The 56421-nt window shown below is 64.1% G+C and carries 51 protein-coding genes and 1 other RNA gene (1 of these 52 only partly in view); 36 read left to right on the top strand and 16 right to left on the bottom strand.

What is annotated here, in order from left to right:
• Positions 1-998 (bottom strand): retention module-containing protein (locus AC1MHZ_RS15330; RefSeq protein ID WP_482966578.1); only part of this gene is annotated, 998 nt, incomplete at its 3' end.
• A gap of 344 nt (positions 999-1342) precedes the next feature.
• On the opposite strand from AC1MHZ_RS15330, the gene AC1MHZ_RS15335 reads away from it, so the two are divergent.
• The 7 genes from AC1MHZ_RS15335 (at position 1343) to AC1MHZ_RS15365 (ending at position 10183) form a co-directional block, all read left to right on the top strand.
• Positions 1343-2680 (top strand): TolC family outer membrane protein, encoded by a 1338-nt coding sequence (locus tag AC1MHZ_RS15335; protein ID WP_224457574.1) that lies wholly within the window; start codon positions 1343-1345, stop codon positions 2678-2680.
• A gap of 45 nt (positions 2681-2725) precedes the next feature.
• Positions 2726-4882 carry a type I secretion system permease/ATPase gene (locus AC1MHZ_RS15340; protein ID WP_084856608.1) on the top strand — a complete coding sequence of 719 codons (2157 nt, stop codon included), beginning with the start codon at positions 2726-2728 and terminating at the stop codon, positions 4880-4882.
• A 7-nt stretch (positions 4883-4889) separates the two neighbouring features.
• Positions 4890-6248: an HlyD family type I secretion periplasmic adaptor subunit gene (locus tag AC1MHZ_RS15345; protein ID WP_172403016.1), complete on the top strand. Its 1359-nt coding sequence runs from the start codon at positions 4890-4892 to the stop codon at positions 6246-6248.
• A gap of 249 nt (positions 6249-6497) precedes the next feature.
• Positions 6498-7397, top strand: coding sequence for a TauD/TfdA dioxygenase family protein (locus tag AC1MHZ_RS15350; RefSeq protein WP_482966579.1), 900 nt, complete (start codon positions 6498-6500; stop codon positions 7395-7397).
• Between the two features lie 18 nt (positions 7398-7415).
• On the top strand, positions 7416-8435 hold the full coding sequence (locus AC1MHZ_RS15355; RefSeq protein WP_482966580.1) for an ABC transporter substrate-binding protein: 1020 nt from the start codon (positions 7416-7418) through the stop codon (positions 8433-8435).
• Positions 8436-8441: 6 nt separating this feature from the next.
• Entirely contained in the window at positions 8442-9305 is an 864-nt protein-coding gene (locus tag AC1MHZ_RS15360) for an ABC transporter ATP-binding protein (protein WP_482966581.1), read from the top strand.
• Between the two features lie 14 nt (positions 9306-9319).
• Positions 9320-10183, top strand: coding sequence for an ABC transporter permease (locus tag AC1MHZ_RS15365; RefSeq protein ID WP_482966582.1), 864 nt, complete (start codon positions 9320-9322; stop codon positions 10181-10183).
• A gap of 126 nt (positions 10184-10309) precedes the next feature.
• Here AC1MHZ_RS15365 and AC1MHZ_RS15370 read toward each other — a convergent pair whose 3' ends face one another.
• Entirely contained in the window at positions 10310-10867 is a 558-nt protein-coding gene (locus AC1MHZ_RS15370) for a WCX domain-containing protein (RefSeq protein ID WP_482966583.1), read from the bottom strand.
• A gap of 208 nt (positions 10868-11075) precedes the next feature.
• Here AC1MHZ_RS15370 and AC1MHZ_RS15375 point away from each other — a divergent pair, with 208 nt between their 5' ends.
• The 8 genes from AC1MHZ_RS15375 (at position 11076) to AC1MHZ_RS15410 (ending at position 19708) form a co-directional block, all read left to right on the top strand.
• Positions 11076-11888 carry a tetratricopeptide repeat protein gene (locus tag AC1MHZ_RS15375; protein WP_084856597.1) on the top strand — a complete coding sequence of 271 codons (813 nt, stop codon included), beginning with the start codon at positions 11076-11078 and terminating at the stop codon, positions 11886-11888.
• A 120-nt stretch (positions 11889-12008) separates the two neighbouring features.
• The gene (locus tag AC1MHZ_RS15380) at positions 12009-12452 is read left to right on the top strand and encodes a MarR family winged helix-turn-helix transcriptional regulator (protein WP_224457582.1); all 444 of its coding nucleotides are present in this window, start codon (positions 12009-12011) and stop codon (positions 12450-12452) included.
• Positions 12449-14536, top strand: coding sequence for an FUSC family protein (locus tag AC1MHZ_RS15385; RefSeq protein WP_482966584.1), 2088 nt, complete (start codon positions 12449-12451; stop codon positions 14534-14536). Before AC1MHZ_RS15380 ends, AC1MHZ_RS15385 begins: the two co-directional genes overlap by 4 nt.
• Entirely contained in the window at positions 14533-14745 is a 213-nt protein-coding gene (locus tag AC1MHZ_RS15390; RefSeq protein WP_084856592.1) for a DUF1656 domain-containing protein, read from the top strand. The genes AC1MHZ_RS15385 and AC1MHZ_RS15390 overlap by 4 nt, the downstream gene beginning before the upstream one ends.
• Positions 14742-15617, top strand: coding sequence for an efflux RND transporter periplasmic adaptor subunit (locus AC1MHZ_RS15395; protein ID WP_084856591.1), 876 nt, complete (start codon positions 14742-14744; stop codon positions 15615-15617). The genes AC1MHZ_RS15390 and AC1MHZ_RS15395 overlap by 4 nt, the downstream gene beginning before the upstream one ends.
• On the top strand, positions 15614-17032 hold the full coding sequence (locus tag AC1MHZ_RS15400; RefSeq protein WP_084856589.1) for an efflux transporter outer membrane subunit: 1419 nt from the start codon (positions 15614-15616) through the stop codon (positions 17030-17032). The genes AC1MHZ_RS15395 and AC1MHZ_RS15400 overlap by 4 nt, the downstream gene beginning before the upstream one ends.
• Positions 17033-17266: 234 nt before the next feature.
• Positions 17267-19210, top strand: coding sequence for an FTR1 family protein (locus AC1MHZ_RS15405; protein WP_368829075.1), 1944 nt, complete (start codon positions 17267-17269; stop codon positions 19208-19210).
• A 45-nt stretch (positions 19211-19255) separates the two neighbouring features.
• Positions 19256-19708, top strand: coding sequence for a YaiI/YqxD family protein (locus AC1MHZ_RS15410; protein ID WP_482966585.1), 453 nt, complete (start codon positions 19256-19258; stop codon positions 19706-19708).
• A 59-nt stretch (positions 19709-19767) separates the two neighbouring features.
• Here the strand turns inward: AC1MHZ_RS15410 and elbB are convergent, their stop codons facing one another.
• Both elbB and AC1MHZ_RS15420 read right to left on the bottom strand, forming a co-directional pair.
• Positions 19768-20436 carry an isoprenoid biosynthesis glyoxalase ElbB gene (elbB, locus tag AC1MHZ_RS15415; RefSeq protein ID WP_084856584.1) on the bottom strand — a complete coding sequence of 223 codons (669 nt, stop codon included), beginning with the start codon at positions 20434-20436 and terminating at the stop codon, positions 19768-19770.
• Positions 20437-20590: 154 nt separating this feature from the next.
• On the bottom strand, positions 20591-21214 hold the full coding sequence (locus AC1MHZ_RS15420) for a DedA family protein (protein WP_084856582.1): 624 nt from the start codon (positions 21212-21214) through the stop codon (positions 20591-20593).
• A 423-nt stretch (positions 21215-21637) separates the two neighbouring features.
• Here AC1MHZ_RS15420 and ppk1 point away from each other — a divergent pair, with 423 nt between their 5' ends.
• Positions 21638-23863: a polyphosphate kinase 1 gene (gene ppk1 / locus AC1MHZ_RS15425; protein WP_084856580.1), complete on the top strand. Its 2226-nt coding sequence runs from the start codon at positions 21638-21640 to the stop codon at positions 23861-23863.
• Between the two features lie 125 nt (positions 23864-23988).
• On the opposite strand, the gene ppx is transcribed toward ppk1, so the two are convergent.
• Complete coding sequence (ppx, locus tag AC1MHZ_RS15430) at positions 23989-25491, bottom strand: exopolyphosphatase (RefSeq protein ID WP_084856626.1); 1503 nt, start codon at positions 25489-25491, stop codon at positions 23989-23991.
• Between the two features lie 247 nt (positions 25492-25738).
• Here ppx and trxA point away from each other — a divergent pair, with 247 nt between their 5' ends.
• The 5 genes from trxA to AC1MHZ_RS15455 all read left to right on the top strand — a co-directional run bounded on the left by trxA (position 25739) and on the right by AC1MHZ_RS15455 (position 31222).
• Positions 25739-26065: a thioredoxin TrxA gene (gene trxA / locus AC1MHZ_RS15435; protein WP_056794137.1), complete on the top strand. Its 327-nt coding sequence runs from the start codon at positions 25739-25741 to the stop codon at positions 26063-26065.
• A 328-nt stretch (positions 26066-26393) separates the two neighbouring features.
• Positions 26394-27653, top strand: coding sequence for a transcription termination factor Rho (gene rho / locus AC1MHZ_RS15440; protein ID WP_043212134.1), 1260 nt, complete (start codon positions 26394-26396; stop codon positions 27651-27653).
• A 206-nt stretch (positions 27654-27859) separates the two neighbouring features.
• The gene (ubiD, locus tag AC1MHZ_RS15445) at positions 27860-29326 is read left to right on the top strand and encodes a 4-hydroxy-3-polyprenylbenzoate decarboxylase (protein ID WP_023382977.1); all 1467 of its coding nucleotides are present in this window, start codon (positions 27860-27862) and stop codon (positions 29324-29326) included.
• Complete coding sequence (locus AC1MHZ_RS15450; RefSeq protein ID WP_084856577.1) at positions 29326-30294, top strand: CDP-6-deoxy-delta-3,4-glucoseen reductase; 969 nt, start codon at positions 29326-29328, stop codon at positions 30292-30294. The genes ubiD and AC1MHZ_RS15450 overlap by 1 nt, the downstream gene beginning before the upstream one ends.
• 277 nt (positions 30295-30571) lie before the next feature.
• The gene (locus AC1MHZ_RS15455) at positions 30572-31222 is read left to right on the top strand and encodes a gamma-glutamylcyclotransferase (RefSeq protein ID WP_084856575.1); all 651 of its coding nucleotides are present in this window, start codon (positions 30572-30574) and stop codon (positions 31220-31222) included.
• Positions 31223-31326: 104 nt separating this feature from the next.
• Here the strand turns inward: AC1MHZ_RS15455 and AC1MHZ_RS15460 are convergent, their stop codons facing one another.
• Complete coding sequence (locus tag AC1MHZ_RS15460; RefSeq protein WP_482966586.1) at positions 31327-32304, bottom strand: NADPH:quinone oxidoreductase family protein; 978 nt, start codon at positions 32302-32304, stop codon at positions 31327-31329.
• 157 nt (positions 32305-32461) lie between these two features.
• Between AC1MHZ_RS15460 and AC1MHZ_RS15465 the strand changes: the two genes are divergently transcribed.
• Complete coding sequence (locus AC1MHZ_RS15465) at positions 32462-32866, top strand: flagellar basal body-associated protein FliL (protein ID WP_084856572.1); 405 nt, start codon at positions 32462-32464, stop codon at positions 32864-32866.
• An 86-nt stretch (positions 32867-32952) separates the two neighbouring features.
• On the opposite strand, the gene AC1MHZ_RS15470 is transcribed toward AC1MHZ_RS15465, so the two are convergent.
• Positions 32953-33405: an EVE domain-containing protein gene (locus AC1MHZ_RS15470; protein ID WP_084856570.1), complete on the bottom strand. Its 453-nt coding sequence runs from the start codon at positions 33403-33405 to the stop codon at positions 32953-32955.
• Positions 33406-33584: 179 nt separating this feature from the next.
• Here AC1MHZ_RS15470 and AC1MHZ_RS15475 point away from each other — a divergent pair, with 179 nt between their 5' ends.
• On the top strand, positions 33585-33734 hold the full coding sequence (locus tag AC1MHZ_RS15475; protein ID WP_172403010.1) for a hypothetical protein: 150 nt from the start codon (positions 33585-33587) through the stop codon (positions 33732-33734).
• Between the two features lie 18 nt (positions 33735-33752).
• Here AC1MHZ_RS15475 and AC1MHZ_RS15480 read toward each other — a convergent pair whose 3' ends face one another.
• From AC1MHZ_RS15480 to AC1MHZ_RS15495, 4 genes are all read right to left on the bottom strand, one after another.
• Positions 33753-34361: a 5-formyltetrahydrofolate cyclo-ligase gene (locus tag AC1MHZ_RS15480; protein WP_084856568.1), complete on the bottom strand. Its 609-nt coding sequence runs from the start codon at positions 34359-34361 to the stop codon at positions 33753-33755.
• 82 nt (positions 34362-34443) lie between these two features.
• Positions 34444-34623: non-coding RNA, 6S RNA (gene ssrS, locus AC1MHZ_RS15485), on the bottom strand.
• 17 nt (positions 34624-34640) lie between these two features.
• Entirely contained in the window at positions 34641-34958 is a 318-nt protein-coding gene (locus AC1MHZ_RS15490; protein ID WP_084856567.1) for a cell division protein ZapA, read from the bottom strand.
• Positions 34955-35164, bottom strand: a complete 210-nt coding sequence (locus AC1MHZ_RS15495) for a TIGR02449 family protein (protein WP_084856565.1) — start codon at positions 35162-35164, stop codon at positions 34955-34957. Before AC1MHZ_RS15495 ends, AC1MHZ_RS15490 begins: the two co-directional genes overlap by 4 nt.
• A 153-nt stretch (positions 35165-35317) precedes the next feature.
• On the opposite strand from AC1MHZ_RS15495, the gene AC1MHZ_RS15500 reads away from it, so the two are divergent.
• The 10 genes from AC1MHZ_RS15500 (at position 35318) to gcvP (ending at position 47733) form a co-directional block, all read left to right on the top strand.
• Positions 35318-35872, top strand: a complete 555-nt coding sequence (locus AC1MHZ_RS15500) for a YecA/YgfB family protein (protein WP_084856563.1) — start codon at positions 35318-35320, stop codon at positions 35870-35872.
• 22 nt (positions 35873-35894) lie between these two features.
• Positions 35895-37229, top strand: coding sequence for a Xaa-Pro aminopeptidase (gene pepP, locus AC1MHZ_RS15505; protein ID WP_084856562.1), 1335 nt, complete (start codon positions 35895-35897; stop codon positions 37227-37229).
• Positions 37226-38425: a 2-octaprenyl-6-methoxyphenyl hydroxylase gene (ubiH, locus tag AC1MHZ_RS15510; RefSeq protein WP_084856560.1), complete on the top strand. Its 1200-nt coding sequence runs from the start codon at positions 37226-37228 to the stop codon at positions 38423-38425. Before pepP ends, ubiH begins: the two co-directional genes overlap by 4 nt.
• Positions 38422-38904, top strand: a complete 483-nt coding sequence (locus AC1MHZ_RS15515; RefSeq protein WP_084856558.1) for a DUF4442 domain-containing protein — start codon at positions 38422-38424, stop codon at positions 38902-38904. The genes ubiH and AC1MHZ_RS15515 overlap by 4 nt, the downstream gene beginning before the upstream one ends.
• 9 nt (positions 38905-38913) lie before the next feature.
• Positions 38914-40131 carry a 2-octaprenyl-3-methyl-6-methoxy-1,4-benzoquinol hydroxylase gene (locus tag AC1MHZ_RS15520; protein WP_172403015.1) on the top strand — a complete coding sequence of 406 codons (1218 nt, stop codon included), beginning with the start codon at positions 38914-38916 and terminating at the stop codon, positions 40129-40131.
• Between the two features lie 134 nt (positions 40132-40265).
• Positions 40266-41267 (top strand): extracellular solute-binding protein, encoded by a 1002-nt coding sequence (locus AC1MHZ_RS15525; RefSeq protein ID WP_224457599.1) that lies wholly within the window; start codon positions 40266-40268, stop codon positions 41265-41267.
• A gap of 147 nt (positions 41268-41414) precedes the next feature.
• Positions 41415-43037 carry an ABC transporter permease gene (locus AC1MHZ_RS15530; protein ID WP_482966587.1) on the top strand — a complete coding sequence of 541 codons (1623 nt, stop codon included), beginning with the start codon at positions 41415-41417 and terminating at the stop codon, positions 43035-43037.
• Positions 43038-43161: 124 nt separating this feature from the next.
• On the top strand, positions 43162-44244 hold the full coding sequence (gcvT, locus tag AC1MHZ_RS15535) for a glycine cleavage system aminomethyltransferase GcvT (RefSeq protein WP_482966588.1): 1083 nt from the start codon (positions 43162-43164) through the stop codon (positions 44242-44244).
• A 48-nt stretch (positions 44245-44292) separates the two neighbouring features.
• Positions 44293-44676: a glycine cleavage system protein GcvH gene (gcvH, locus tag AC1MHZ_RS15540; RefSeq protein WP_324815964.1), complete on the top strand. Its 384-nt coding sequence runs from the start codon at positions 44293-44295 to the stop codon at positions 44674-44676.
• A 183-nt stretch (positions 44677-44859) separates the two neighbouring features.
• Entirely contained in the window at positions 44860-47733 is a 2874-nt protein-coding gene (gene gcvP, locus AC1MHZ_RS15545) for an aminomethyl-transferring glycine dehydrogenase (protein ID WP_482966589.1), read from the top strand.
• A gap of 215 nt (positions 47734-47948) precedes the next feature.
• Here gcvP and AC1MHZ_RS15550 read toward each other — a convergent pair whose 3' ends face one another.
• The 3 genes from AC1MHZ_RS15550 to AC1MHZ_RS15560 form a co-directional block, all read right to left on the bottom strand.
• On the bottom strand, positions 47949-48269 hold the full coding sequence (locus tag AC1MHZ_RS15550; RefSeq protein ID WP_084856545.1) for a DUF2388 domain-containing protein: 321 nt from the start codon (positions 48267-48269) through the stop codon (positions 47949-47951).
• Between the two features lie 91 nt (positions 48270-48360).
• Complete coding sequence (locus tag AC1MHZ_RS15555; RefSeq protein WP_482966590.1) at positions 48361-50043, bottom strand: GspE/PulE family protein; 1683 nt, start codon at positions 50041-50043, stop codon at positions 48361-48363.
• Positions 50044-50190: 147 nt separating this feature from the next.
• The gene (locus tag AC1MHZ_RS15560) at positions 50191-50517 is read right to left on the bottom strand and encodes a hypothetical protein (RefSeq protein WP_084856541.1); all 327 of its coding nucleotides are present in this window, start codon (positions 50515-50517) and stop codon (positions 50191-50193) included.
• 126 nt (positions 50518-50643) lie between these two features.
• On the opposite strand from AC1MHZ_RS15560, the gene AC1MHZ_RS15565 reads away from it, so the two are divergent.
• Positions 50644-51111 carry an Lrp/AsnC family transcriptional regulator gene (locus AC1MHZ_RS15565; protein ID WP_084856540.1) on the top strand — a complete coding sequence of 156 codons (468 nt, stop codon included), beginning with the start codon at positions 50644-50646 and terminating at the stop codon, positions 51109-51111.
• A 100-nt stretch (positions 51112-51211) separates the two neighbouring features.
• Here the strand turns inward: AC1MHZ_RS15565 and AC1MHZ_RS15570 are convergent, their stop codons facing one another.
• A complete protein-coding gene (locus AC1MHZ_RS15570) occupies positions 51212-52591 on the bottom strand; it encodes a CYTH domain-containing protein (RefSeq protein WP_465001636.1) in 1380 nt (459 codons plus the stop codon).
• Between the two features lie 229 nt (positions 52592-52820).
• Between AC1MHZ_RS15570 and argE the strand changes: the two genes are divergently transcribed.
• Positions 52821-53963 carry an acetylornithine deacetylase gene (argE, locus tag AC1MHZ_RS15575; RefSeq protein WP_084856536.1) on the top strand — a complete coding sequence of 381 codons (1143 nt, stop codon included), beginning with the start codon at positions 52821-52823 and terminating at the stop codon, positions 53961-53963.
• Between the two features lie 128 nt (positions 53964-54091).
• Positions 54092-55390: an amino-acid N-acetyltransferase gene (gene argA, locus AC1MHZ_RS15580; protein ID WP_084856534.1), complete on the top strand. Its 1299-nt coding sequence runs from the start codon at positions 54092-54094 to the stop codon at positions 55388-55390.
• Between the two features lie 67 nt (positions 55391-55457).
• On the opposite strand, the gene AC1MHZ_RS15585 is transcribed toward argA, so the two are convergent.
• Positions 55458-56421, bottom strand: the 3' portion of a protein-coding gene (locus AC1MHZ_RS15585; RefSeq protein ID WP_084856533.1) for a glutamine synthetase family protein. 413 nt of this gene lie beyond the right edge of the window; the window shows 964 of its 1377 coding nt (coding positions 414-1377); its start codon lies off the right edge, out of view; the stop codon is at positions 55458-55460.

Below are 56421 nucleotides of genomic sequence, written 5' to 3' on the forward strand. Positions count from 1 at the left end.
GGGGTCTGGAAGTCCACGGTACCGGTGGTCTCGCCGGCCTTGATGGTGATGGTCTGGCCGTTGGACAGGGTCACGGTGACCGGCGTTTGCGCCGGGTTGCTCAAGGTCACGGTATAGGTGATCACACCGCCTTCGCTCACGCTCGGCGTTGCGGTCAGCGTGGCGGTGGTGTTGTCGATGGTGTCGGTGACTTCGGTCACCGCCGGGCGCGTGTCCGGGGTGACGACCAAGCCATTGCCACCGCTGGTGCCGGTGATGGAGGCGGAAATCTCGCCGCCGTCGACATACACCGTGTCATTTGGTGCGATGGTGACATTGACGCTGCCGCTGGTTTGGCCAGCCGGAATCACGATGACAGCGCCGTTGGACAGGGTCACGGTCAGGTTCGTCAGTGGCGGCTGGCCCACCGTAGCGGTGTAGACGATTACGCCACCTGCTTCGGTGATCGAAGGGGTGGCGGTCAGGATCAGGCCAGTCGCGACGGGGAGATTGTCGGTCGTCGTGCCGTTGGGGTCGAGCCCGCCGATTTCCTCGTTGGCCTGCGCGATGGCAAAGCCCAGCGGATCGGTCGGGAAGCCGATGGTCGGGTCCACGGCCCCCGCGGTCTCCTCGAGCATCACGAAGCTATGGCCGCCCCCCAGGGCGCCGTTGCCACCCGCCGAGGCCGGGCCTGCTGCAGGCGCCTCCAGTTCGGTGGTCGGGTCGAGGCCTGCGGCAATGGCCTGTTGCAGTTCTTCCACGGAGGGGGCCGCCTGGGCGGTCGCCTGGCTCAAGTCGGCAGTGCTGTCGGGCGTGTCGGCGCTCCATTGGGTGTCGCGGCCCAGGTCGAGCAGGCGGCCATCAGCCAGCTCCAGGGTGACGGCACCACCCGGGCCGGTCAGTACCTGCTCGCCGGCGAACAGGCGGTCGCCTTCGACCAGTACACGGCGGATACCTTCAGGGGATTCTGCGATGACTTGGCCAACAATGCTTTTGACGATAGCAACAACACTGCTCATTGGACTCTCCGGGTTTCCCGTTCAGATGGCTTCCATGCCCAGCCGATGTACGCGTGCGGCCTTCCGATGGAATATTTCAAAAAAGTTTTGACGCATTAATTCGTCAAATTTATGGCTATAATTTCTGGCTATTAACTTTATGCCAAACTATTGACCTTCTGGTTGCCATCCTAAACAATCGTCCAAGTAATGTCACATTGATATTTAACCGGCAGCCACCCTTCCTTCGTACATCCAGTACCCCTCCGGAAGTCCGTACTACGGTCCATCAGGCCGCCATTTTCCAAGGTTGGAACAGCTACGGCTGTGATTTGGGACAACAGCTCCCTCGGGAATCAGTAAAAATGCGTGCGTCACTGTTCACCGCTATTCCTCTGGCTTTCGCCGCCACTTTCGCCCAAGCACAAACCTTGCCTGAAGCCATGCAGAAGGCGCTCGAGGTGCATCCGGAAATCCAGGCCGGAGTCAATGCCCGGGTGGCTGCGGACTATCAACTGCGCGCCGCGCAGGGCGGCTATTTGCCGCGGGTCGACCTGACGGCCGGCTATGGTCGGGAGGGGACCGACAGCCCGAGCACCGGCAATCGATGGGAAACGTTGAACCGTGGCGAGTCCGCCGTGCGTCTTCGGCAAATGGTTTTTGACGGTTTCGCCACCTCCAGCGAGGTCGGACGTCAACAAGCCACCGTCAACGCCCGTGCCTACTCGCTGATGGGGACTTCCGAGCGCACCGCGTTGACGGTCGCCCAGGTGTACCTGGATGTATTGGCGCGTCGCGAGATGGTGCGCCTGGCCGAGGACAACCTGCGCAATCACGAACGCATCCTCGACCAGATCCAGCTGCGTACCAGCCGTGGTGTGGGCCGCATGGCCGACCTCGACCAGGCCGAGGCGCGTCTGGCCCAGGCGCGCAACAACCTGATTACCGAGCAGACCAACCTGGCCGATGCCAACACCAACTACCTGAGCGTGGTGGGCCAGATGCCGGATGAACTCAGCAAGCCCGCGCCGTTCATCGACCTGCTGCCGGCCAACCTGGAAGAGGCGCGCTTGCAGATGATCGAGAGCAGCCCGGTGCTGCGCTCGGCTGAATCGGATATCGCGGCTGCGGAGAAACAGTACGAGGCGGCCAAGTCCACTTTCTACCCTCGCTTCGATGCAGAACTCGGCCGCACGGCCGATAACAATCTGGACGGTGCCCGCGGCCACAACAACGAGTGGCAGGCGATGCTGCGCATGAACTTCAACCTGTATGCCGGCGGCAGCAACAAGGCCGACCTGCAGTCCAAGTCGTACCTGGCCAACCAGGCGCTGGACATTCGCAACAATGCCTTGCGCCAGCTCAATGAAGAACTGGGCCTGGCCTGGAATGCTCTGGACAACGCCAATGCCCAGTTGCCGATCGCCCAGCAATACGTTGACCACAGCAACCGTGTACGCAGTGCCTATCAGCAGCAGTTCAGCCTCGGCGAGCGCACCTTGCTCGACTTGCTCGACAGTGAGAATGAAACCTTCACCGCCCAGCGTCGTCTCGTAGAGGTAAAGAACCTACAATTGTTTACTCAGTATCGAATCAAGGCGACCATTGGCCAGCTGCTCAAGAGCCAGGGTGTCGTAGCCCCCATGGCCACCGTTGTGCAGAACGACCTGAAACCCAAGGTGAACCTTCCAGGCATGAACTGAAAGGCGCACCCGCCCCATCTAAACCAAGGATGAAGAGAGCGCCGCGTGGAATCCGAAGTCCGTCGAGTCCAACTCAGTCACGATCCACGCAGTCAGCATGACGACCCCTTGCTGGACAGTCTGCTGACCCTGTGTGTCCTGCACCAGAAGCCCGCCAGCCGGGCCATGCTGACCACCGGCCTGCCGCTGCCTGCCCAGCGCCTGAGCTCCGAGCTGCTGCCACGCGCGGCTGCCCGGGCTGGCCTGCAGGGGCGCTTGCTGCAGCGCAAGCTCGAGCATATCCCCAGTATCGCGATGCCGGCCATGCTGCTGCTCAAGGAGGGGCGCAGCGCCGTCCTGCTCGGCTGGGAGAACCAGGACACTGCACGTCTGCTGCTCAGCGAGAGCGACGGTGGCGAGGTGCATGTCAGCCGCGAGGCGCTGCTGGACGACTACAGTGGCTTGGTGTTCTTCGCCCAGCCGCAGCACAAGTTCGACGTCAACCACGGCAACCTGATCCCGCGTGCACGTTCCTGGTTCCGCGATACCCTGATGCGCAGCCGCTGGCTGTACATCGATGCCATCGCCGCGAGCCTGGTGATCAACCTCATCGCCCTGGCCGCGCCGCTGTTCGTGATGAACGTCTACGACCGGGTGGTGCCCAACCAGGCCACCTCGACCCTGTGGGTGCTGGCGATCGGTATTACGGGCGCCTATATCTTCGACCTGATCCTAAAGGGCTTGCGCAGTCTCTGCCTGGACCTTGCCGGCAAGAAGACCGACCTGATCATTTCGGCGACCCTGTTCGAGCGCATCGTCGGCATGGCCATGAAATACCGCCCCGCCAGGGTCGGCAGCTTTGCCCAGAACATCCATGAATTCCAGGGGCTGCGCGACTTCCTTGCCTCGCTGACCCTCACCAGCCTGATCGACCTGCCATTCACCGTCCTCATCCTGATCGTCATCGCCATCATTGGTGGGCACCTGGTGTGGATCCCGATCATTGCGTTCCCTCTGGCCCTGGGTATCGGCTATGCCCTGCAGAAACCTTTGATGGCCACCATGGAGCGGACCATGGCCCTGGCCGCCGAGCGCCAGTCCAGCCTGATCGAGACCCTGGCGGGACTCGATGCGGTGAAAGTCAACAACGCCGAAAGCGAACGCCAGTACATGTGGGAGCAGACGCTGGGCACGCTCAGCCGCCTGGAGCTGCGGGTCAAGATGCTGTCGAGCCTGGCGATGAACATCACCTCGCTGGTCCAGCAGCTGGCGGGCGTGGCGATGATCTGCGTCGGCGTCTACCTGATCATCGACGGCCAGCTCAGCATGGGCGGGCTGGTGGCATGCTACATGCTCAGCGGTCGCGCCCTTGGCCCGCTCAGCCAGCTCAACGGGCTGCTGGCGCGCTACCAGCAGGCCAAGGTGACCATGACCGCCACCGACCAAATGATGGAGCTGCCCCAGGAGCGCAATTTCGAGGAGCGGCCCATGAGCCGTCGCACCCTGCAAGGCGCCATCGAGTTCCGAGGGGTCGACTTCACCTACCCGAACCAGCAGAACCAGGCGCTCAAGGGTATCAACCTGAACATTCGGCCGGGCGAAAAGGTCGGCATCATTGGCCGCAGCGGCTCGGGCAAGAGCTCATTGGCCAAGCTGATCGTCGGCCTCTACCAGGCCGACAACGGCTCACTGCTGATCGATGGCGTGGACATCCGCCAGGTGGATGTCAGCGAGTTGCGCCACAACATCGGTTACGTGCCCCAGGACATCCAGCTGCTGGCCGGTACCCTGCGTGACAACCTGGTCAGCGGTGCTCGCTACATCGAAGATGAGCTGGTGCTGCAGGCAGCGGAGCTTGCCGGCGTGCACGAGTTCGCCCGGCTGCACCCGGACGGCTATGAGCTGCAGGTCGGCGAGCGTGGCCAGAACCTCTCCGGCGGCCAGCGGCAGAACGTCGCCTTGGGTCGTGCACTGCTGCTCAACCCGCAGATACTGCTGCTCGACGAGCCCACCAGCGCCATGGACAACACCGGCGAAGAACGCCTCAAGCAGCGGCTGCAGGCGGTGATCGAAGGCAAGACGGTATTGTTGGTCACCCATCGGGCCTCGCTGTTGTCGCTGGTCGATCGCCTGGTGGTCATCGACCGGGGGCAGATTGTCGCCGATGGCCCGAAGGCCGCGGTCATGGATGCGCTGAAGAAGGGGCAGATCAGTGTTGCATAAGCTGGATATGGGGCGTTTCAAGGACAATCTGCGCCGCTATTTCAAAGGCTCGGAATCGTTCGGCGGGCAGCCCTTGCCCGAGGTCAACAAGGCCCTGATCGAAGACGCACCGCGTGTCGTGCGCCTGACCATCTGGGGGGTGATCGCCTTCTTCGTGTTCCTGATCGTCTGGGCCAGCTTCGCCCACATCGACGAGGTCACCCGTGGCGAAGGCAAGGCCATTCCGTCGTCCAAGGTGCAGAAGATCCAGAACCTGGAAGGCGGCATCGTTGCCGAGATCTTCGCCAAGGAAGGGCAGGTGGTGGAGGTCGGCCAGCCGCTGCTGCGGCTGGACGAAACCCGCTTCGCCTCCAATGTCGGCGAAACCGAGGCCGACCGCCTGGCCATGGCCCTGCGCGTCGAGCGGCTGAGTGCCGAGGTGGAGGACCGTCCGTTGAAGATCGACGAAGCGTTGCGCAAGGCCGCACCGAGCCAGGCAGCCAATGAAGAATCGCTGTACCTGAGCCGTCGCCAGCAACTGCAGGACGAAATCGGCGGCCTGCAGCAACAGCTGGTGCAGCGCGAACAGGAACTGCGCGAATTCAATTCCAAGCGTGCCCAGTACGCCAACAGCCTGCGCCTGCTGCGCCAGGAAATCTCCATGTCCGAGCCGCTGGTAGCCCAGGGTGCGATTTCCCAGGTCGAGATCCTGCGCCTGCGCAGGGCCGAGGTGGAGAACCGTGGCCAGCTGGATGCCACAGCCCTGGCCATCCCGCGCGCCGAGGCGGCGATCAGGGAGGTTCAGAGCAAGGTCGAGGAAACCCGCGGCAAGTTCCGCAGCGAGGCCCTCACCCAGCTCAACGAGGCGCGTACCGAGCTGAACAAGGCCACCGCCACCAGCAAGGCGCTGGACGACCGGGTCAACCGCACCCTGGTCACCTCGCCGGTGCGCGGCATCGTCAAGCAATTGCTGGTCAACACCATCGGTGGCGTGATCCAGCCGGGCAGCGATATCGTCGAGATCGTGCCGCTCGACGACAGCCTGGTCATCGAGGCGAAGATCCTGCCCAAGGACATCGCCTTCCTGCACCCGGGCCAGGAGGCCACGGTCAAGTTCACTGCGTACGACTACACCATCTACGGCGGGCTCAAGGCCAAGCTGGAACAGATCGGTGCAGACACCATCACCGACGAAGACAAAAAGACCACCTACTACCTGATCAAACTGCGTACTGACCGCAGCCACCTGGGCACCGATGAAAAGCCGCTGCTGATCATCCCCGGGATGGTCGCCACGGTGGACATCATGACCGGCAAGAAGACCATCATGAGCTACCTGCTCAAGCCGATCATCAAGGCCCAATCGGAAGCCTTGCGAGAGCGGTGACCTTCGTTGGCTGCCCACAGGTGTCGGGCCTGTGGGAGCGGCCTTGTGCCGCGAAACGAGGGCGTAGCCCTCGCATATATTTATGCGTTAAAGATATTTAAATTATCTTTCTTATGACTTTATAGTCATCCCCACTGCGTACCTGCCGACCAATCGGCGCGCCGCACGACTCGAACCCACACGGGAATTTCCCCGTGCGTTTCTGATCGTTGCGCGCCCCTTGGTCGCGCATTGCGTGGGAGTGAACAGATGCCAGCCGCCTCGAACGCCTTGTCGTCCATCGACAGCGCCCAGCCGCAAACCTTCGATATCCGCCCATTCCCCGGTGCCGTCGGCGCCGAGGTCACAGGCCTCGACCTGGCCCGGCCGATCAATGCCGCGGACTTCACCCGGATCCACCGCGCCCACCTCGATCATCACGTCCTGGTGTTTCGCAACCAACACATCACCCCCGAGGAGCACATTGCCTTCAGCCGCCGCTTCGGCGAACTGCAGATCCATGTGCTCAAGCAGTTCCTGCTCGAAGGGCACCCCGAGATCCTGATCGTTTCCAACATCATCGAAAACGGTCGCAACATCGGCCTGGGCGATGCCGGCAAATTCTGGCATTCGGACCTCTCCTACAAAACGCTGCCCAGCCTCGGCTCCATGCTGCATGCCCAAGAGCTGCCCAGCGAAGGCGGCGACACCCTGTTCGCCGACATGCACAGGGCCTGGGACGCGGTGCCTGAAGCCTTGCGCAAGGTGGTCGAAGGCCGTAGCGCCGCTCACTCCTACACCGCCCGTTATGCCGAGGCCAAGTTCGAGGGTGACTGGCGGCCCACCCTGACCGCCGCGCAACTGGCCGAGGTCAAGGAAGTCATCCACCCAGTGGTGCGTACCCACCCGGAAAACGGCCGCAAGGCGCTGTTCGTCAGCGAAGGCTTCACCACTCGCATCGTCGGCCTGTCGGACGACGAAAGCCGCGACGTGCTGCAGCAGCTCTACGCCCTGAGCGTGCTCGAGGCGAACATCTACCGCCACCGCTGGCAGCCTCACGACCTGGTGTTCTGGGACAACCGCTCGTTGATCCACCTGGCCGCCGGCTGCCCTGCGCACCTGCGGCGCAAGCTGTACCGCACCACCATCCAGGGCGATGCCCCTTTCTGACGACCGAGGATATTCATCATGCGCAAATCCATCAGCCGCCTGGCGGCGAGCATCGGCCTGGGCGTCACCCTGGTCGTCGGTAGCCTGGCCGCCCCGGCGGCGGCCCAGGCCGAAGGCAAGATCCGCATCGCCGAACAGTTCGGCATCGTCTACTTGCTGCTCAATGTGGTCCGCGACCAGCAGTTGATCGAGAAGCATGGCAAGGCGCAGGGCGTCGACATCCAGGTCGACTGGGCGCAGCTCTCCGGCGGCGCGGCGATCAACGACGCGCTGCTGTCCGGTTCGGTGGACATCGCCGGTGCAGGTGTCGGCCCGTTGTTGACCGTATGGGACCGCACCAAGGGGCGGCAGAACGTCAAGGCTGTTGCCTCGCTGGGCAACTTTCCGTACTACCTGGTCAGCAGCAACCCGAACGTGAAGACCATCGCTGACCTGGGCGCCAGCGACCGCATCGCCGTACCGGCGGTCGGCGTCTCGGTGCAGTCGCGCTTCCTCCAATACGCTGCGGCCCAGCAATGGGGCGACAAGGAATACGCCCGCCTGGACAAGTACACCCTGGCCGTGCCGCACCCGGACGCCACTGCAGCCCTGCTGGCCGGCGGCACCGAGCTCAACGGGCACTTCTCCAACCCGCCGTTCCAAGACCAGGTGCTGGCCAACAAGAACGTCCACGTGGTGCTCAACAGCTACGACCTGCTCGGCCCGAACTCACCGACCCTGCTGTTCGCCACCGAGAAGTTCCGCAAGGTCAACCCCAAAACCTACAAGGCCTTCGTCGATGCGCTGGTCGAAGCCGCTGAATTCGCCCAGAAGGACAAGGCCGCCGCTGCCGATACGTATATCCGCGTGACCAAGGCCAAGATCGACCGGGACACGCTGATCAAGCTGATCGACAACCCGCAGTACGAGTTCACCGTCACGCCGAAGAACACCTACAAACTGGCCGAGTTCCTCTACCGGGTCGGCGCCATCAAGCACAAGCCCGAGTCGTGGAAGGACTACTTCTTCCAGGACGAACGCCCGCTGCAAGGGAGCTGATCGCCGATGACCGCCCCACTGCCAGGCCACGCGGCCAGCACCCTGAGCCGTATCGCCACGCCACCGCTGTTGCAGGTGGACGACCTTAGCCTTGAATACCGCACCGCCCAGCGCGTGGTGCGGGCCACCCACCAGGTCAGTTTCGAAATCGATCGCGCTGACCGCTTCGTCCTGCTGGGGCCCTCCGGTTGTGGCAAATCCACGCTGCTCAAGGCCGTGGCCGGGTTCATCGAGCCCAGGGAAGGGCAGATCCTGTTACAAGAGCAGCCGGTCAAGGGCCCTGGCCCCGACCGTATCGTCGTGTTCCAGGAGTTCGATCAGTTGCCGCCCTGGAAGACAGTGAAGCAAAACGTCATGTTCCCCCTGCTGGTGTGCGGCCAGCTCAAGCGCGCCGAGGCCGAAGAGCGGGCACTGCATTACCTGGACAAGGTAGGCCTGGCCAATTTTGCAGACGCCTACCCCCACACGTTGTCCGGTGGCATGAAGGCGCGGGTGGCCATTGCCCGGGCCCTGGCCACCCAGCCCAAGATCCTGCTGATGGACGAGCCCTTCGCCGCGCTCGACGCCCTGACCCGTCGCAAGATGCAGGAGGAACTGCTGCAGCTGTGGGAGGAGGTGCGTTTCACGTTGCTGTTCGTCACCCATTCCATCGAGGAGGCCTTGGTGGTCGGCAACCGCATCCTGTTGCTTTCGCCCCACCCGGGCAGAGTACGAGCGGAAGTGCACAGCCACCAGTACAGCTTCGGCAGCCTGGGCGGTGCCGACTTCCAGGCCAGCGCCCGGCGCATCCATCGCCTGCTGTTCGACCAGGCTCCTGAGGCGCAGGCCGCGGCGGAGCTTGGTTTCAACGATATCCGCATCGCCTACTGACAGGAGCTTGTGCCATGACGACCCTACCTGCACGCCAGGAATACGAAGTGCAGCTGGCGCCACTGCCCGATGTAACCCTCGAACGGCGACTGCCCATTGCCCAGCGTCTCTGGCAACACGGCTTGTTGCGAAAATCAGTGATCCTGCTGGTATTGGCGGTGGTCTGGGAAGGTATCGCTCGCTTCCAGGGCAACGACCTGCTGTTGCCCAGTTTCCTGCAAACGGCCACGGCGCTGTGGGATGGTCTACGTAGCGGCGAGTTGCCGGCCAAGGTGGGTGTTTCGCTGGTGGTCCTGCTCAAGGGCTATGTGCTGGGCATCGTCCTGGCTTTCGGCCTGACCAGCCTGGCGGTGTCGACCCAGTTCGGCCGTGACTTGCTCGGCACCCTGACGTCGATGTTCAACCCGCTGCCGGCGATCGCGCTGCTACCCCTGGCGCTGTTGTGGTTTGGCCTGGGCGACAACAGCCTGATCTTCGTCCTGGTGCACTCGGTACTCTGGGCACTGGCGCTCAATACCTATGCCGGGTTCCTTGGGGTTTCGCAGACCCTGCGCATGGCCGGGCGCAACTATGGGCTGCGCGGTTTGCGCCTGGTGCTGCATATCCTGGTACCGGCGGCGCTGCCGTCGATTCTCTCGGGGCTCAAGATCGGCTGGGCCTTTGCCTGGCGCACGTTGATTGCGGCCGAGCTGGTGTTCGGTGCCAGCAGCGGCAAGGGCGGGTTGGGCTGGTATATCTTCCAGAACCGCAACGAGCTGTACACCGACAAAGTGTTCGCCGGGTTGGCCGTGGTGATCGTCATCGGCTTGCTGGTCGAAGGGCTGGTGTTCAATAGCCTGGAGCGGGTGACCGTACGACGCTGGGGCATGCAGCGTTAGATGCTTTAGCCGGGGCTGCTGTGCAGCCCATCGCAGGCAGTCGTCAGCTCCCACCGAGATTGCGCCCCTCTCAAGACTTGCGAAATCACTGTGGGACTTGTCCCGCGATAGGGCCCACGCCGGTGCCTACTCCTTGTACAACGCCGCCGCACTGTTCAGCGTCTGCGCAATCTCCTCGCGCAGTGCCAGCGGCAATTCCACCATCAGCCCACCCCCTTGGCTCAACAGCCACCAGCGCAGCGGCCCGCCATCGCTGACCGTGGCCCGCAGACGGTGCCCATGCTCCAGTGCGGTGAGCTGCATGTCGCGGGTCAGCGGCGCCTCGCGCAACTGCCGGGCCAGCGCGTCGCTGATCCAGGCCTGCAGCGTGATGCCTGCCTCCTGCTCCGGCTGCAGCGCTTCGCTGCGCAGGTAGCCGTGCAGGTCGAAATTACCCCGCTGCTCACCCACGGCGCTGGCTGACCAATGCCAGCCGTACGGGATGCTCTTGTCGTTGCGTTCCAGCGGAAAGATCAATGACAGCTCGTTGAGGTCGCGTTCGATCGTGCGTTTGCTGACGCTGAAGCCCACATCGCGTAGGCGCCAGACCAGCTCGGCGCTGGTGATACCCGGGGAGCGGCTGGGCAGCTGGCGCAGCAGCGCCCATTGTCGGCTGAGAGTGGCGCGGGTGGTGGCGAACGGCAAAACGGAACGTCCTTGTCTAGGGTTGCCGCAATAGCATGGCGGCTGTCATGGATGCGTGGCAATTGGCCATTGCGTTGCTCAGATCAAGGAACCGACGTTTGGTTGCCTGGTTTCGATTCGTCCGCGACAGGTTCTGACGTGCTGTCGCGCAGAATCTCTGCCTCGCACAGTCGCGGTCGGATCTGTGGGTCGTTCAATGAGGATGAACATGTCTGCTGCCAGCAACATCCATTCGCTGCTCGCGCGCCTTCTACCCGAGCGGGTCACGCCAGCCCCGGCACGCCATGCCCTGCGTCATCGGCATTTCGTCGGCATCGGCCTGCCCAGCCAGCCCACACTGCCGGGCGAGCGCGCCAGGTTGGTCGCCCGTCTGGACGAGTCGAACGACCCGCAGCAGGTTTATCGCGACCTACGAGGCCAGGCACTGGAAGGCAGCGTGGCGGCGCTCAATGACCTGGGCTGGATCTGGCTCAACGGCAAGTACTGGCGCGCCGATACGCTGCTGGCTGGGCATCTGCTGCGCATGGCGGCCATGCAAGGCGACGCCATGGCCTGGTTCAACCTGGGCCAGCAGCACTATTTCGGCAAAGGCGTGAAGGTGTCCTACAGCCAGGCCGCGGAATGCTATCGGCACGCCTTCGAGCGGGGCATGTGCCACGCCGCAGCGGCATTGGGTGACCTCTACGAAGAAGAAGTGTGCGACCCAGCCCTGCAATGGCAGGTCGACCTGGCCGAAGCCTGCCAGTGGTTCCTGCGTGGGGCAGAACAGGGCGAGCCCCGTTGCCGCTTCGAAGTGGGCTACCGGTTGCTCCATGGCGTCCATGTGCAAGTCGATACCAAGGCCGCGTTGTACTGGCTGGAGCTGGCGGCGTCCGCAGGGGTGATGCAGGCGGCCGAGGAACTGGCGGTGCATTACAGCCGCCGCGACGGCGCCCGCTACCTGAGCTGGCGTGACCAGGCGATCGAAATGGGCAGTGCGCTGGCGCTGACCATGAAGCTGGAAGACCAGGTCCAAGGCTGAAGCCGACGCTCACATGAACAACAATTCATCCAGGCAACCTGTCGCCCCCGGTTGACGACAGGGGGAGGGCAGGGCGTAATATTGATAGTTAGCAAACTATGAATATCCTCGGTTTCTCACATGACACTTGATGCACTGCACATGAAAATCAGCAGCGGCATGGTCGTGGCTGCCCGCCATTGGCGGCGCATCTGCCAGGCGGCCCTGACCGGCTACGGGATTTCCGAGGCCTGCGCCGTACCGTTGCTGATGATCGTGCGCCTGGGCGATGGTGTGCACCAGGTGGCAGTGGCCCAGGCCGCGGGTCTGGAAAGCCCGTCATTGGTGCGCCTGCTTGACCAGCTGTGCAAGGCCGGCCTGGTGTGCCGCAGCGAAGACCCACTGGACCGCCGGGCCAAGGCCTTGAGCCTGACTGGCGATGGTCGCGCGCTCGCCGAGTCCATCGAGGGCGAACTGGTACGCCTGCGCCGGGAGGTCCTGCGTGGCATTGACCAGGCTGACCTGGAAGCGACCTTGCGCGTCATCCATGCCTTCGAAGCAGCCGGCCAGGTAGCCCCGGCATGAGTGGTTTCTTCAGCTCGGTGCCACCGGCTCGCGACTGGTTCTACGGCGTGCGGACCTTCGCTGCATCCATGATCGCTCTGTACATCGCCCTGCTCATGCAACTGCCGCGGCCCTATTGGGCCATGGCGACGGTCTATATCGTCTCCAGCCCGTTCGTCGGCCCTACCAGTTCCAAGGCCTTGTACCGGGCGCTGGGCACGCTGCTCGGGGCGGGCGGCGCAGTGCTGCTGGTACCGCCTCTGGTGCAGTCGCCGGCATTGCTGGCCGTGGCCATCGCCCTATGGACCGGCACCTTGCTGTTCCTGTCGCTGAACCTGCGCACGGCCAACAACTATGTGCTGATGCTGGCTGGCTACACCTTGCCGATGATCGCCCTGGCGGTGGTGGACAACCCCTTGGCCGTATTCGACGTGGCTTCTTCCCGCGCTCAGGAGATCTGCCTGGGCATTGTCTGTGCGGCGGTGGTCGGCGCGATCTTCTGGCCGCGTCGCCTGGCTCCGGTGGTGCTGGGCTCGGCCAACAGTTGGTTCAACGAAGCGATACGCTACAGCGACACCTACCTGGCCCGTGAGGTCGCCGCCGACAAGGTCGGCGGCATGCGGGCCGCGATGGTCGCCACCTTCAACAGCCTGGAAATGATGATCGGCCAGCTGGGGCATGAAGGTGCCGGGCCGCATACCTTGAAGAACGCCCGCGAGCTGCGCGGGCGGATGATCCACCTGCTGCCGGTGATCGATGCCCTGGACGATGCCTTGGTCGCCCTGGAAGGCCGCGCACCGGCCCAGTTCGCGCAGATCCAGCCGCTGCTGGAGGCGGCCCGTGGCTGGCTCGCGGGCACGGCCGAAGACGCTTCGCTGGCGCGCTGGAGCGCTCTGCATGAGCAGCTCGAGCGCTCGCAACCCAGTGCGGTGGCCATGGACCAGCGTCACGAGCTGCTGCTCTCCAACGCCTTGTACCGCCTGACAGAGTGGGTCGACCTCTGGCAGGACTGCTGCGCCCTGCAGCACGCTTTGCGCAAGGACGACGCCACGCCCTGGCGTGCGGTGTATCGGCACTGGCGCCTGGGGCGACTTACGCCTTTCTTCGATCGCGGCCTGATGCTGTACTCGGTATTTTCCACCGTCACCGCGATCATCGTCGCTTGCGGCCTGTGGATCCTGCTCGGCTGGAACGATGGTGGCAGCGCGGTGATCCTCGCCGCGGTGGCCTGCAGTTTCTTCGCCGCCATGGACGACCCGGCACCGCAGATCTATCGGTTCTTCTTCTGGACGCTGATGTCGGTGATCTTCTCCAGCGTCTATCTGTTCCTGGTACTGCCCAACCTGCACGATTTTCCGATGCTGGTGCTGGCCTTCGCCGTGCCGTTCATCTGCGTCGGCACGCTCACCGTGCAGCCGCGGTTCTACCTGGGCACGCTGCTGACCATCGTCAACACAGCCACCTTCATCAGTATCCAGGGGGCCTACGACGCGGACTTCCTGACGTTCATCAACGCCAACATGGCCGGCCCGGTCGGCTTGCTGTTCGCCTTCATCTGGACCCTGTTGCTGCGCCCGTTCGGTGTGGAGCTGGCGGCCAAGCGCCTGACCCGCTTCAGCTGGCGCGACATCGTCGAGATGACCCAGCCGGCGACGTTGGCCGAGCATCGCCAAGTGGGCGTGCAGATGCTCGACCGCTTGATGCAGCACCTGCCGCGCCTGTCCCAGACCGGCCAGGACAGCGGCGTGGCCCTGCGCGACCTGCGCGTGGGGCTCAACCTGCTGGACTTGCTGGCCTATATGCCGCGGATAGGTGAACAGGCCCGTGAGCACCTGCAGACCGTGGTCGAGGAAGTGGGCGCCCACTATGCCGCCTGCCTGCGCGCCAATGAACGCCTGCACGCCCCGGCGGCGCTGCTGCGCAACATGGAGCGCGCCCGCCAGGCGCTGGCCCTGAACGCGCAGCATGACCGTGGCGATGCCCGCGTGCACCTGTTGCATGCCCTGAGCGGCCTGCGCCTGGCCCTGTTGCCTGGCGTTGAAGTGATGCTCGAGCCTGCCGACCAACCGCAACTGCCCCCCGGCATCGATGGAGCGCCCTTGTGATCGGTGATCTGGATATCAGCGGGGTGTTCCTGCCCACGCTGCTGGTGATGATGGTCTTCACCTACCTGCTGTTCCTGGGCGTGCACGCCGTGCTGGTGCGCCTGCAGTTCTACCGCCTGGTCTGGCACCGGGCGCTGTTCAACGTTGCCCTTTACGCCGTGCTGCTTGGCGCGGTGGATCACTTTTGCCGAAACCTGATGGTGCCATGAAAAAACCGTTGTTGACCCTGGGCCGCGTGGTCCTGACATTGCTGGTGGTGACCTTCGCAGCCGTGCTGGTCTGGCAGATGGTCGTGTATTACATGTTCGCGCCCTGGACCCGCGACGGGCACATCCGTGCCGACGTGATCCAGATCGCCCCGGACGTCTCCGGGCTGATCCAGAAGGTCGAGGTGCGTGACAACCAGATGATCAAGCGCGGCGACGTGCTGTTCACCATCGACCAGGACCGCTTCACCCTCGCCCTGCGCCAGGCCAAGGCGACCCTGGCCGAACGCCAGGAGACCCTGGCCCAGGCCTCTCGTGAGGCGCGGCGAAACCGCAAACTGGGCAACCTGGTGGCGGCCGAGCAGCTGGAGGAGAGCGAGTCCCGCGAAGCCCGCGCCCGCTCGGCGGTAAGCGAGGCCCAGGTGGCGGTGGATACCGCCCAGCTCAACCTCGACCGCTCGGTGGTGCGCAGCCCCGTCGACGGCTACCTCAACGACCGCGCGCCACGTGCCCACGAGTTCGTCACCGCTGGCCGGCCGGTGCTGTCGGTGGTCGACAGCGCCTCCTACCACGTCGATGGCTACTTCGAGGAAACCAAGCTCAGCGGGATTCATATCGGCGATGCCGTCGATATCCGTGTGATGGGTGACAACACCCGCCTGCGTGGCCACGTGCAGAGCATGGCCGCCGGCATCGAGGACCGTGACCGCAGCAGCGGCGCCAACCTGTTGCCCAACGTCAACCCGGCCTTCAGCTGGGTGCGCCTGGCCCAGCGCATCCCGGTCCGCATCGCCTTCGACGATGTACCGGAGGACTTTCGCATGATCGCCGGGCGTACCGCCACGGTGTCGATCATCGAGGGCCAGCGGCCATGAAACACCTGATGCTGGTTGGCCTGGCACTGTCGCTGGGGGCATGCGCCCTGGTCGGCCCCGACTACGAAGTGCCCAAGGATGCTGCCGTGCAACGCAGCGACCTCAACGGCCCGTTGCGCCAGGATGCAGACAGCGTGGTTTCGGCGCCGGTGCCGGAGAACTGGTGGCAGCTGTACCAGGACCCGCGCTTGAACGACCTGGTGCGCCAGGCCCTGGCTGCCAACACCGAGCTGCGTGTGGCGGCGGCCAATATCGCCAAGGCCCGTGCGCAGGTAGAAGTGGCCGAGGCCCAGGGCGGCTTCAACGGCGGCATCAAGCTCGGGGCACAGCGCCTGCAGGAATCCGGCGAGGCCTTCCTGCTACCGGAGAAGGTACCGGTTGCCAACATCGGCGAGGCCATCATCAGTGCCTCCTACCAGTTCGACCTGTGGGGCACCTTCAAGCGCGGCACCGAGGCGGCCAAGGCCAATGCCGACGCGGTGCAGGCTGCAGCTGACACTGCGCGCATCACCTTGGTGGCGGACGTGGTCAAGGCGTACACCCAGGTGTGCTCGGCCAACGAGGAATATCACATTGCCCGCCAGTCCCTCGACCTGCAGGAGCAGAGCGTGCAGTTGAACCAGCGCCTGCGCGATGCCGGGCGCGGCGACGAAACCCAGGTCACCCGTTCGCAGACCCAGTTCAAATCCCTGCGCGCCGAGCTGCCGCGTTTCAAGGCAGAGCGCGAAGCGGGCCTGTATACCCTGGCAGCGCTGCTGGCCAAGCCGGTCGGGCAGCTGCCTGCCGGTACGGCCGAATGTGCCGAGCTGCCGCATATCGGCCAGCTGATCCCGGTGGGTGACGGCGCCGCGCTGCTCAAGCGCCGCCCGGACGTACGCCAGGCCGAACGCCAGCTGGCCGCTGCCACTGCTACCATCGGTGTGGCCACGGGTGCGTTGTACCCGGATATCAGTATCGGTGCCCAGGTCGGCACCATCGGTATCCTGGAGAACCTGGGCGACCCCTCGACCAACCGCTGGGGCTTCGGCCCGCAGATCAGCTGGAACATCCCCACCAACGGCACCCGTGCCCGCATCCGCGAAGCCGAAGCATCGACCCAAGCGGCGCTGGCCCACTTCGACGGCGTGGTGCTCAACGCTATCCGCGAGACCCAGACCCGCCTGGCACAGTACAGCGCCTTGCTGGACCGTCGCGATGCCCTGGCCGACGCCGAGCGCTCGGCGAAGGAATCGGCCGAGCAGGTCCACCTGCGCTATCAGGCCGGGCGCGAGTCGTTCCTGGCCGACCTGCAGGCTACCCGTGCCTACACCGATGTCCGTGCGCAGCTGGCGGCGGCCAACAGCCAGGTGGCCATGGGGCAGATCGGTGTGTTCCTGGCACTGGGTGGTGGTTGGAAACAACCCGCAGAACACTGACTCCGATCGCCGGCAAGCCGGCTCCCACCTGTCCCGCGCTGCGGTTGTAGACACCGCCGAACCGGTGGGAGCCGGCTTGCCGGCGATAGGGCCGGGACAAGCAACCCAAGATCCTGGAGTGGCTTTTGTGCTGCGATCGAGGGCAAAGCCCTCGCCTACCATTCCAATATTTGTCACAAGATTTTTCATGAAATCCGCCCGCGAGCCTTGAGCGAAAGGGAGTGGAAGTGAACAATGTTCTCTTTCGCATTTACTTCGAGACTGGCCATGACTTCCCGCTCCCGTCTGTTCGCCTGGCTGCCGGCCCTGTTGCTGGCGCCAGTGTTGGCGCTGTGCAGCACTTCGGCACTCGCCGAATCCCCCGCCGAGGCTGCCAAGGCGTTGCACCTGCTCGATTACATCGGTGCCGACTACCCACCGACCGTGCACGACGGCAAGGTGGTGGACGAAGGTGAGTACCGCGAGCAGCAGGAGTTCAGCACCGTACTGGCCGACTTGCTCGAGGGCCTGCCGGAAAATGCCGAACGCCCAGGGTTGGAGCAGGGCGTCGCGGCGCTGCGCCAGGCCATCGACCAGCGCCAGGACGGAGCGCTGGTCGCCAAGCAGGCTCGCCAACTGGGCGCGCGCCTGGCGGTTGCCTATGAAGTCAGCCAGGCACCGGTCATCACCCCTGACCCGGCCCGCGGCGCCGCGTTGTATGCGCAGAACTGCGCGATCTGCCATGGCGACAGCGGTGCCGGCGACGGCCCTGCCGGGGTCGGGCTCGAACCACCGCCTGCCAACCTGCGCAGTGTCGAGCGGCTCGACCAGCTGAGCCTGTTCGACCTCTACAACACCCTGGCCCTGGGGATAGATGGCACCGAGATGCCGTCGTTCGCCGACCAACTCGACGAGCGTCAGCGTTGGGACGTGGCGGCCTATGTGGCCAGCCTGACCGCCGATCCGCAGGCCGCCAAGACGGGCAAGGCCTGGAACCTGGCCGACCTGGCGCGCCAGACGCCGGCCGAAGTCGCGGCCAGCGAAGGCGTCGATGCCGTGGCCGCCTTCCGCGCCCAGCGGGCCCAGCCTCCGCAGGTCCAGCGGGGGCCGGCGCAGTTGCTCGAGTACACCGCCAGCACCCTGGACAAGAGCCTCGCCGCCTATCGCGATGGCGATCATGACCAAGCCTATGACCTGTCGGTGGCCGCCTATCTGGAAGGATTCGAACTGGTTGAAAGCTCACTGGACAACATCGATACCCAGGCCCGCAAGGACACCGAAAAGGCCCTGATGGCGTACCGTCAGGCGCTGCAGGACGGCCTGCCGGTCGCCCAGGCCGAACGACGCCTGGCCGAGGCCAAGGCCAAGCTCGATAGCGCGGCCAAGTTGCTGGGCAGCGATGGGCTGAGCTGGTCCCTGAGCTTCGTTTCCGGGCTGCTGATCCTGTTGCGCGAAGGGCTCGAGGCGATCCTGGTGCTGGCCGCAATCCTGGCCTTCCTGCGCAATACTGGCCAGCAGTCAGCGGTGCGCAGCGTCAATATCGGCTGGGGGCTGGCGCTGGTCGCAGGCTTTGCCACCTGGGCCCTGGCTGCTTATGTGATCGACGTCGGCGGCGCCCAGCGCGAGCTGCTGGAAGGCTGCACGGCACTGTTCGCCGCAGTGATGGTGCTGTGGCTCGGTGTGTGGATGCATGATCGACGCCATGCCGCAGCCTGGCAGGACTACATCAAGAGCAGCCTGGTCAGCGGCGGGGGGCGCTTTGGCTTTGCCGTGCTGGCGTTCTTCTCGGTGTACCGCGAGCTGTTCGAGGTGATCCTGTTCTACGAAACCCTGTGGCTGCAGGCAGGCCCAGCTGGCCACAACGCCGTGCTGGCCGGTGGCGCCACGGCGTTGGTGCTGCTGGTGGGCTTGGCCTGGGTGATCCTGCGCGGGTCGGCCAAGCTGCCGCTGGCGCTGTTCTTCAGCATCAACGCGGCGCTGCTGTGCGCGTTGTCGGTGGTGTTCGCCGGGCATGGCGTCAAGGCGCTGCAGGAAGCCGGCGTGCTGGGAACCCGGCCGGTGCCCTTCGTCGAGTTCGATTGGCTGGGCATCCATGCCGACGCCTACTCGCTGGGCGCACAGGTGGTGGCGTTGGTGGCTATCGTCGTGCTGTACGGACGCAGCCGTCTGGCCGAAAAGCGCCGGCCCGCGGCGAGCTGAAGGCGTACTATGGGCACTTTCAGCCCCGATTTCCAAGGAATACCCATGCGTGTATGGATCGACGCCGACGCCTGCCCCAAGGCGGCCAAGGACCTGATCGTCAAATTCGCTCTCAAGCGCAAGTTCGAGGTCGTCCTGGTGGCCGGCCAGGCCCAGATCAAGCCCGCGTTCGCCTGTGTGCGGCTGATCGTGGTTCCCAGCGGCATGGATGCGGCTGATGACTACTTGGTGGAGAACGCCGTGCCGGGCGAGTTGGTGATCTGCAGCGACGTGCCGTTGGCCGACCGGCTGGTCAAGAAAGGTGTGGCAGCGCTGGACCCGCGGGGGCGCGAGTTCGACGAGCGCAACATGGGCGAGCGGCTGGCGGTGCGCAACCTGTTCACCGAGCTGCGCGAGCAGGGGCAGGTCGGGGGAGGGCAGGCGCCTTATGGCGAGCGGGAGAAACAGGCGTTCGCCAATTCGCTGGACCGGATACTGACTCGGCTATCCAAGGGGTGAGTGATGCAGCACCTTGTAGGAGCGGCGCACCGCCGCCCCCACAAGGTGTCAGAGGCCTATTACTGCTCACCTTCGTGAGTCAGCTCCAGCACCCTATCCACCAGCTTGTAGATCCCACCGGCCGCCTCGCTGATCGACTTGGCGAGCATGTAGGCTGGGGTGGTCACCAGCTTGCGCTGGGTATCTTCGACGATGTCATGCACATCACAGTCTTCGTGGGTACCGCCCATTTTCACCACTGCTGCGCTGGTGTCGGCATCGTTGCCGATGGTACAGACCACGCCTGGGCCATAGATCTTCGCCGCCAGCGCCGGGGAAATGCAGATCAGGCCAACCGGCTTGCCGGCTTCGGCAAACGCTTCAGCCAGCGCCAGCACGTCCGGGTTCACCGTGCAGTTGGCGCCTTCGACCGCAAAGTTGGACAGGTTCTTCGCCGCGCCGAAGCCACCCGGGACGATCAAGGCGTCGAAGTCCTCGGCCTTGGCCTCGCGGATATCCTTGATGTCACCGCGGGCGATGCGCGCCGATTCCACCAGCACGTTGCGCGACTCCGGCATTTCCTGGCCGGTCAGATGATCGATCACGTGCATCTGCGCAATGTTCGGCGCGAAGCACTGCACCTGGGCGCCACGCTGATCCAGGCGCAGCAGGGTGATCACGCTTTCATGGATCTCGGCGCCATCGTAGACGCCGCAGCCAGACAGAATCACCGCAACTTTTTTTTGCATGCTCATTACTCCAGTGTCGAGGCGCTAACTGTCCTCTAGTTTGGCAGAACTCGTCACAGGGTTTCCCGCGCAGAGGCCGAAATCCTGTCTATTTGGAGTGCAGCGGCGGGGGCATGTTCCACGCCTGAACAGCGTATTGATGGCGCGAGGGGCGCTAGTGCTGGTCTGGGCCCTGTTCCTGGGAAACCGCCTCCGAGGCTTGGCTTGCCGCAGCCGCCTTGCGCTCGGCACGCAGGGTGCGGAAGCGTCGGCGCAGCCAGAGCAGGCCGCCCAACAGCAACAGGCCGCCGAGTACCCAGAGTTCATATTTCTTGACGTTGCCCAGCATGCCTTCGAGGATGGCGCCGAAGTGGTAGGCCGCCGCGCCCAAGGCCAGGGCCCAGACCGCCGCACCGATGCCGTTGAGCAGCAGGTAACGGCGTGGCGGGTAGCCGGACAGGCCGATGGCAACCGGCATCACCGTGCGCAGGCCGTAGACGAAGCGAAAGCTCAGTACCCAGATGTCCGGGTGGCGCCGAATGTGATCCAGGGCCCGATCGCCCATCGCTTGCCAGCGCGGCTTGCGTGCCAGGATCGCGCGACCATGTCGACGGCCCATGAAGTACCACAGCTGGTCGCCGGCGTAGCTGCCGAAGAACGCGGTGAGCACCACCAGATTGATGTCCATGTAACCGCGGAACGCAAGGAAGCCCGCAAGAACCAGGATGGTCTCGCCTTCAAAAAACGTGCCGAGAAAAAGGGCAAAATAGCCGAAATCCTGCAGGAATTGTTGAAGCATTTTCTGGGGTGCTAGCGAAATGAACGCGAAGCCTACCCCTTCGCGCGCGTTCGGGAAAGTGTCCAACTGTGTCTCGGCGTGAACATTTCCTACAAGAAAGACGACTCAGGCCGTCAGTCACAAGGTGCCTTTGGCTGTCATCCAAGCGTCATAATGGCTGCTTATAACTGTCGCGCCAGCCCGCCAGCGCGGGTTCAGGAGCCTTATCGTGAGCTTGCCTCGCTGCCCATTCGTCCCAGGTCGCCTTCTTGCGCCGCGACGTTCGGTCCCATTCCCCGCCCGGCGGGCCCGCAAAAATGACAAAGCGGTCTTTTCGCGTCGCAATGGACTTCAAACCAGCGAACACCGATGGCATCCTGACTCATTTCACCGCGCGTGCCGCTCAATTATCGAGAGGGTCGTAACGCCCTCCAGGAACGTCAGATGAATAACGAAGTGCTAACACCTGTCGCGATCAAGGATGCCCAGGCGGTTCCCGAAGAAATGGTACAGACCCCGCCGGACCTGCCGGAGGCTGCACAACCTGAAGCTGCGGCTCCAGCGCCTGCACCGGCCCCTGCGGTCACCATTCCAAGCCTGGACGACAGCAGCCTGTACATTCATCGCGAGCTTTCGCAACTGCAGTTCAACATCCGTGTGCTGGAGCAGGCACTGGACGAGTCCTACCCACTGCTCGAACGCCTGAAATTCCTGCTGATCTTCTCCAGCAACCTGGACGAGTTCTTCGAGATTCGCGTGGCAGGCCTTAAAAAGCAGATCACCTTCGCCCGTGAACAGGCCGGAGCTGACGGCCTGCAGCCGCACCAGGCCTTGGCGCGTATCAGCGAACTGGTGCACAGCGAGGTGGAGCGCCAGTATGCGATTCTCAACGACGTGCTGCTGCCGGAGCTGGAAAAGCACCAGATCCGCTTCATCCGCCGTCGCCACTGGAACACCAAGCTCAAGACCTGGGTGCGCCGTTTCTTCCGCGACGAGATCGCGCCGATCATCACCCCGATCGGCCTCGACCCGACGCACCCGTTCCCGCTGCTGGTCAACAAGAGCCTGAACTTCATCGTCGAGCTCGAGGGCGTCGATGCCTTTGGCCGTGACTCGGGCTTGGCCATCATCCCGGCGCCTCGCCTGCTGCCTCGGGTCATCCGTGTGCCGGAGGAAGTCGGTGGCAGCGGCGACAATTTCGTGTTCCTGTCGTCGATGATCCACGCCCACGCCGATGACCTGTTCCAGGGCATGAAGGTCAAGGGCTGCTACCAGTTCCGCCTGACCCGCAACGCGGACCTGGCGCTCGATTCCGAAGATGTCGAAGACTTGGCCCGCGCCTTGCGTGGAGAGCTGTTCTCGCGTCGTTATGGTGACGGCGTGCGCCTGGAAGTGGCCGACAATTGCCCGAAACACCTGTCCGACTACCTGCTCAAGCAGTTCAGCCTGAGCGAGAGCGAGCTGTACCAGGTCAACGGCCCGGTCAACCTGACCCGCCTGTTCAGCATCACCGGCCTGGACAGCCACCCGGAGCTGCAATACACGCCGTTCACCCCAGCTATTCCGAAGATCCTGCAAAATGCCGACAACATCTTCAGCGTGGTCGGCAAGCAGGACGTGTTGCTGATGCACCCGTTCGAATCCTTCACCCCGGTGGTCGACCTGCTGCGCCAGGCCGCCAAGGATCCGCATGTACTCGCCGTGCGCCAGACCTTGTACCGCAGTGGTGCCAACTCCGAGATCGTCGATGCGCTGGTGGACGCCGCGCGTAACGGCAAGGAAGTCACAGCAGTGATCGAGCTGCGTGCGCGTTTCGACGAAGAGTCCAACCTGCAGATGGCCAGCCGCCTGCAGGCCGCGGGTGCGGTGGTGATCTACGGCGTGGTCGGTTTCAAGACCCACGCCAAGATGATGCTGATCCTGCGCCGCGAGCAGGGTGAGATCGTGCGCTATGCCCACCTGGGCACCGGCAACTACCACGCCGGCAACGCCCGCCTGTACACCGACTATAGCCTGCTGACCTCCGACGACGCCCTGTGCGAGGACGTCGGCAAGCTGTTCAGCCAGCTGATCGGCATGGGCAAGACCCTGCGCATGAAGAAGCTGCTCCATGCACCCTTCACACTGAAGAAGGGCATGCTCGACATGATCGCGCGGGAAACGCAGTTCGCAGTCGAGGGCAAACCGGCGCACATCATCGCCAAGTTCAACTCGCTGACAGACGCCAAGGTGATCCGCGCGCTGTACAAGGCCAGCCAGGCCGGTGTGCGCATCGACCTGGTGGTGCGTGGCATGTGCTGCTTGCGCCCTGGCATCCCTGGGGTTTCGCACAACATCCAGGTGCGCTCGATTATCGGCCGCTTCCTGGAACACACGCGGGTGTTCTACTTCCTCAATGGCGGCGAGGAGCAGATGTTCCTGTCCAGCGCCGACTGGATGGAGCGCAACCTCGACAAGCGTGTCGAGACCTGCTTCCCGGTGGAGGGCAAGAAGTTGATCCTGCGGGTGAAGAAGGAACTCGAAGGCTACCTCACCGACAACACCCACGCGTGGATCCTGCAGCCGGACGGCCGCTATGTGCGCAGTACGCCGACCGGTAACCAGAACCCACGCAATGCCCAGGCGGCCTTGCTCGAGCGCTTGAGCAACCCGGTGCTGAACGTTCGATAGCGGGGGGCCGCGTTGCGGCCCTTTCGCGGCACAAGGCCGCTCCTACAGGGTGTTGCGTTCTCTGTAGGAGCGGCCTTGTGCCGCGAAAGGGGGCGAAGCCCCCCCTTGCTAATCTCAGGTCGAACTTAACGCACGCTAAGCACGAAGTTGACCCGCGCCAGCCACTGCGCCTCGTTGGCGAAGTCGGCCTGGGTCAGTTGGTTTTCTTCCAGCCAGCCGTCGGGGAACACCACTTCCAGGCTTTCCTCGCCAGCATGCAGCTCCACTTTCGGCATCTGCTGGTTGCCACGGATGTGGTGGAACAAGATGGCGAAGCGCAGCAGTACGCACAGGCGGATCAGCTGGATGCCTTCATCGCCGAATTCAGCGAACTTGTCTTTGGGAATGTTGCGCCGGTGGCCGCGCACCAGCAGGGCGAGCATCTGCTGGTCTTCGCGGGAGAAGCCGGCCAAGTCGGAGTGCTCGATCAGGTAGGCGCCGTGCTTGTGGTAGTGATAATGCGCGATATCCAGGCCTATTTCATGCACTTTGGCTGCCCAGCTCAGCAGATCGCGCCAGTTCCCTTCCTCGAGGTTCCATGCCTTGGCCACCTGGTCGAAGGCATGCAATGCCTTGCGCTCGACCCGTGCCGCCTGGCCGTTGTCCACGTGGTAGCGTTCCATCAGCGAGTTCAAGGTGCGTTCGCGCACGTCCTCGTGGTGATGGCGACCCAGCAGGTCATACAGCACACCTTCGCGCAGAGCGCCGTCGCAGTGGTCCATGCGCTGCAGTTCCAAGGCATCGAAGATAGCCTCGAGGATCGCGAGGCCTGCCGGGAAGATGGCGCGGCGGTCCGGCTTGACGCCCTCGAAGTCGATCTTGTCGGTTTCGCCCAGCTTGAACAGCTTGCGCTTGAGCGCGGCCAGGCCGTCGGCGTTGACCTCGCCGTTGCCCATGCCGTTGGCCTTGATGGCCGCACCGATGGCGCGGATAGTGCCCGAAGAGCCAATGGCCTCGTCCCAGGTCAGGCGGTGCAGGGCATTCTCGATGCTCATCAGCTCCAGGCGCGCAGCAGTATAGGCCTGGGCGTAGCGCGCCGGGGTGATCTTGCCGTCGCGGAAATAGCGCTGGGTGAAGCTGACGCAGCCCATCTGCAGGCTCTCGCGCAGCAGTGGTTCGAAGCGTTGGCCGATGATGAACTCGGTGCTGCCGCCGCCGATGTCGGCGACCAGGCGCTTGCCGGGGGTGTCGGCCAGGGTATGGGAGACGCCCAGGTAGATCAGGCGCGCTTCCTCGCGGCCGGAAATCACTTCGACCGGGTGGCCGAGGATGGCTTCGGCGCGCTGGATGAATTCGTTGCGGTTGCGCGCTTCGCGCAGGGCGTTGGTGCCGACGATGCGCACGGCGCCCGCGGGCATGCCGTTGATCAGTTGGGCGAAGCGCTTGAGGCAGTCCAGGCCCCGTTGCATGGCTTCTTCGCTGAGCTGGCGTTCTTCGTTGATGCCGGCGGCCAGCTGCACTTTTTCCCCGAGCCGCTCGAGAATGCGGATTTCGCTGAGGTGGGCCTTGGCCACGACCATATGGAAGCTGTTGGAGCCAAGGTCGATGGCGGCGATCAGAGACAGGTTCTTCGCGGTGGTATGCGGCATGATCTCGATGTTCTCGGTCGATAACCCAGCAATCCTGCCATGATCCATGGCTGGCGCCAACGCATTACAATGCCGGGTCTTGATGCAGGGCAAGGTGCCACGTACTGCCAAGACATTGGTGTGTCTGCTTCGATACGCGGCGTCTTGCACAACTATAGTTACCCTCAATCGCCAACGACTTCCTGTAGGGCGTGGCTGCGGCTATGATGGGCAACGTTTTTTATTGCTTACGACCTTGGAGATTTCCATGAGCGACAAAATCAAACACGTCACCGACGCCAGCTTCGAAGCCGAGGTACTGCAGGCTCAAGGCCCGGTGCTGGTCGACTACTGGGCCGAATGGTGCGGCCCATGCAAGATGATCGCTCCGGTCCTGGACGACATCGCTGCCACCTACGAAGGCAAACTGACCGTCGCCAAGCTGAACATCGACGAAAACCAGGAAACTCCGGCCAAGCACGGCGTGCGCGGCATCCCGACGCTGATGCTGTTCAAGAACGGCAACGTCGAGGCGACCAAGGTCGGCGCCCTGTCCAAATCCCAGCTGGCCGCGTTCCTCGACGCCCACCTGTGATATGAAAAGGCCCCGCGAATGCGGGGCTTTTTTTGGCCTGAAGGATTTGTGGGAGTGGGTTTGCCCGACAATTCACTGTTGTTCCCGCAGCTGCCTTCGCAGGTAAACCCGCTCCCACAGGGCACGATTTACCCAGCCAAAACCACTAGACGTCGAAAAAAGCAAGTGTTACATTCGGCCTCGCACTGCTTCTCCAGTGCCCTCTGCACGCCGTCGCCGAAGCATCCCTAATTCGAATCAGTACGCGATCCTGTCGCCATCTTGCGGCGCGGCCTCATTAAGCCAACGCTTAATTTCTCCCTTCTTACATGATTACGTCACTCCCCTTATGAACCTGACAGAACTCAAGCAAAAGCCGATTACCGATCTGCTGGAAATGGCCGAACAGATGGGCATCGAAAACATGGCCCGTTCGCGCAAGCAGGACGTGATTTTCGCCCTGTTGAAGAAGCACGCGAAAAGCGGCGAAGAGATCTCGGGTGACGGCGTGCTGGAAATTCTCCAGGATGGTTTCGGTTTCCTGCGTTCGGCAGATGCGTCCTATCTGGCCGGCCCTGACGACATCTATGTCTCGCCCAGCCAGATCCGTCGCTTCAACCTGCGCACCGGCGACACCATCGTCGGCAAGATCCGCCCGCCGAAGGAAGGGGAGCGTTACTTCGCCCTGCTGAAGGTCGACACCATCAACTTCGACCGTCCGGAAAACGCGAAGAACAAGATCCTGTTCGAAAACCTGACGCCGCTGTTCCCCAACGAGCGTCTGAAGATGGAGGCCGGCAACGGCTCCACCGAAGACCTCACCGGCCGCGTCATCGACCTGTGCGCCCCGATCGGCAAGGGCCAGCGTGGCCTGATCGTCGCCCCGCCGAAGGCGGGCAAGACCATCATGCTGCAGAACATCGCTGCCAACATCACCCGTAACAACCCCGAGTGCCACCTGATCGTCCTGCTGATCGACGAGCGCCCGGAAGAAGTGACCGAGATGCAACGCACCGTGCGTGGCGAAGTGGTCGCTTCCACCTTCGACGAGCCGCCGACCCGCCACGTGCAGGTAGCCGAGATGGTCATCGAGAAGGCCAAGCGCCTGGTCGAGCACAAGAAGGACGTGGTCATCCTGCTCGACTCCATCACCCGTCTGGCCCGTGCCTACAACACCGTGATCCCGAGCTCCGGCAAAGTGCTGACCGGTGGTGTCGATGCCCATGCCCTGGAAAAGCCGAAGCGCTTCTTTGGTGCCGCCCGTAACATCGAGGAAGGCGGTTCGCTGACCATCATCGCCACCGCGTTGGTCGAAACCGGCTCGAAGATGGACGAGGTGATCTACGAAGAATTCAAGGGTACCGGCAACATGGAACTGCCGCTGGACCGCCGCATCGCCGAGAAGCGCGTGTTCCCGGCCATCAACATCAACAAGTCCGGTACCCGCCGCGAAGAGCTGCTGACCGCCGACGACGAACTGCAGCGCATGTGGATCCTGCGCAAGCTGCTGCACCCGATGGACGAAGTCGCGGCCATCGAGTTCCTGGTCGACAAGCTCAAGCAGACCAAGACCAACGACGAGTTCTTCCTGTCGATGAAGCGCAAGTAAGCGTTTCTAGCTGGAATTGATTGGGGCTGCTTTGCAACCCATCGCGGGACAAGCCCGCTCCTACAGGTATCACACCGATCCTGTAGGAGCGGGCTTGTCCCGCGTTGGGGCGCGAAGCGGCCCCGATTCATTTTCGCCCCAACAAAACGCCGAACGGCGCTACACTCAGCACCCCCGACCGATACGGCCAACCACGAGGCACATGCATGCAGTATCGCGACTTGCGCGACTTCATCCGTGGCCTGGAACAGCGCGGTGAACTCAAGCGCATCCAGGTTCCGATCTCCCCTGTCCTGGAAATGACCGAAGTCTGCGACCGCACGCTGCGCGCCAAAGGCCCGGCGCTGCTGTTCGAAAAGCCCACCGGCTTCGACATGCCGGTGCTGGGCAACCTGTTCGGCACGCCGGAGCGCGTGGCTATGGGCATGGGGGCCGAGTCGGTCGACGAACTGCGTGAAATCGGCAAGCTGCTGGCCTTCCTCAAGGAGCCAGAGCCGCCGAAGGGTCTGAAGGACGCCTGGTCCAAGCTGCCGATCTTCAAGAAAGTCGTGTCGATGGCCCCGAAGGTGGTCAAGGATGCGGTGTGCCAGGAGGTGGTGGTCGAAGGCGAGGATGTCGACCTCACCCAACTGCCCATCCAGCACTGCTGGCCGGGCGACGTAGCGCCGCTGATCACCTGGGGGCTGACCGTCACCCGTGGCCCCAACAAGGACCGCCAGAACCTCGGCATCTACCGGCAACAGTTGATCGGCCGCAACAAGGTGATCATGCGTTGGCTGAGCCACCGGGGCGGTGCCCTGGACTACCGTGAATGGTGCGAAAAGCACCCCGGCCAACCGTTCCCGGTGGCCGTGGCCCTGGGCGCGGACCCGGCGACCATCCTCGGCGCCGTGACGCCGGTGCCGGATACGCTATCGGAATATGCCTTCGCCGGCCTGCTGCGCGGTAACCGCACCGAGCTGGTCAAGTGCCGGGGCAGCGACCTGCAGGTGCCGGCCACCGCCGAGATCATTCTCGAAGGCGTGATCCACCCGGGCGAAATGGCCCCGGAAGGCCCTTACGGCGACCATACCGGCTACTACAACGAAGTGGACAGCTTCCCGGTGTTCACCGTCGAGCGCATCACCCACCGCCAGAAGCCGATCTACCACAGCACTTACACCGGCCGTCCGCCGGATGAACCGGCGATCCTGGGCGTGGCGCTGAACGAAGTGTTCGTGCCGATCCTGCAGAAGCAGTTCCCGGAAATCGTCGACTTCTACCTGCCGCCGGAGGGGTGCTCGTACCGCATGGCGGTGGTGACCATGAAAAAGCAGTACCCGGGCCACGCCAAGCGCGTGATGCTGGGTGTCTGGTCGTTCCTGCGACAGTTCATGTACACCAAATTCGTTATCGTCACCGACGACGACATCAACGCCCGCGACTGGAACGACGTGATCTGGGCCATCACCACGCGCATGGACCCCAAGCGTGATACGGTGATGATCGACAACACGCCGATCGACTACCTGGACTTCGCGTCACCGGTATCGGGCCTGGGTTCGAAGATGGGCCTGGACGCTACGCACAAGTGGCCGGGCGAGACTACACGCGAATGGGGCCGTGCCATCGTCAAGGACGAGGCCGTCACCCGCCGTATCGATGAGCTGTGGGATCAGTTGGGAATAGATTGATGCAGGTAACCTTGCAGCCGTCCGGGGCGGTATTGGCAATCGAGCCCGGGGAGAGAATTCTGGACGCCGCGCGGCGCCTGGGCTACGACTGCCCGAACAGCTGCCGCAACGGCAATTGCCACGTCTGTGCCGCCTTGCTGGTGGAAGGGCGGGTGCGCCAGGAAGGTGAAGTGCGCGACCACGGCGAGCTGTTCACCTGCATCGCCGAGCCGCTGGAAGATTGCGTATTGCTCTGGGACGGCGTATTGGCCCTGGGCGAGCTGCCGGTGCGCAAGCTGGCCTGCACCGTGAGCGAATGCGTAGAGGTCGGTGGCGACGTCTGGCGTGTGCGCCTGCGTGCACCGGCAGGCAAGCCGCCCCGCTACCATGCTGGGCAATACCTGATGATCGAGCGCGACGGCGCCGACAAGGCCGCCTTCTCCCTGGCCTCGGCGCCCCATGGCGGGCGGGATCTGGAGCTGCACGTGCTGGCGCGGGAAAACAGCGCTCTGCAACTGCTGGCCCAATTGCAGCGCGACGGTGTCGCGCGCATCGAAATGCCGTTCGGCGACACTCATCTGGCTGAGCTGCCGGACGGGCCACTGGTGCTGATCGCCGCCGGTACCGGCATGGGCCAGATGCACAGCCTGGTCGAGCACTGCCGCGCCCAAGGGTTCAAGCATCCGGTGCACCTCTATTGGGGGGTGCGTCGGCCTGAGGATTTCTACCAGATCGAACACTGGGCCGAATGGCAACGCCTGCCCAACCTGTTCCTGCACAAAGTGGTGAGCGACCTGTGCAGTTGGGAGGGGCGCTGCGGGTTGCTGCATGAGGCGGTCTGCGAAGACATCGCCGACCTGAACCAGGTGCATGTCTATGCCAGTGGTTCGCCGAACATGGTCTACGCCACCCTAGATGCCCTGGTCGAGGCGGGCATGGACGCGCATCGCATGCGCGCCGATGTGTTTGCCTACGCCCCCCGAGGCTGAAAGTGCACGGCACACTGCAACGGTGTGCCGTTCTTTATAACTCGCGTTACCCCAAAGGATTATAAGGCGATTATTATTGCGGGCGCTGTTAATAACTTTCGCCCCCAACGGAACAATACCTGTCTATATTGATTTTCATGGCAGTCAAGTACGGGACGCAGGCTGTACAAGGGGCTTGAATGCGCGGTGCTTTCTGCCGTACGGTAAGTCCAGTGAAGCGCCATTACGTTACAGTGATGGCCTTCGGAAGTTTACGGGGAATCATGGCGGCAGCATCATGTCGACACTTGAAAGTTCGTCCTGGCAGGTAACTTATCCTCCTTCGCTGGATTTCGGCCAGCAACTGACCCGCGACCAATTGCACCATTCAATGAAACTGACCATGTCGCGCCATGAAGGTGGGCCGGTGTGGTTGTTCGCCTATGGGTCATTGATCTGGCGGCCAGAGTGCAATTCGGTCGAGCGTCAGCGGGCCCGAGTACATGGCTATCACCGAGGGTTGTATTTGTGGTCCCACGAGCACCGCGGCACACCGGAGTGTCCAGGGCTGGTGTTCGGGCTGGACCGAGGTGGTTCGTGCAGCGGCTTTGCCTACCGCCTGGATGAACGCAACCTGGACGATTCGTTGATGGCCCTGTGGCAGCGGGAGATGCCTTACCCCGCCTACCGACCGCACTGGCTCAGCTGCCGGTTGGGTGATGGCAGCAAGGTCCAGGCGCTGGGCTTCGTGTTGGAGCGTCACCTGCCGTGCTATGCGGGGAACCTGCCGGACACCCTGCTCAGCCAGATCCTGGCCAGCGCCAAAGGGCGCTATGGCAGCACCCGCGACTATGTCGAGCAGACACTAAATGCCTTGCGCAGCCACCAGATGCCGGATCGCAACCTAGAGGCGCGCTTCCACCGGTGCCATAACCTGCGTGAGGTATAGTCAGGCCTGGCGCAATCGCGGGGCAAGCCCGCACCCACAAAGGCTGCACCGCTTTTCTGTAGGAGCGGCCTTGTGCCGCGATGGGCTGCAAAGCAGCCCCGTGCCTAGCGAGCCACCACCACCAACTTGCCCACCGCCTGCCGCTGCGCCAACCGCTCGATGGCCGCCCCGGCCTCGGCCAGTGGATAGGTCTGCGACACCAGCGGCTTGAGCTTGCCCTCGGCATGCCAGGCAAACAACTGTCGGAAGTTGGCAGCATTGTCTTCAGGCTGGCGCTGGGCAAACGCACCCCAGAACACGCCAATCACCGCCGCGCCCTTGAGCAGTGTCAGGTTCACCGGCAATTGCGGTATGGTCCCGCTGGCAAACCCCACCACCAGCATCCGACCGTTCCACGCTAGGCCTCGTACCGCCTGCTCGAACAGTTCGCCACCGACTGGGTCGTAGACCACGTCCACGCCCTGGCCGCCGGTCAGGCGCTTGATTTCGTCGCGCAGGCTGGCCTGGCGGTAGTCGATCAGCTCATCGGCTCCTGCTGCTTTGGCTGCCGCGAGCTTTTCGGCGTTGCTGGCAGCGGCGATCACACGGGCGCCCATGGCCTTGCCGATCTCCACCGCCGCCAGGCCAACGCCTCCCGATGCACCCAGTACCAACAAAGTTTCCCCGGCCTTGAGCTGGCCACGTTGGGCCAGTGCGTGCATCGAGGTGCCGTAGGCCATGCCGAAGGCCGCAGCGGTGGTGAAATCCATGGTGGTGGGGATCGGCAACACATTGTAGAAGGGCACGGCCACCTGCTCGGCGAAGGCCCCCCAGCCGGTCAGGGCCATGACCCGGTCACCGATTTTGAAATCGCCTGCCTTCTCTCCGATTGCAGCCACCACGCCCGCAGCCTCGCCGCCTGGCGAGAAGGGCAGAGGCGGTTGGAACTGGTACTTGCCTTCGATGATCAAGGTGTCGGGGAAGTTGACGCCTGCGGCATGCACGTCCAGCACGATCTCGTTGCGCTTGGGGGTCGGGCTCGCCACCTCTTCCAGCACCAGGTCGCTCGCCGGGCCGAGGGTCTTGCACAACACTGCTTTCATCGGGGCTATTCCTTTGCGTGCGTTGGCCGATAAGTGTAGGAGGGGCGCAGGCCAGGTCAACGAGCATGGCCCGCCCTGATGGGGCGGCATAAGCCCGGGCTTGGGTTTGAGCGGTGTGCTGGGTAAGCTGGCGCCAATTGTATTGAGGAGCGAATTCGTGAAAGCGTGGATCTTGATGATGCTGGCCCTGCTGCTGCCGGCCATGGCGGTGGCCGAGGAAGGCAAGGACGGTGAGCCCAAGGTTTCCTACATCAACCTCAGCCCACCTTTCGTTGGCAACTACGCCCTTGATGGCGGCCCCAAGCTGCGCGTGTACAAGGCCGACGTGGCCTTGCGTGTGACCGGCGACGCTGCGGCTGCCGCGGTCAAGCACCACGAGCCGCTGATTCGCAACCAGCTGGTGGCACTGTTCACCCAGCAGGGGCTGGAGAACATGAGCAATGTCGAGGCCAAGGAGAAGCTGCGCCAGGAAGCGCTCAAGCAGGTGCAGCAGGTGATGGAGAGCGAGGAAGGCAAGCCGATCGTCGAAGACCTGTTGTTCAACAACCTGATCGTGCAGTGAATGGCTTCAGAGATTTGTGAGCCGTGCGATCGAGCGCCGCGTGGGCGGCGCTCGATCGAAAGCGCGGCGCAACACTCAAGCCAAACTCAGCGCGCCAGCGCAACAATCGCCGCCCACTGCTCGGCAGTCACCGGCATCACCGACAACCGGCTGCCCTTTTGCACCAGCGGCAATTCGGCAAGCGCGGCTTGTTGCTTGAGCAGCCCAAGCCCCAGTACCTGCTTGAACGTTTTCACGTGAGTGACGTCGACCGCGCTCCAAGGGTTCTTCTCGGCGTTGGCCTTGGCGTCGAAGTAGTGGCTTTCGGGATCCAGGGCGGTCGGGTCGGGGTAGGCCGCTGCGCTGATGCGGGCGATCCCGGCGATCCCGGGCTGTGGGCAGCTGGAGTGATAGAAGAAGAACTCGTCACCGACGTTCATGGCACGCAGGAAGTTGCGCGCCTGGTAGTTGCGCACCCCGTCCCAGCGCGCCTGGCCGAGGCGCGCCAGGGCATCGATGGAAAGCTCGTCGGGCTCGGATTTCATCAGCCAATAGGCCATGGAGACGGCTCCTGAAAAAATTTGAAATAACATGTTGCATGAAACCGACAGTCGGTTGACGTCAAGGTTTGCGTGTCGCCTCACGTTGTCGGAAAATGCGCCGATTTTAAAGCTCGACGCTCCGGCAGCACCAAGAAGGTTGCCGAGCCTGACTGTTTGCCTTAGGGGGGCATTCATCCATGAACCAACGCAAACCGGACTTGCTCTGGATCCTGGTCTTCATCTTCGGCCTGGGTGTCGTCACCACGGGCTATGCGCAGAGTTTCTGGGAGCGTAAGGCTGACGCTGCCTATCAGATGCCGGTCGAGCCTACCCAGCAGCAGCGCTGATTCCGTCGCTGGCACCGGTCAAGCCGGTGCCAGGTACCAACCGCGGTCCGAGACCGTCCCCTTGAGCGGTACATCCCAACTGGCCTGGGCCAGGCGTTCCACCTTCTGGCATTCGTGGGCAAGGCCCAGCAGCAGCGGTTTCTTCCACGCCTTGCGTCGTGCCTGGTAGGCCAGGCTGCGGTCATAGAAGCCGCCACCCATGCCCAGGCGCCCACCGATTTCATCGAAGCCGACCAATGGCAGCAGGATCAGGTCCAGCGACCAGATCGGCCGTTGGCGCTTGCGTTCGATCAGCGGCTCTGGAATGCGGAAACGGTTGGGCCGCAGCTTCTCGCCTTGCTCGAAGCGCTGGAAGACCATGCGCGTGCGTGGCCAGGCATGCAGCACCGGCAGATAGGTGCGCTTGCCGCGTCGCTGGGCTTCGCGCAGCAGCAGGCGCGGGTCTATCTCCCCGTCATTGGGAAGGTACAGGGCAATGTGCCGGGCGCGGCGAAACAGGGGGTGCTGGGCCAGCTGACGATACAGGCCGAGCGAAGCCTGGCGTTGCTGGGCAGGTGTCAGCGCGCGGCGGGCATTGCGAAGCAGGCGGCGGAGTTGAGGGCGGGTGAGCGGCGCGGTGTCGGTCATGGCACGTGCGTTCCCAGGTGTACCGGCCGCCATGGCGGCTAGACGAAATTGCCCGCCGGAGGAGGCGGGCAAGCAAGAATTCAGGCTCCCCGATGAAACCGCTATCGGTGTAGCCCTTGAACCCGAAAGTTCAAGGTGGAGATTGCAGGGGGCGTTAAGGCTTTCCGTCGGGCGGACATGCACACCGGCCCCAGCGTGCAACCCCCGTGGTTGTGCGTATCGGCTCAGGGACATAACCGACTGGCGCATCCCCCAGGGAGTGGCGCCAGTATACCAATCTCAGCCGATTTTGGTATCCGTGTCGTCGGACAGCGCCTGGTCGACTCGCTCCAGCAAGTCGCGCACCTGCTCGCGGGTGGTGCCGCTGGCGGCGACATCCGGGCGTTCCTGGCGGTGCAGCAGTTCGTGGGTGATGTTCAGCGCGGCCATGACGGCGATGCGGTCGGCGCCGATCACCTTGCCGCTGCTGCGGATCTCGCGCATCTTGCCATCCAGGTAGCGTGCGGCACTGATCAGGTTGTTGCGTTCTTCCGGCGGGCAGATGATCGAGTATTCCTTGTCGAGGATCTGGACGGTGACGCTATTGCTTGAACTCATGAGTCTTGCTCCAGGGCCTTGAGGCGTAAAATCATCGACTCGACCTTGCGCCTTGCGATCTCGTTCTTTTCGATGAGGTGGGCGCGCTCCTCGCGCCAGGATTTTTCCTGAGCTACTAGGAGTGCATTTTGGCGTTTTAGTTGCTCGACACGCTCGATGAGCGATTCGAATCGGCTCATCAGTGCCTGCAGGTCGTTCTCTGGCATGGGTTGCACTCGATTCGCTCCCTCGTTGACTGCCCGGCGATCATGCCTGTTCCGGGGGCGGTACGGCCAGTGCTGATGGTCTTGGCGCGCCTGCCGGTGCTAGGATACAAGGTCTTCATTCTAGTCATTGCGCCGCTTGGCGCCTAGCTGCCCATGCCCAATACCCAATCGCCCTACACCGCCTTCGCCTCGCTGCTCGCCAGCAACGGCCACCCTGTTTCCCCAGCCGAACTGCACGGCCTGCTGATCGGCCGCAGCTGCGCCGGCGCAGGTTTCGATGCCGACGCCTGGCTGGCCGATGCCGCCGGCGCGCTGGAAAACGAGCCTGAAGACAACGTGCGCGCCGCACTGATCGGCCTGCAGGAAATGGTCAAGGCCGAGCTCACCGGCGAAGATGTCGCCATCGTCCTGCTGCTGCCCAGCGACGAAGCCCCGCTCGCCGAGCGTGCCACTGCGCTGGGCCAATGGTGCCAGGGCTTCATCACCGGCTTCGGCCTGAACGCCGGTGGCAAGGACTTGTCCACCGATGCGAAGGAGGTGCTCCAGGACCTGGTGGCCATTTCGCAGGTCCAGGAAGCGCTGGAGGAGTCCGAAGACGGCGAGAGCGACTACATGGAAGTCATGGAGTACCTGCGTGTCGCGCCCCTGCTGCTGTACACGGAGCTGGCCAAGCCGGCCGCGCCCGCACCCAAGCCATCGCTGCACTGATATTCCGGGGGTTGTCGTGCCCATGAGCCGTATTCCGAAGGCCGAGTATGCCCGTCGGCGCAAGGCGCTGATGGCGCAGATGGTCCCCAACAGCATCGCCATCCTGCCCGCCGCCGCGGTTGCCATCCGCAACCGCGACGTCGAGCATGTGTATCGCCAGGACAGCGACTTCCAATACCTCAGCGGCTTCCCCGAGCCCGAGGCGGTGATCGCCCTGATTCCGGGGCGTGAACATGGCGAGTACGTGCTGTTCTGCCGCGAGCGCAACCCTGAGCGCGAACTGTGGGATGGCCTGCGTGCCGGCCAGGAAGGCGCGATCCGCGACTTTGGCGCGGACGATGCGTTTCCCATCACCGATATCGACGAGATCCTCCCGGGCCTGATCGAAGGCCGCGACCGGGTCTACACCGCCATGGGCAGCAACCCGGAATTCGATCGCCGCCTGATGGAATGGATCAACGTGATCCGCTCCAAGGCGCGCCTGGGCGCCCAGCCACCGAACGAGTTCGTTGCCCTGGATCATCTGCTGCACGACATGCGCCTGTATAAATCGGCGGCGGAGGTGAAGGTGATGCGCACGGCGGCGGAGATTTCCGCCCGCGCTCATGTGCGGGCCATGCAGGCCTGTCGAGCGGGCTTGCACGAATTCAGCCTGGAAGCCGAGCTCGACTACGAGTTCCGCAAGGGCGGCGCGAAGATGCCGGCCTATGGTTCGATCGTCGCGGCGGGGCGTAACGCCTGCATCCTGCATTACCAGCAGAACGATGCGCCGCTCAAGGATGGCGACCTGGTGTTGATCGACGCGGGCTGCGAGATCGATTGCTACGCCAGCGACATCACCCGCACCTTCCCGGTCAGCGGGCGTTTTTCGCCGGAGCAGAAGGCCATCTACGAGTTGGTGCTCAAGGCCCAGGCGGCCGCCTTCGCCGAGATCGCCCCGGGCAAGCACTGGAACCACGCCCACGAGGCGACCGTGCGGGTCATCACCGAAGGGCTGGTGGAACTGGGGCTGCTCAAGGGTGATGTGCAGGCCCTGATCGACAGCGAGGCCCACCGTGCGTTCTACATGCATCGCGCCGGCCATTGGCTGGGCATGGATGTGCACGATGTGGGCGAATACAAGGTCGGTGGCCAATGGCGCGTGCTCGAGCCGGGCATGGCGCTGACGGTCGAGCCGGGTATCTACATTGCAGCCGACAACCCGAACGTCGCGAAGAAATGGCGCGGCATCGGCGTACGAATCGAGGACGACGTAGTGGTGACCAGGCAAGGCTGTGAAATCCTGACCAACGGTGTGCCGCGCACGGTCGCCGAGATCGAGGCGCTGATGGCCGACGCCCGAAGGGACGTGGCATGAACCGGGTCAACCTGGCGATCGTCGGTGGCGGCCTGGTCGGCGCCAGCCTGGCTCTGGCTTTGCAGGCAGGCGCCAAGGCACGGGGCTGGAAGATCCTGCTGATCGAACCCTTCGCCCCGGGCGACAGCTTCCAGCCCAGTTACGACGCCCGCTCCTCCGCGCTGTCCTACGGCACCCGGCAGATCTACGAACAGCTTGGCCTGTGGCAGGTCATCAGCCGCCGCGCCGAGCCTATCAGCCAGATCCAGGTGTCCGACCGTGGTCGCTTCGGCGCCACCCGCCTGGATGCCATCGAGGAAGGTGTACCAGCCCTCGGTTACGTGGTGGAGAACGCCTGGCTCGGCCAATGCCTGTGGCAGGGCCTGGATACCGAGGTGGTGAGCTGGCGCTGCCCGGCCGAGGTCAAGGCCCTGCAGGCGATCGCCGGCGGCTATCGCCTGCAACTGGACGACGACACCAGCCTGGAGTGTGACCTGGTGGTGCTGGCCGACGGCGGCCGCTCCGGCCTGCGAGAGCAGTTGGGCATCCATGTGCGCCGTACACCCTACGAGCAGAGCGCGCTGATCGCCAACATCACCCCGGGCGAGGCCCACTGCGGCCAGGCCTTCGAACGTTTCACCGAGCAGGGCCCGATGGCGCTGCTACCCTTGCCGGAGAACCGCTGCGCGCTGGTCTGGACCCGTCAGGGGATGGATGCCCAGCGCCTGGCGGACATCGACGAACGCAGCTTCCTGCGCGAGCTGCAGGAAGCCTTCGGCTACCGCCTGGGCGCCCTGCGCCAGGTGGGCGCGCGGCATCTGTATCCGCTGGCGCTGGTCGAGGCCCAAGAGCAGGTACGCCCGCACCTGGTGGTGCTGGGCAACGCCGCCCATAGCCTGCACCCGATCGCCGGGCAAGGGTTCAACCTGTCCCTGCGTGACGTGCAGTCTCTGGCCGATGCCTTGCTGGCCGGGCCGCAGCAGCCCGGCGACCTGGCGACCCTGCAGGCCTATCACCAACGCCAACAGTTGGACCAGGCCCTGACCATCGGTTTCTCCGACCAGGTCACCCGGCTGTTCGGCAGCAGCCAGCCGCTACTGGCCGCCGGCCGCAACATCGGCTTGCTGGGGCTCGACCTGCTGCCGCCGGCCAAGCGCTGGTTCGCCCGCCAGGCCATGGGCTTGGGCACCCGACCCGATCCACGGGGGCGGGCATGAGCCACTCATCTCGACTGGCCCGCAGGGCGCGCCTGCTGCGCTGGGTATTGAATCTCTATCCGCCTTACCTGGGCGCAGGCATCCGGGTGCAGCACATCAGCCCGGACATGCGCAGCATCAAGGTGCGCATGAACCTGACCCGCTGGAACCGCAACTACGTCGGCACCCAGTTCGGCGGCAGCCTGTACTCGATGGTCGATCCGTTCTACATGTTGTTGCTGATCGAGCGGCTCGGGCGTGACTACATCGTCTGGGACAAGGCTGCCAGCATCGACTTCATCGCACCGGGCAAGGGCCCGGTATTCGCCGAGTTCCACGTCGATGACGCGTTGCTGGAAGACATTCGCCAGCAGACCGCCGGCGGCAAGAAGTACCTGCCCCGTTTGCAGGTCGATATCCGCGACGGTGCCGGCGAGCTGGTGGCGCGGGTCGATAAAACCCTTTATGTGCGGCTCAAGCCGCAAGCGAGGCAGGCGTAAGGCATGGAAATGCGCGCAGATCTGTTGATTGTCGGTGCCGGTATGGTCGGCAGCGCCCTGGCCCTGGCACTGCACCACAGCGGCCTGGAAATCCTCCTGCTCGATGGCGGCCCGCTGTCGGTAAGACCCTTCGATGCCCAGGCGCCTTTCGAACCGCGGGTCAGCGCCTTGTCCGCGGCCAGCCAGCGCATCCTCGAGCGCCTGGGGGCCTGGGAAGGCATCGCCGGTCGGCGTGTCTCGCCGTATTCGGACATGCACGTCTGGGACGGCAGCGGCACCGGGCAGATCCACTTCTCGGCGGCCAGCGTGCATGCTCAGGTGCTTGGCCATATCGTCGAGAACAGGGTGGTGCAAGACGGCCTGCTGGAGCGCTTGCACGACAGCGACGTGGGGCTGCTGCCCAATGCCCGGCTGGAGCAGATGCGCCGTTCCGGCGATGAGTGGCTGCTGACCCTGGCCGATGGCCGGCGCCTGCGCGCACCGCTGGTGGTGGCTGCCGACGGCGCCAACTCCGCGGTGCGCAAACTGACCGGCTGCGAAACCCGTGAGTGGGATTACCTGCACCACGCCATCGTCACCAGTGTGCGCTGCAGCCAGGCGCACCAGGCCACGGCCTGGCAGCGTTTCACCGATGAAGGGCCGTTGGCGTTCCTGCCGCTGGATCGTGGGGACGGGCAGGTATGGTGCTCGATCGTCTGGTCGACCACGCCGGAGCAGGCCGACAAGCTCATGGCGCTGGATGACGTGGCCTTCTGCGAAGCCTTGGGCCGCGCCTTCGAAGGGCGCCTGGGCGAGGTGCTGGGAGCCGACCCGCGGGTGTGTGTGCCGCTGCGCCAGCGTCATGCCAAGCGTTATGTCGACGAAGGGTTGGCGTTGATCGGCGATGCCGCCCATACCATCCATCCGCTGGCCGGGCAGGGCGTCAACCTGGGCTTCCTGGATGCCGCGGTGCTGGCCGAGGAGCTGGAGCGTGCCTGCGGGCGAGGTGAGCGGCTGGCGGATGTGAAGGTGCTGAGCCGCTTCGAGCGTCGGCGCATGCCGCACAACCTGGCATTGATGGCGGCGATGGAAGGCTTCGAGCGCCTGTTCCAGGCCAACCCGCTGCCGCTGCGCTGGTTGCGCAACAGCGGGCTGAAACTGGTGGAACAGGTGCCGGAGGCCAAGGCGCTGTTCGTGCGTCAGGCGCTGGGGCTTTCCGGGGACCTGCCTGAGTTGGCGAAGGCCTGAGGGCCCAATCGCGGGACAAGCCCCTCAGAAGTGCACACCGGGCCCTTTGGCAACATTCGGTAACGTCTGCGTAGGTGAGAGGCAAAATGGGATTCACTACCATTTGCACCTCCCAACTCAGCGAGGAATACCCGATGTTGCCACGCAAGCCCCTACTGGCCGCCCTGGCCCTGACCCTGTTCGGCGGCACCGCCCAGGCGGCGGACGAAGTGGTGGTGTATTCCTCGCGCATCGACGAGCTGATCAAGCCGGTGTTCGACGCCTACACCGCCAAGACCGGCGTGAAGATCAAGTTCATCACCGACAAGGAAGCCCCGCTGATGCAGCGCATCAAGGCCGAGGGCGAGAACGGCGTCGCCGACCTGTTGCTCACCGTCGATGCCGGCAACCTCTGGCAGGCTGAGCAGATGGGCATCCTGCAGCCGATCAAGTCGGACGTCATCGATAACAATATCCCGCCGCAGTACCGCGCCTCGTCCCATGACTGGACCGGCCTGAGCCTGCGCGCGCGGACCATCGCCTACTCCACCGACCGGGTCAAACCCGAGGAGCTGACCACCTACGAGGCCCTGGCCGACAAGCAGTGGGAAGGCCGCCTATGCCTGCGCACGGCGAAGAAGGTCTACAACCAGTCGCTGACCGCCACCCTGATCGAGACCCACGGCGAAGCCAAGACCGAGGAAATCATCAAGGGCTGGGTCAACAACCTGTCCACTGACGTGTTCTCCGACGACACCGCCGTGCTCCAGGCCATCGAGGCCGGCCAGTGCGACGTGGGCATCGTCAACACCTACTATTACGGCCGCCTGCACAAGGAAAAGCCCAGCCTGCCGGTCAAGCTGTTCTGGCCCAACCAAGGCGACCGTGGCGTGCACGTGAACCTCTCCGGTATCGGCCTGACCAAGCATGCGCCTCACCCGGAAGCCGCCAAGAAGCTGGTGGAATGGATGACCGGTGACGAAGCGCAAAAACTGTTCGCCGATATCAACCAGGAGTTTCCGGCCAACCCGAAGGTCAAGCCATCGGACGAAGTGGCGGCCTGGGGTAGCTTCAAGGCCGACAGCATCCCGGTAGAAGTGGCCGGCAAGCGCCAGGCCGAGGCCATCCGTTTGATGGACCGGGCTGGCTGGAACTAAGCGCCAGGCTTTATCCTTCAGGGCCTGTGAAGGCCCTTTCGCGGGTAAACCCGCTCCCACAGCACTGGCCTGCCGCCAGACTCTGTGGGAGCGGGTTTACCCGCGAACGACCGCGCAGCGGTCGCCATCAGTACAGAGACATTTGCCTTGTCCCACGCCCCTCAACGCCGCTGGTACCTCCCGGTTTCCCTGGTTGCCGCTCTGGTGCTGCTGCCCCTGAGCGTCCTGCTGCTTTCATGGCAGTCGATCGACATGCAGATCTGGTCGCACCTGCTCGACACCCAGATGAGTCGCCTGCTGGGCAATACGCTCACGCTGGTGCTGGGCGTCGGTGCCGGTGTGACCGTGCTGGGCGTGAGCCTGGCCTGGCTCACCAGCCTGTGCGAGTTCCCTGGCCGGCGCTGGCTCGACTGGGCGCTGATGCTGCCCTTTGCCATTCCCGCCTATGTACTGGCGTTCGTCTTCGTCGGCCTGCTGGACTTCGCAGGCCCGGTGCAGACGGCCCTGCGTGAGGTATTCGGGCCCATGCGCCTGCCACGGGTGCGCTCCACCGGCGGGGTGATCACGGTCTTGGTGCTGGTGTTCTATCCCTACGTCTACCTGCTGGCGCGCAGCGCATTCCTGGCTCAGGGCAAAGGCCTGATGGAAGCGGCGCGGGTGCTGGGCCTATCGCCGCTGCAGGCGTTCTGGCGGGTGGCCTTGCCCATGGCCCGGCCGGCCATCGGCGCGGGCATCGCCTTGGCACTGATGGAGACCCTGGCGGATTTCGGCGCTGTGGCCGTGTTCAATTTCGATACCTTCACCACCGCCATCTACAAGACTTGGTACGGGTTCTTCAGCCTTTCCAGCGCCGCGCAGCTGGCCAGCCTGCTGTTGCTGGTGGTGATGCTGGTGCTGTACGGCGAACGTCGCGCCCGCGGTGCCTCCCGCAGCGCCAGCGAGCGCCCGCGGGGACAGGCGCTCTACCACTTGCGTGGGGCCAAGGCAGCGGCGGCCACCGGGTGGTGCCTGCTGGTATTCGCCTGTGCCTTCGTCATCCCTGTATTGCAGCTGCTGGCGTGGTTCTGGCAGCGCGGTCGACATGACCTGGACGAACGCTATGTCGGGCTGGTCCTGCATACCCTTTACCTGGGCGGCATGGCCGCGCTGGTCACGGTCTGCGTGGCGCTGATGCTGGCGTTCGCCCGGCGCCAGGCGCCGACCGGTGGCATCCGCGCCGGGGTGGGCCTGGCCAACCTGGGGTATGCCTTGCCTGGCTCGGTACTGGCCGTGTCGATCATGCTGGCCTTCAGTTACCTGGACAACCAGCTGGTGGTACCGCTTTCCCAATGGCTTGGGGGCGCGGGCAGGCCTTTACTGCTGGGTAGCCTGTCGGCCTTGCTGCTGGCGTACCTGGTGCGCTTCATGGCCGTGGCCTATGGCCCGCTGGAAAGCAGTCTGGAGCGTATCCGGCCGTCGTTGCCGGAGGCCTCGCGTAGCCTGGGCGTAGGCGGTGCAGGGTTGTTTTTCAAGGTTTACCTGCCCTTGCTGGTTCCCGGTGCGCTGAGCGCCGCCTTGCTGGTATTCGTCGACGTGCTCAAGGAAATGCCGGCCACCCTGCTGATGCGACCGTTCGGCTGGGACACCTTGGCCGTGAGGGTGTTCGAGATGACCAGCGAGGGTGAATGGGCGCGGGCTTCGCTGCCTGCGTTGACGCTGGTCCTGGTCGGCCTGCTGCCGGTCATCGGTTTGATCCGGCGTTCGGCACGGCGCCCCGGCCATCGTCACTGAGGGTGCCAGGGCTCGTGCTTGCGGCTACAATGCGCGGCATTCGCTGCGGTGGGTCCTACAAGATCAGGTGATGGGCAAACGTCGCCGACCGCCGCCGCTTCGCCACGCCCGGAAGGAGAAACCCATGGGACAGCGTACGCCTCTGTATGACCTGCACCTGGCGCTTGGCGCCAAGATGGTCGATTTCGGTGGCTGGGACATGCCCCTGCACTATGGCTCGCAAGTCGAGGAGCACCACCAGGTGCGCAGTGACTGCGGGGTCTTCGATGTATCCCACATGACCGTGATCGATGTCGCCGGCGATGCGGCCACGCCCTGGCTGCAACGCCTGCTGGCCAATGACGTGGCTCGCCTGGACAGCCCCGGCAAGGCGCTGTACAGCCCGTTGCTCAATGCCGACGGCGGCGTCATCGACGACCTGATCGCCTACCGCACGGAAATCGGCTATCGCCTGGTGGCCAACGCCGCCACCCGCGACAAGGTCCTCACCTGGCTGCAGACGCAGAGCGCCGGTTTCGCCATCAACTTCGTCGAGCGCTCTGAGCTCGCAATCCTCGCCATCCAAGGCCCCCACGCCCGCGAGAAAGTCGCCCAACTGCTCAGTGCCCCGCGTGCTGCGCTGGTCCGTGAGCTGCGCCCGTTCGAAGGTGTTGCCGAAGGTGACTGGTTCATCGCCCGCACCGGTTACACCGGTGAAGACGGCCTGGAAATCATCTTCCCCGGGCAACAGGCCCCAGCCTTCTTCAACGACCTGGTCGGCGCAGGCATTGCGCCCAGTGGCCTGGGGGCGCGCGACACCCTACGCCTGGAAGCCGGGATGAACCTCTACGGGCAGGATATCGACGAAACCCATACCCCCCTGACCTCCAACCTGGGCTGGAGCATCGCCTGGGAGCCGGCCGAGCGCGACTTCATCGGCCGGGCCGGCCTGCTCGCGGAAATCGAGCGGGGCGTGCAGGAAAAACTGGTCGGCCTGGTACTGGAAGAACGTGGCGTGCTGCGGGCCCACCAAGTGGTGCGAGTCGCCGGGATTGGCGAAGGAGAGATCACCAGTGGTAGTTTCTCGCCTACGCTGAGCAAGTCCATTGCCTTGGCGCGCGTACCCATGGCCACGGGCGACCGCGCCGAAGTGGAGATCCGTGGCAAGTGGTACCCGGTGCGGGTGGTCAAGCCGACCTTCGTGCGCCATGGCAAGATCCTGATCTGAATACCCAACGGCGGGCCGACCGCTGACCCTAACGAGGAATACAAGACAATGAGCCAAATCCCCGCCGACCTGCGTTTTGCCGAGAGCCACGAGTGGGCTCGCCTGGAAGCCGACGGCAGCGTGACTGTAGGTATCAGCGACCATGCCCAGCAAGCCCTGGGTGACGTGGTGTTCGTCGAACTGGCAGAAGTGGGCAAGGTGTTTGCCGCCGGCGACGCCGCGGGTGTGGTCGAGTCGGTCAAGGCCGCTTCGGACATCTATGCGCCGGTGGCCGGTGAAGTGACTGCGGTCAACGAAGAGCTGGCCGATAGCCCGGAAAGGCTCAACGACGAGCCTTACGAGGCCTGGATCTTCAAGCTCAAGCCAAGCAACCCTGCCGAGCTGGACAAGCTGCTGGATGCTGCTGGCTACCAGGCTGCCATCGGCGAGTAAGCGTCCTTGCCATGCCTACCCATTGGCGGGTAAACCCGCTCCCACAGGATTGTGTCACCCATGTGGGAGCGGATTTACCCGCCAATGCATGGAGTGGGTGAAGCAAGTTTTCCCGCAGCATCGGCAATCCCTTCCTAGACTTGTAAGTTTCCAAGAGAACGGGTCCAGGAAGAGATCGTCGCCATGTCCCAGTCGCCATCGCTGAGTCAACTGCAAGAGCTCAACCCCTTCCTGCGTCGTCACCTGGGGCCTGATGCCTCGGAGCAGAAGGCCATGCTCGACGCCCTGGGCGTCGCCAGCCGTGTCGAGCTGATCGAGCAGACCGTGCCACCCGGCATTCGCCTCGGGCGCCCACTCGACCTGCCGCCTGCGCTGGACGAACAGGCCGCCCTGGCCAAGCTCGCCGGCTATGCCGAGCAGAACCAGGTGTGGACCAGCCTGATCGGCATGGGCTACCACGCCACCCTCACGCCAACCGTCATCTTGCGCAACGTGCTGGAGAACCCTGGCTGGTACACCGCCTACACGCCCTACCAGCCGGAAATCGCCCAAGGGCGCCTGGAGGCGCTGCTGAACTTCCAGCAGATGGTCATCGACCTCACGGGCCTGGCCCTGGCCAACGCGTCGCTGCTCGACGAGGCCACCGCGGCAGCCGAGGCCATGGCGCTGGCCAAGCGGGTGGCCAAGAACAAGAGCAATGTCTTCTTCGCCGACGAGCACTGCCACCCGCAGACGCTCTCGGTGTTGCGCACGCGCGCCGAAGGCTTCGGCTTCGAGTTGATCGTCGACTCGGTGGACAACCTGGGCAAGCACCAGGTGTTCGGCGCCCTGCTGCAATACCCGGATACCCACGGTGAGATACGTGACCTGCGCCCGCTGATCGACCAATTGCACGGCCAGCATGCCCTGGCCTGCGTAGCCGCGGACATCCTCAGCCTGGTGGTGCTCACGCCGCCCGGCGAGCTGGGCGCCGATGTGGTGCTGGGCTCGACCCAACGCTTTGGCGTGCCCATGGGCTATGGCGGCCCCCATGCCGCCTATTTTGCCTGCCGTGACGAATTCAAACGGGCCATGCCCGGGCGCATCATCGGTGTGTCGCGCGACGCCCGGGGCAACACCGCCCTGCGCATGGCCTTGCAGACCCGCGAGCAGCACATCCGCCGCGAGAAGGCCAACTCGAACATCTGCACGGCCCAAGTGCTGTTGGCCAATATCGCCGGCTTCTATGCCGTCTATCACGGCCCGGAGGGGCTGCGGCGCATCGCCCAGCGGGTGCATAGGCTGACCTTCATCCTGGCCGCAGGCCTGCAAGCCAAAGGCATCAAGCGCTTGAACCAGCACTTCTTCGACACCCTGACCCTCGAGGTCGGTGGCGCCCAGGCGGCGATCATCGAGAGCGCCGCGGATGCACGCATCAACCTGCGGATTCTCGGGCGCGGGCATCTGGGTGTGAGCCTGGATGAAACCTGCACCGAGGCCACGGTGCTGCGTCTGTTCGATATCTTCCTGGGCGTCGACCACGGCCTGAGCATCGCCGAGCTGGATGGCCAGGCCCTGCCCGAAGGCATCCCTGGCGCGTTGGTGCGGCGCACGCCGTTGCTCACCCACCCGGTGTTCAACTTGCACCACAGCGAAACCGAGATGCTGCGCTACCTTAAGCAGCTGGAGAACAAGGATCTGGCGCTGAACCAGTCGATGATCCCGCTGGGTTCCTGCACCATGAAGCTCAACGCCACCAGCGAGATGATTCCCATCACCTGGCCTGGCTTCGCACTGTTGCACCCGTTCGTTCCGGCGGCCCAGGCCCAGGGCTACAAGGCCATGATCGACGAACTGGAAAGCTGGTTGTGCGCCATCACTGGCTTCGATGCGATCTGCATGCAGCCCAATTCCGGCGCCCAGGGCGAATATGCCGGCCTGATGGCGATCACCCGCTACCACCACAGCCGGCACCAACCGCAGCGAACCTTGTGCCTGATTCCTTCGTCCGCCCACGGCACCAACCCGGCCTCGGCACAGATGGCCGGCATGGAGGTGGTGATCGTCGAGTGCGACGACGCTGGCAACGTCGACCTCGACGACCTCAAGGCCAAGGCCCGTGAGGCCGGCCCGCGGCTGTCATGCCTGATGATCACCTACCCCTCGACACACGGGGTATACGAGGAAGGTATCCGCGAGATCTGCGACGTGATCCACCAGCATGGTGGCCAGGTGTACATGGATGGCGCCAACCTCAACGCCCAGGTCGGCCTGGCGCGGCCGGCGGACATCGGTGCCGACGTCTCGCACATGAACCTGCACAAGACGTTCTGCATCCCTCACGGCGGTGGCGGTCCGGGCATGGGGCCGATCGGCGTGCGTGCGCACCTGCAACCGTTCGTTGCCAGCCACCCCGTGGTGCCGGTACCAGGGCTCGACCCGAACAACAGTGCCGTCAGCGCAGCCCCGTGGGGCAGTGCCAGCATCCTGCCGATCAGTTGGATGTACATCGCCATGATGGGGCCGCAACTGGCCGACGCCAGCGAGGTGGCGATTCTTTCGGCCAACTACCTGGCCCGCCGGCTCGAAGGGGCCTTCCCGGTGCTCTACCGTGGGCGCAACGAACGCGTGGCCCATGAGTGCATCCTCGACCTGCGCCCGCTCAAGGCCTTGACCGGCATCACTGAGGAGGATGTGGCCAAGCGCCTGATGGACTACGGCTTCCACGCACCGACCATGTCGTTCCCGGTGCCAGGCACGCTGATGGTCGAACCGACGGAGAGCGAATCCAAGGCCGAGCTGGACCGTTTCGTCGAGGCGATGCTGGCGATTCGTGCGGAAATAGACCAAGTGCAGGAGGGCAACTGGCCGGCCGATGACAACCCGCTCAAGCATGCGCCGCATACCTTGGCCGATGTATTGGCGCCATGGACGCGACCGTACAGCCTGGAGCAGGCGGTTGCCCCCACTGCCCACGTTCGGCAGCACAAGTACTGGCCGGCGGTGAACCGGGTCGACAATGTGTATGGCGACAGGAACCTGTTTTGCGCGTGTGTGCCGGTGGAGGCGTACCGGTGAGGCTGGTCGGGCCCGGCTGCAGTGAGGCTGCTGCGCAGCCCATCGCCGGCAAGCCGGCTCCCACCTGCCCTGCGCTGTGATCAGAGACACCGCCGTACCTGTGGGAGCCGGCTTGCCGGCGATAGGGCCGGGGCAAGCAACGCAAGACAGTTGCTCCTACAGGTACGGTGCTGCCTTCAAGGTTGTGCGGGCGCGGTTTGCTCCGCGATGGGGAGTTATTCGACGACGGCGTTCTTGGCCAGGATCGCGTTGGCCAGTTCCATGTCGCTCGCCTTCATGCCCGGGTTGTCGGCTCGCACCTTGCGGATCGCCGCTTCCAGGTAAGGGCCGCGGATTGCACCTTCGCTGGCGACGAAGCTGCCGGCGTCGTCCTGGGCGGCCAGAACCATCTTGTGGTCGGCTGAGGTCAGGTAGCTCGATGCGGTGGTCGCGCCGGAAGAAATGACGTTGCGCCAGAAGGTTTCATCATCGGCCATGGCGGAGCCGAGGGGCAGCGAGAACAGGGCAGCGGCTGCGATGGCGGTTTTGAGACGCATGATGCATTCACCTCGAATGGTGAGGGTTGTGGGATGGCCGCTTTGATCTTGCCCAGGTGACGCAAGTTCCCTGAATACAAGGCTTTTTTCCTCAGGAGCAGACGCGTAGCACCTCCGTCAGGCTGGTTATGCCGGCATCGACTTTCGCCTCGCCGCAACGACGCAGATCCTGCAGCCCTTCGGCAAGCGCCTGTTGTCGCAAGGTGGCCAGGTCGCAGCCCGGGCCGATGCTGGCGCGCAGCTGCGCACTGGGCGCCAACAGTTCGAACAGGCCCGTGCGACCGTGGTACCCGGTACCGCGGCAGGTGCGGCAGGGCAGGGCTTCGTGGGCCGCTGCACCCCGGCAGTCGACGCACAGTGTGCGTACCAGGCGCTGGGCCATGACACCGAGCAGCGTGGCCTTGATCAGGTAGTCGGCCACGCCCAGTTCCTGCAGGCGGGTAATCGCGCCGCAGGCGTCGTCGGTGTGCAGCGTGGAAAGCACCAGGTGTCCGGTCAGTGCGGCCTGGACCGCGACCTGTGCGGTTTCCCGATCACGGATCTCGCCGACCATGATGATGTCCGGGTCCTGGCGCAGCAGGGCCCGCACGCCGTTGGCAAAGCCCAGGTCCAGGCCCGGCTGGACCTGCAATTGGTTGAACGCCGGTTCCAGGCGCTCGATAGGGTCTTCGATGGTGCACAGGTTGACCTGGGGCGTGGCCAATTGCCGAAGGCTGGCGTAGAGCGTGCTGGTCTTGCCCGACCCGGTGGGGCCGGTGACCAGCAGGATCCCCTGGCGGTGGCCGAGCAGGGCTTGCCACTGCCGCAGTTGCTCGCCCTCCAGGCCCAGGCGGTCGAAGTCCTGGTGCAACTGCTGCGGGTCGAACAGGCGCAGCACGAGTTTCTCGCCGAAAGGCGTGGGCAGGGTGGACAGGCGCAGCTCCACTTCGCCACCACTGGGCAGGCGGCTTTTCAGACGGCCGTCCTGGGGGCGGCGTTTTTCAGCTACGTCCATTCGCCCCAGGTGCTTCAGGCGGCTGACCAAGGCCAGGGTGACACCTGCGGGAAAGGCATAGACCCCATGCAGCAGGCCGTCGATGCGATACCGCAGCTGCCCCTGCTCGCGGCGCGGCTCAAGGTGGATATCGCTGGCCCTTTGCTCGATGGCGTACTGCAGCATCCAGTCGACGATATGTACGATATGCGCATCGTCGGCACTGGCTTCGGTATGGCGCTGGCCCAGTTCGAGCAATTGCTCCAGCTCTCCCAGGCTGGTGGGCTGCTGGTGCTGGGCGCCTTGGACCGAATGGGCCAGGCGAAAGAAGGTCTGGGCCAGCTGACGGATCTGCACCGGGCTTGCCAGTACCCGCCGTACCGGCTTGCCCAGGCTTCGGGTGAGGTCTGCCTCCCATTCGCGTTGGTAGGGCTGGGCGCTGGCCACCGTGACGCCGTTGTCGTCCACGGCCACGGCAAGAATGCCATGGCGCTGGGCGAAAGCCGGGGACATCAACCCGCTGACCTTCTGCACGTCGACCTGCAGCGGGTCGATGCGCAGGAAGGGTTGCCTGACCTTGTGGGCGAGCCACTGGCAAAGGGTGTCCAGGTCCAGATGCCTGCCTGGGCGCTGGCGGTCCTCCAGGGCCAGGCTGGCGATGCGTTCCAGTGGATGGATGCTTGGCTGGCTGTTGGCCTGTTCTAGGACGCGCAGGGTGTCGCTGGCGTCCAGGCGCTGGTCGAGCAGCAGGGTATCGAGCAGCCGGCCCAAGTCGAGGGCATGGGTATCGTCAGTGTGCATGCTTGGCTTCCTTGCCAGGTAGGTTGATGCTGGTAAGGCTAGCCGGCATGACAAGGTGCAGGCGGGGCAAAGGGTTTCGGAATCTTGCGCGGCCCCACAGATGTGCGGCGCCCTAGCAAAGCGCTGAATGATGGATGAGGTGGCAGCTCAACCCGCCGCCAGGCCAGTTATGCGCGGTAGGTTCTCCAGGCTGACTTCGCCGACGCACACCAGGTTGCGCAGCTTCTGGGCGATGACCTCGGCCCGGTGCCAGCTCAGGCCGCCAACGCCAACCTCGATGCCCAGCACGTCATCCTGCTGTTGCACATGCACGCTGTGCGGTGTGAGGAACTGCAGCGCGAACAGGTTGAGCACGCGGCACAGGCTGTCCGGCTCGGCCTCGGCTTGCAGGCGATAGCGCACGGTGGCGTGGGCGGCATTAGCGGCCCAGGTGTCGATGCGTTGCGGGGTGTCGGGCCGTTCGAGTGCGTTCATGCCGGTCTCCATCTGTGAGAGGGAAATTCTTGCAGGTCGACCGGGGTATTTCTTCGCTATGATTCGATAAATTCCCCTATGGGGCGAATTAAGCAATTCAAATCATCATAGATAAAGGAATTATTCATGCAAGGCGAACTGGACGCCTATGACCGGCGCATCCTGGCGTTGCTGCAAGAAGACGCTTCGTTGTCCAGCGCGCAGGTCGCCGAACGCGTCGGGCTGTCGCAATCCCCCTGCTGGCGGCGCATTCAGCGCTTGAAGGACGAAGGGGTGATCCGTAGCCAGGTGACCTTGCTCGACCGCAAGAAAGTCGGCCTGAACACGCAGATCTTCGCCGAGGTCAAGCTCAACGCGCACGGGCGCTCGAACTTCACCGAGTTCACCGAGGCGATCCGTGGCTTTCCGGAAGTGCTGGAGTGCTATGTGCTGATGGGCTCGGTGGATTTCCTGCTGCGCATCGTCACGTCGGACATCGAAGCCTACGAGCGATTCTTCTTCGAGAAGCTGTCGAATGTGCCAGGGATCCAGGAAGTCAATTCGATCGTGGCCTTGTCCGAGATCAAGTCCACGACCAGCTTGCCCTTGGTCTAGACAGCTGGGGCCGTTCCTACAAGGGCGACGTCACGCGGGGTCATGTAGGAGCGGCCTTGTGCCGCGAAAGGGCTGCAAAGCAGCCCCGTTGCCCACTGGGTCAACGCGTGGACGCAGACTTGAGCAGGTACTTCCAGGCGCGGTTCTGATCTACCGTGCGAGCCTGCTCGACGCGGGCTTCCAGCAACTCGTCCGACAATGGTTGCTCGGCCAGATGGTGAAGCTTGTTCAGTTCGCCATAGAGGCGGTCGAGTTGCGGTACGTCCAGCACCTGGCGGGCATGGTGCAGCCAGGCTTGCAAACGCTCGATGCGCGGCAGCTGTTCGGCCAGGTCCTCGGGGCGCTGTTTGTACAACGGCAACTGCAACGCACGGGCCTCCTCGCCGAGCAGGTGCACCAGCCAGCTGGCCAGGTGCGCTTTGCCCTGGCGTTCGCCACGGCCTTTACGTTCCTCGGTCCAGGCGCGAGCCAGCAGCCAGCGCGAGGTTTCCAGAGAGAACTGGCCCCAACGGGTGTCCTCCAGTTCTTCGGCGAACTGCTCGGGGGCGACGCGGCGAACATCTTCGTCGTCGTTGCCGGCCTGCACCAGCGGGCGCCAATCTTCCAGCAGCGCGTCCAGGCGGCTGCGCAGTTCACGGGTAGTGGCCCGAGGTGCAGCCTGGCCGAGGGTGCTGACCAGGGCACGCAGTTCTGCCAGGCACTGCACCCACTCCTGCAGCAGGCTCCAGTGGCCATTGTGGCGGTACTGCTCGGCCAGGCGCTGGCTGCTGCCCAGCAACTGCCAGGCGAGGGCAGCGAAGGCGTCGTCCAGTGCGGTTTCGGCTTCAAGCTGGGTGGTCGGCAGGCTCAGGTCATAGCTGTCTGGCTCGAGCAGGCGATAGCCACGCTCGGCCTTGCTGATGTCGCACGGCATCAGGGGCAGGCTGGCGGCCAGTTCGGCGGCGAGCTCGAGCAGCGCTTCGGGCGCGCCTTCGCGCAGCTCCAGTTCCAGCTCGCAGATTTCTTCCTTGCGCTTGCCAGCAATGACGAAGCCCTGGTCCAGGGCGGCTTCGATCACCACCTTGGCTTTGCCACGGCCCCAGGCGATCTCGGCGTATTCGCGGGTGAAATCAGTGGTGAACAGCGGCTTGATGGTCTTTTTGTCCAGCCCCGCCAGTTGCGCCGGCCAGCAGGTGTCGTCGAGCTTCTTCAGGTCGAGCTTGACCTTGTCCAGGTGCCATTCGTACTCGTTGCGCTCGGACAGGCCGGCCACGCTCTGGCCACGGCACTTGAGGGTCTGGATGACTTCTTCGCCGTCGCGTCGCAGGCGCAGGGCGACGTGGGCTGCAGAGAGTTCACGCTCCGGCGTGTCGAAGTACTGGTTGAGCAGCTCGCGGGTCTGCCAGCCGGACTTGTTGCGCTTTTTCAGCAGGGGGTGCTCGCGCAGGGCGGCCAGGGTCTGGCGGCTGGCGCGGAGCTTGAGTTCGGTTTCTTTGTGCATCGCAGGCTCGAAGGAGGGCATCTTTGGCGTGCAGTCTACAGGAGTCGGCTCTCGGCTGTTGGACTGCGGAGGCTTCTTCGCGGGTAAACCCGCTCACACGGCAATAGCGCCGCCCTGGCAAGCATGACAAGCCTGTGGGAGCGGGTCTACCTGCGAAGAAGCCTCCAGGAGGTTGTTCTGGGGTTGGGAAGCGTTGTTATGATGGGCCTCGAGCCCGAGGAGAGCGCCTATGCCGTTGCCGTCGCTGAAAGACCAGTTCGCCGCCTTGATCGCCGCGCCCTCGGTCAGCTGCACACAGCCTGCGCTGGACCAATCCAACCGCCAGGTCATCGAACTGTTGGCCGGCTGGCTGGGCGACCTGGGCTTTGCCTGCGAAATTCGCCAGGTGACTTCCGGCAAGTTCAACCTGCTGGCCAGCCGTGGCAGCGGCCCGGGCGGGCTGGTCCTGGCCGGCCACAGCGATACCGTGCCCTATGATGAACAGCTGTGGACCAGCGACCCGCTCAAGCTGACCGAGGTCGACGGCCGCTGGGTGGGCCTAGGCAGCTGCGACATGAAAGGCTTCTTTGCCTTGGTCATCGAGGCGGTCCTGCCGCTGCTGGAACACGACTTCAAGCAACCGTTGCTGATCCTCGCCACCTGCGATGAAGAAAGCTCCATGTCCGGTGCCCGCGCATTGGCCGAGGCCGGCCAGCCCCTCGGCCGTGCGGCAGTGATCGGCGAGCCCACCGGGCTGCGACCGATCCGCATGCACAAGGGCATCCTCATGGACCGCATCGACATTCTCGGGCGCAGCGGCCACTCGTCGGACCCCGGCCTTGGGCACAGTGCCCTGGAGGCTATGCACGCGGTGATGGGCGAGCTGATGGGCTTGCGTCAGCAATGGCAGCAGGCTTACCGCAACCCGCAGTTCAGCGTGCCGACCCCGACCCTGAACTTCGGCTGCATCCATGGCGGTGACAACCCCAACCGCATCTGCGGGCAGTGCGCCCTGGAGTTCGACCTGCGCCCCTTGCCGGGCATGGATGTCGCGCAGTTGCGCGCGGCCATTCGCGAGAAGCTGGTACCGGTGGCCGAGCGTCTGGAGGTGCGTATCGACTACGCGCCACTGTTCCCGGAGGTGCCGCCCTTCGAGCAGCCGGCCGATACCGAGCTGGTGCAACTGGCCGAGCGTCTTACCGGGCATCGTGCCGAAGCGGTGGCCTTTGGCACCGAAGCACCTTATCTTCAGCAGCTGGGTTGCCAGACCATCGTGCTCGGCCCTGGCGACATTACCTGTGCGCACCAACCCGGCGAATACCTTGAAATGTCACGAATCGAGCCTACCGTGCGTCTATTGCGTGACCTGATCCGGCACTATTGCTTGAGCTAAACGACCATTGACCTGATTCGTTCCTGCCTAGAGGAGACCGCGCGTGACCGCAAGCCTGTTCCGACGATGATTTTGAACGCCGCTGTTTGCTTCGCCGTTCTCCGTTCACTTATCCACAGGCCATTGTCATGCCCGAATACGTCAACTGGCTACGCCATGCGTCCCCCTATATCAATGCCCATCGCGATTGCACCTTCGTGGTCATGCTTCCCGGCGATGGCGTGGAACACCCCAATTTCGGCAACATCGTCCATGACCTGGTGCTGTTGCACAGCCTAGGTGTGCGGCTGGTGCTGGTGCATGGCTCGCGCCCGCAGATCGAAAGCCGCCTGGCCGCCCGTGGGCTGACGCCGCACTATCACCGTGGCATGCGCATCACCGATGCGGCGACCCTTGATTGCGTGATTGATGCCGTCGGTGCCTTGCGCCTGGCCATCGAGGCGCGGCTGTCCATGGACATCGCCGCTTCGCCGATGCAGGGCTCGCGGCTGCGGGTGGCGTCCGGCAACCTGGTCACCGCCCGCCCGATCGGCGTGCTCGAAGGTATCGACTACCACCACACCGGCGAGGTGCGGCGTATCGACCGCAAGGGTATCAATCGCCTGCTCGACGAGCGCTCCATCGTGCTGCTTTCGCCCCTGGGCTACTCGCCTACCGGCGAGATCTTCAACCTGGCCTGCGAAGACGTCGCCACCCGCGCCGCCATCGAGCTGGGGGCCGACAAGCTGCTGCTGTTCGGTGCAGAGCCGGGCCTTCTGGATGAACACGGCAAGCTGGTGCGCGAGTTGCGGCCGCAGCAGGTCGCACCGCACCTGCTGCGCCTGGGCAGCGACTACCAGGCCGAGCTGCTCGATGCTGCCGCTGAGGCCTGCAAGGGCGGCGTGGCGCGTAGTCATATCGTCAGCTATGCCGAGGACGGCGCGTTGCTTACCGAGCTGTTCACCCGCGAGGGTGGCGGCACGCTGGTGTCCCAGGAGCAGTTCGAGGTCGTGCGCGAGGCGACCATCGACGATGTCGGCGGTCTGTTGGAACTGATCAGCCCACTGGAAGAGCAGGGCATTCTGGTGCGTCGTTCGCGCGAGGTGCTGGAGCGGGAGATCGAGCAGTTCAGCGTGGTCGAGCGCGAGGGCATGATCATCGCCTGCGCCGCGCTGTACCCGATCGCTGACTCCGACGCCGGGGAACTGGCGTGCCTGGCGGTGAACCCGGAGTATCGCCATGGTGGGCGGGGGGACGAGCTGCTCGAGCGCATCGAAAGCCGGGCGCGCCAGCAGGGGCTCAATACCTTGTTCGTACTGACGACCCGTACCGCGCACTGGTTCCGTGAACGGGGCTTTGCGCCCAGCGGTGTGGAGCGTCTGCCTGCCGCAAGGGCTTCGCTGTACAACTATCAGCGTAATTCGAAGATCTTCGAGAAACCGTTGTAATCGTCGTTGCCTGTACCGGCCATCCATGAGCCAATGAAAAACGCCGCCCTGAGGGCGGCGTTTTCGTTTACACGGTATGCAGGTACCAGTTGTACTCGAGGTCGGAAATCGAGTGCTCGAACTCCTCCAACTCGCTTTCCTTGCACGCGACGAAGATGTCGATGTACTTCGGATCGATGTACTTGTTCAGGATCTCGCTGTCGTCCAGCTCACGCAGTGCGTCGCGTAGGTTGTTCGGCAGGCTCTGCTCCAGTTGCTCGTACGAGTTGCCTTCGATCGGCTCGCCCGGCTCGATCTGGTTGGTCAGGCCATGGTGCACACCGGCCAGCACGGCAGCCATCATCAGGTACGGGTTGGCGTCGGCGCCAGCCACGCGGTGCTCGATGCGCACGGCATCCGGCGAGCCGGTCGGCACGCGCAGGGCCACGGTGCGGTTGTCCAGGCCCCAGCTCGGTGCGTTCGGCACATAGAACTGCGCACCGAAACGGCGGTACGAGTTGACGTTCGGGCAGAGGAAAGCCATGGACGCGGGCAGGGTCTCGAGCACACCGCCGACCGCGTGACGTAGCGCGGCGTTCTGCTCGGGATCCTCGCTGGTGAAGATGTTGTTGCCATCTTTGTCCAGCACGGAGATATGCACATGCAGGCCGTTGCCAGCCTGGCCCGGGTAGGGCTTGGCCATGAACGTGGTGTCCATTTCATGGTCGTAGGCGATGTTCTTGATCAGGCGCTTGAGCAGCACCGCATAGTCACAGGCCTTGAGCGGGTCGGCGACGTGATGCAGGTTGACCTCGAACTGGGCCGGGGCGCTTTCCTTGACGATGGCGTCGGCCGGGATGCCTTGCTCCTTGGCGCCTTCGAGGATGTCCTGCAGGCAGTCGGCGTATTCGTCCAGGTCGTCGATCAGGTACACCTGGGTCGACTGCGGGCGCTTGCCTGAAATCGGCGAGCGAGGCGGCTGCGGACGGCCGTTCACGTTCTCCTGGTCGATGAGGTAGAACTCCAGCTCGAACGCCGCGCAGATGGTCAGG

The organism is Pseudomonas sp. FA-1 (assembly GCF_056856075.1).

Excerpts from the sequence above, each read along its gene's own strand:
- AC1MHZ_RS15335 (WP_224457574.1), top strand. The coding sequence starts at position 1,343 with ATGCGTGCGTCACTGTTCACCGCTATTCCTCTGGCTTTCGCCGCCACT.
- AC1MHZ_RS15345 (WP_172403016.1), top strand. The coding sequence starts at position 4,890 with ATGGGGCGTTTCAAGGACAATCTGCGCCGCTATTTCAAAGGCTCGGAA.
- AC1MHZ_RS15350 (WP_482966579.1), top strand. The coding sequence starts at position 6,498 with ATGCCAGCCGCCTCGAACGCCTTGTCGTCCATCGACAGCGCCCAGCCG.
- AC1MHZ_RS15355 (WP_482966580.1), top strand. The coding sequence starts at position 7,416 with ATGCGCAAATCCATCAGCCGCCTGGCGGCGAGCATCGGCCTGGGCGTC.
- AC1MHZ_RS15360 (WP_482966581.1), top strand. The coding sequence starts at position 8,442 with ATGACCGCCCCACTGCCAGGCCACGCGGCCAGCACCCTGAGCCGTATC.
- AC1MHZ_RS15365 (WP_482966582.1), top strand. The coding sequence starts at position 9,320 with ATGACGACCCTACCTGCACGCCAGGAATACGAAGTGCAGCTGGCGCCA.
- AC1MHZ_RS15375 (WP_084856597.1), top strand. The coding sequence starts at position 11,076 with ATGTCTGCTGCCAGCAACATCCATTCGCTGCTCGCGCGCCTTCTACCC.
- AC1MHZ_RS15380 (WP_224457582.1), top strand. The coding sequence starts at position 12,009 with ATGACACTTGATGCACTGCACATGAAAATCAGCAGCGGCATGGTCGTG.
- AC1MHZ_RS15385 (WP_482966584.1), top strand. The coding sequence starts at position 12,449 with ATGAGTGGTTTCTTCAGCTCGGTGCCACCGGCTCGCGACTGGTTCTAC.
- AC1MHZ_RS15395 (WP_084856591.1), top strand. The coding sequence starts at position 14,742 with ATGAAAAAACCGTTGTTGACCCTGGGCCGCGTGGTCCTGACATTGCTG.
- AC1MHZ_RS15400 (WP_084856589.1), top strand. The coding sequence starts at position 15,614 with ATGAAACACCTGATGCTGGTTGGCCTGGCACTGTCGCTGGGGGCATGC.
- AC1MHZ_RS15405 (WP_368829075.1), top strand. The coding sequence starts at position 17,267 with ATGTTCTCTTTCGCATTTACTTCGAGACTGGCCATGACTTCCCGCTCC.
- AC1MHZ_RS15410 (WP_482966585.1), top strand. The coding sequence starts at position 19,256 with ATGCGTGTATGGATCGACGCCGACGCCTGCCCCAAGGCGGCCAAGGAC.
- elbB (WP_084856584.1), bottom strand. The coding sequence starts at position 20,436 with ATGCAAAAAAAAGTTGCGGTGATTCTGTCTGGCTGCGGCGTCTACGAT.
- AC1MHZ_RS15420 (WP_084856582.1), bottom strand. The coding sequence starts at position 21,214 with ATGCTTCAACAATTCCTGCAGGATTTCGGCTATTTTGCCCTTTTTCTC.
- ppk1 (WP_084856580.1), top strand. The coding sequence starts at position 21,638 with ATGAATAACGAAGTGCTAACACCTGTCGCGATCAAGGATGCCCAGGCG.
- ppx (WP_084856626.1), bottom strand. The coding sequence starts at position 25,491 with ATGCCGCATACCACCGCGAAGAACCTGTCTCTGATCGCCGCCATCGAC.
- trxA (WP_056794137.1), top strand. The coding sequence starts at position 25,739 with ATGAGCGACAAAATCAAACACGTCACCGACGCCAGCTTCGAAGCCGAG.
- rho (WP_043212134.1), top strand. The coding sequence starts at position 26,394 with ATGAACCTGACAGAACTCAAGCAAAAGCCGATTACCGATCTGCTGGAA.
- ubiD (WP_023382977.1), top strand. The coding sequence starts at position 27,860 with ATGCAGTATCGCGACTTGCGCGACTTCATCCGTGGCCTGGAACAGCGC.
- AC1MHZ_RS15450 (WP_084856577.1), top strand. The coding sequence starts at position 29,326 with ATGCAGGTAACCTTGCAGCCGTCCGGGGCGGTATTGGCAATCGAGCCC.
- AC1MHZ_RS15455 (WP_084856575.1), top strand. The coding sequence starts at position 30,572 with ATGTCGACACTTGAAAGTTCGTCCTGGCAGGTAACTTATCCTCCTTCG.
- AC1MHZ_RS15460 (WP_482966586.1), bottom strand. The coding sequence starts at position 32,304 with ATGAAAGCAGTGTTGTGCAAGACCCTCGGCCCGGCGAGCGACCTGGTG.
- AC1MHZ_RS15470 (WP_084856570.1), bottom strand. The coding sequence starts at position 33,405 with ATGGCCTATTGGCTGATGAAATCCGAGCCCGACGAGCTTTCCATCGAT.
- AC1MHZ_RS15475 (WP_172403010.1), top strand. The coding sequence starts at position 33,585 with ATGAACCAACGCAAACCGGACTTGCTCTGGATCCTGGTCTTCATCTTC.
- AC1MHZ_RS15480 (WP_084856568.1), bottom strand. The coding sequence starts at position 34,361 with ATGACCGACACCGCGCCGCTCACCCGCCCTCAACTCCGCCGCCTGCTT.
- AC1MHZ_RS15490 (WP_084856567.1), bottom strand. The coding sequence starts at position 34,958 with ATGAGTTCAAGCAATAGCGTCACCGTCCAGATCCTCGACAAGGAATAC.
- AC1MHZ_RS15495 (WP_084856565.1), bottom strand. The coding sequence starts at position 35,164 with ATGCCAGAGAACGACCTGCAGGCACTGATGAGCCGATTCGAATCGCTC.
- AC1MHZ_RS15500 (WP_084856563.1), top strand. The coding sequence starts at position 35,318 with ATGCCCAATACCCAATCGCCCTACACCGCCTTCGCCTCGCTGCTCGCC.
- pepP (WP_084856562.1), top strand. The coding sequence starts at position 35,895 with ATGAGCCGTATTCCGAAGGCCGAGTATGCCCGTCGGCGCAAGGCGCTG.
- ubiH (WP_084856560.1), top strand. The coding sequence starts at position 37,226 with ATGAACCGGGTCAACCTGGCGATCGTCGGTGGCGGCCTGGTCGGCGCC.
- AC1MHZ_RS15515 (WP_084856558.1), top strand. The coding sequence starts at position 38,422 with ATGAGCCACTCATCTCGACTGGCCCGCAGGGCGCGCCTGCTGCGCTGG.
- AC1MHZ_RS15520 (WP_172403015.1), top strand. The coding sequence starts at position 38,914 with ATGCGCGCAGATCTGTTGATTGTCGGTGCCGGTATGGTCGGCAGCGCC.
- AC1MHZ_RS15525 (WP_224457599.1), top strand. The coding sequence starts at position 40,266 with ATGTTGCCACGCAAGCCCCTACTGGCCGCCCTGGCCCTGACCCTGTTC.
- gcvT (WP_482966588.1), top strand. The coding sequence starts at position 43,162 with ATGGGACAGCGTACGCCTCTGTATGACCTGCACCTGGCGCTTGGCGCC.
- gcvH (WP_324815964.1), top strand. The coding sequence starts at position 44,293 with ATGAGCCAAATCCCCGCCGACCTGCGTTTTGCCGAGAGCCACGAGTGG.
- gcvP (WP_482966589.1), top strand. The coding sequence starts at position 44,860 with ATGTCCCAGTCGCCATCGCTGAGTCAACTGCAAGAGCTCAACCCCTTC.
- AC1MHZ_RS15550 (WP_084856545.1), bottom strand. The coding sequence starts at position 48,269 with ATGCGTCTCAAAACCGCCATCGCAGCCGCTGCCCTGTTCTCGCTGCCC.
- AC1MHZ_RS15555 (WP_482966590.1), bottom strand. The coding sequence starts at position 50,043 with ATGCACACTGACGATACCCATGCCCTCGACTTGGGCCGGCTGCTCGAT.
- AC1MHZ_RS15560 (WP_084856541.1), bottom strand. The coding sequence starts at position 50,517 with ATGAACGCACTCGAACGGCCCGACACCCCGCAACGCATCGACACCTGG.
- AC1MHZ_RS15565 (WP_084856540.1), top strand. The coding sequence starts at position 50,644 with ATGCAAGGCGAACTGGACGCCTATGACCGGCGCATCCTGGCGTTGCTG.
- AC1MHZ_RS15570 (WP_465001636.1), bottom strand. The coding sequence starts at position 52,591 with ATGCACAAAGAAACCGAACTCAAGCTCCGCGCCAGCCGCCAGACCCTG.
- argE (WP_084856536.1), top strand. The coding sequence starts at position 52,821 with ATGCCGTTGCCGTCGCTGAAAGACCAGTTCGCCGCCTTGATCGCCGCG.
- argA (WP_084856534.1), top strand. The coding sequence starts at position 54,092 with ATGCCCGAATACGTCAACTGGCTACGCCATGCGTCCCCCTATATCAAT.